Genomic DNA, 57,671 nt, shown 5'->3' with positions numbered 1-57,671 from the left:
TTGAGCATAAAGTTGATCTATATAATCCGCATTCCCACCATAAAGAAATGATGTCTGTGCAAAAAGGCTATTTATTTCGTCCTGCCTTGCCATATACCTCTCCGGAACATCTATTCCGTCTCCTTATATCTCTTTTGACCTTTAAATGCTTACAAACAAGCAGTGATTTGAACATTCAAAAAAGTTTTACCTTTTTATACTCAAGTTTTTTCACCTGAATCTAAGAACCTTTGCTTATTCAGGTGAAACTTTCTTTTAGCCTTTCAAAACTGACATCAAAGTCTTACCTATCTGTGATGGCGAAGAAGACACACGAATCCCTGCTGATTCCATTGCTGCAATTTTATCTTCTGCTCCACCCTTACCACCAGAAATAACAGCACCGGCATGTCCCATTGTACGTCCTGGAGGAGCCGTACGGCCAGCAATAAAGCCAACAACTGGCTTTTTTCGACCTTTTCTTGCTTCATCTTGCAGAAACTGTGCTGCTTCTTCTTCAGCAGAACCACCAATCTCACCAATCATAACAATAGACTGAGTTTCATCATCTGCTAAAAACATTTCCAACACATCAATAAATTCAGTACCCTTAACAGGATCACCACCAATCCCTATAGCAGTTGTTTGTCCGAGACCTTCCTGACTCGTCTGAAAAACGGCTTCATAAGTTAAAGTTCCCGACCTCGAGACAACCCCAACAGAACCTTTTCTAAAAATAGAACCAGGCATAATACCAATTTTACATTCATTTGGTGTAAGAATACCGGGACAATTAGGACCAATAAGACGAGACTTTGAGTTTTCTAATCGCGCCTTCACTTTAACCATATCCATAACGGGAATACCTTCCGTAATACAGATAATTAAACGAATTTCAGCTTCAATAGCCTCTATAATAGCTGCCGCAGCCCCTGCAGGAGGAACATAAATAACGGAAGCATCCGCGCTTGTTTTTTCTTTTGCTTCTGCAACATTAGCAAAGATAGGAAGAGTTTCACCTTTTGAACCTTCCCATGTTTCTCCACCCTTTTTAGGATTAACGCCACCAACCATTTGCGTACCATGATAAGCAAGCGCCTGTTCTGTATGAAATGTTCCTGTTTTTCCTGTAAGCCCTTGAACTAGAACTTTTGTCTCTTTATTCACAAGAATCGACATAGCTTAAGCTCCCTTCACGGCTGCAACAATTTTTTGGGCAGCATCATCTAAATCATCAGCAGGAATAACATTCAAACCACTCTCATTAATAATTGCTTTACCCTGCTCAACATTAGTGCCTTCAAGACGAACAACCAAGGGAACTTTTAAACCAACCTCACGAACAGCAGCAACCACACCTTCAGCAATGACATCACAACGCATAATACCACCAAAAATGTTAACCAAAATGCCCTTAACATTTGGATCGGCCGTAATAATCTTAAAAGCAGCTGTCACCTTTTCTTTTGATGCTCCACCACCAACATCCAAAAAATTCGCTGGCTCTGCTCCATAAAGCTTAATGATATCCATTGTTGCCATAGCAAGCCCAGCACCATTAACCATGCAACCAATCGTACCCTCAAGAGCAACATAAGCAAGATCATGCTTTGATGCTTCTATTTCCTTTGGATCTTCCTCTGAAAGATCGCGTAATTCTAAAATATCTGGATGACGAAACAGAGCATTATTATCAAAAGAAACTTTCGCATCAAGAACACGCAAACGACCATCTTTCATCACAATAAGTGGATTGATTTCTAAAAGGCTCATATCTTTTTCACAAAATGCCTTATAGAGAATCGGAAAAAGCTTTTCACCATCTTCTCGCGCACTACTTTGTAGTTTCAACGCATCACAAAGTCTTGCACAATCAGCAGAAGTAACACCCTCTCCAGCATCAATGGGAAGCGTGAATATTTTTTCTGGTGTCTCTTCAGCAACCGTTTCAATATCCATTCCACCTTCTGTTGAAACAACAAAAGCAATTCGACCAATGCTACGATCAACCAAAAGTGAAAGATAAAGCTCCCGTTCAATATCGGCACCGTCTTCAATATAAAGGCGGTTGACCTGCTTACCCTCTGGACCAGTTTGTTTGGTTACCAAAGTTTTTCCAAGCATTTCTTGAACATTTGCAACAACTTCTTCAACAGATTGTGCAAGCCGAACACCACCCTTTGCATCAGGATCAAGTTCTTTAAACTTACCCTTACCACGACCACCAGCGTGTATCTGACTTTTAACCACATAGAGAGGTCCGGGCAATTTTTCCGCCCATTTTTCCGCTTGCTCTACAGAATAAACAGCGACACCATTTGCAATTGGTGCTCCATATTCATGAAGCAGACGTTTGGCCTGATACTCATGGATATTCATGCATTTGTCCTTTTCTTTTATGGATCATAGATCTTATTAATCCTAAAGTTTTAATATTCTAAATACTTATTTTAATGAATTAAACCTTGTTCAATTTACTTGAGACTAGGTACAAGAGCAATACAAGCTTCACAAAGCTTTTTAACCGCATTTACTGAATGATCAAAAGCACCTCTTTCTTCTTTATCAAGATCAATTTCAATGACTCGTTCAACACCACCTGCACCAAGTACAACAGGAACACCAACGTAAGTATCATTAACCCCATATTCTCCTGAAAGATAAGCTGCAACAGGCACAACACGCTTAGTGTCCTTTAGATAAGCCTCAGCCATAGAAACAGCAGAAGCTGCTGGTGCATAATAAGCAGAACCTGTTTTTAACAAACCAATAATTTCTGCACCACCATCGCGGGTACGCTGGATAATTTGATCAATTCTTTCCTGTGTTGTCCAGCCCATCTTTACAAGATCAGGCAAAGAAATACCACCAACCGTTGAATAACGCACGAGAGGAACCATTGTATCACCGTGGCCCCCTAAAACAAACGCTGTCACATCTTTAATAGAGACCTTAAATTCCTCAGATAAGAAATGACGAAAACGCGCTGAATCAAGAACACCTGCCATACCAACCACTTTATGTGTAGGGAGACCTGAAAATTTCTGCAAAGCCCACACCATCGCATCAAGGGGATTAGTAATACAAATAACAAACGCCGAAGAAGCGTATTTTTTAATTCCAGCTCCAACTTGTTCCATAACCTTTAAATTAATGCCCAAAAGTTCATCACGGCTCATACTAGGTTTTCGCGCAACGCCTGCTGTTACAATAACAACATCAGCACCTTCAATTGTTTCATAAGCATTAGCACCTTTTAGACTGATATCAAAACCATCAACAGGAGAAGATTCGGCGATATCTAGAGCCTTACCTTGTGGCACACCTTCTGCAATATCAAATAAGACCACATCAGCAAGCTCTTTAAGCCCAATAATATGTGCTAAAGTACCACCAATCATACCTGAACCAATGAGAGCTATTTTTTTCCGTGCCATTTTATTTTTTCCTAACTTTTAGATAATTCAGCGCACACCCATCAGCGTCCGTATACTGAATATTTTTGACTTCAACCATATTCAAACAATATCATAAAAAGGAGTAAAGAAATGAAATTTACAAATTTCTCTCTTTACAGAAACAACAACCCTCCGCTGAAACAACTATTAGAAAATTATCACGATGTATCGATAAAGTGAATTTAAAAAAAATACAACAGAATTATTATATTTCTTTAATTTCAAAAAGTTATTGTTTTTACAGTTTACGTAAAGGTAAAAGTATAATCAATGCTTCTTCTTCAAAAGAAAATGTTCTTCCCAAAGTTTTAAATAATCGTAGCTTTGCATTTCGAAAAGACGTGATTGTGTTCTTTTAAATTCAAATGTTTCCGTAATCTGCGCATGCCCTTTATACAAATCCCCTACCCCTGCCGCAGCCGACATAAACAACCGTATGTGGCGCTCATAAAGAATATCAATAAGCAAAATAAACCGTTTTGTTTCATTGCGACATGTATCATCCATGACCGGTACATTATCAATAAAAATCGTATGATAACGCTCTCCTAATAACAAATATTCAGCCGCGGCCAAAGGCTTTGCACATAAATCCCCATAATCAAAACGAGCACATCCTGCACCAAAGCGCGGAATAGGAATAAGGCGCCCTTTTATAGAAAGCTCATCAGATGTCTCCTTATGTCCTTGCAATACAAGTGCCCATGCTTGATCCATATATTCATTTGCCGGGACCCCCAACGGCGACACATACACCTGTTGTAGATTTGATTTTTCAAGGCGATAATCTGTTTTTGCATCAAGATTAACAACGCGAACATATGCTTTCAAAACTTGAATAAAAGGCAAAAAGAGTTCACGATTTAAACCGTTACAATAAAGGTTATCCGGCGCCACATTTGAGGTTGCAATAAAGAAAATTCCTTTATCAAACAAAGCAGAAATAAGCCGCCCCAATACCATAGCATCAGCAATATCTGTTACACTAAACTCATCAAAACAAAGTATTTTTGCTTCTCGTGCAAGATCCTCAGCAACAGCTAAAATAGGATTATCTTGTTTAAATTTTGCACCCCCAGATGCTTGACGATAAAAATTAATACGCTCATGCACATCAGCCATAAAATCATTAAAATGGGCACGCTTTTTATGACCTTTAGGCAAACAAGAAAAGAACAAATCCATCAGCATGGTTTTGCCCCGTCCTACTTCACCATAAATATACAGTCCCTGAAAAAAACCTGTTTCATCTCCTTGTTTTACAACACAAGAAATATTTTGTTTTTTCCTTTTAAATATTCTATTAAAGAAAGAGCAAAATATCCAAGTCCAAGGACGAGGGATATTTTGTTCCGTAATTTTTTTTAATAAATGATCAAAATATTCTGTTATAGCTAATTGAGCGGGATCAAAACAAACCTCTCCTTTAGCGACAAGCTCCTTATAACGTGTTGAAACGAGAATCATCCAAAAAACCTTTTTCAAACCGATCTCAATGAAAAATACAAATACTTTTCACGAATCTGTCCGTCTAGCTTAGCTTGTCATAAACGGTCAAAAATGATTTAACGACTTAAAACAACGGGATGATCATCAAGTGTACGTCCCTCAAAACGATCAACATTTGAAGAATAAAGAACGAGGATAACACGTCCAGAGTTATTATAAAAATATAATCTTTTTCCTTTAACGTCCCACGATCTCACTTGGGAAGCAATTCCTGGACAGTGTAAAGGACCAGCACGGTACCCTTTTCCAAACTTTGTTTGTGGAGTTGCAATCCGGCAAACTTTTCCTCCCATAGAAAGATTCCATACCCCAGCAATACTTGCAGGAAATAAATCAGTGGCACTGCTTGGCAATTCGAGACTAGCCATTCGTCCATCGCTCTGAGAATCTCCTTTTTCATACACCGAAGCGTTTGCGTCTTCAGATATCGACGAAGAAGGAGACGACAGATCAGACGCTTCCAATATTGTCATTTGTTGAGATGGATAAAAAACTTCTAATGCGTTATTATCGTCATTACCATCAAACCGTGTTGTTGAACATCCCCCTAAAAACATTACAGTTGATAGTGCAACGAAAAACGAAACTCTTGAAAACGCCATGTCTGTACTCTCTCCCACGACAATAAATAAGTTCACAAAAAAATTAAGCGAATATTTGTTATAGTTACAAAGATAAATTAACAAATTAAAAAAAACAGGTTAAAATCACTTATTTTAAACGAAATAACTTATGTACCAAATTTTATATTTATTAAACACTGGAAATTTATAATATTTTCAGCCATATATCTCTTTTATAAGTAATCATTAGAAATAGAGAAGTTTCATGAAAACGCCATTTAGCAAAATGGACGGTCTTGGAAATCAAATTATTGTTGTTGATATGCGTGAAAGCACTCATGCTCTTACACCAAAAGCAATCCTTGCTTTGTCAGCAGATCCTGAAATGCATTTTGATCAAATCATGGCTATCCACACACCAACCCAGAAAAAAGCCAACTTCCGCATCGAAATATGGAATGCCGACGGATCAATGGCTAAAGCTTGTGGCAATGGTACCCGCTGTGTCATCGCATGGCTTAAAGATCACAATTTTGGTGAAAAATTTCATTTAGAAACTCCCGCTGGAATTATTGAAGGGAAATACCAAACCGACAATCTCATTTCTGTTGATATGGGATGCCCAAATTTCAATGCAAAAGAGATGCCTGTTTCACGTGAAATAGTTGATACAAATCACGTAGAAATTACGGCTGGTCCCCTAAAAGACGCTTGTCTCATATCCATTGGCAATCTCCATGCTATCTTTTTTGTTGAAAATGATATTCAACATATTCCATTAGAGGAATATGGGCCAAACCTTGAACATGATCCCCTGTTTCCCGAACGGTGCAATATTTCCATTGCTTGCATAACGTCAAAGAAAAGTCTAAATTTACGTACATGGGAGCGAGGAGCAGGATTAACACAAGCATGTGGGAGTGCTGCTTGTGCAAGTGCAGTGGCTGCTTATCGTCGTGGTCTTACACAACGTCATATTGATGTAAACTTACCAAAGGGAACACTTAATATTTTTTACCGAGAAGACAATCACGTTATTATGACAGGACCAATAAAATATCAATTTAGTGGCTTTTTAAGCCCTTTAACAGGGTGCTACAAAAAGGATCACTCCTGATGGCAATAGAAATTGTAACTTTTGGTTGTCGACTTAATAGCTACGAATCGGAAATCATTCGCAAAGAAAGTACTTCTTCAGGGCTAGATCAGCTTAAAGATGGTGCTATTATCTTTAATACCTGTGCTGTCACTGCCGAAGCCGTACGACAAGCAAAACAAGCTATCCGCAAAGCACGACGTGAAAATCCTCATGCACGTATCATTGTAACAGGGTGTGCCGCCCAAACAGAAGCACAAAATTTTGCCTCAATGACAGAAGTGGATCTCATTTTAGGAAACGAAGATAAACTTCACGCCCATTCTTATCGTCAACTTCCTGATTTTGGTATTAACCATTCTGAAAAGGTGCGTATCAATGACATTATGGAAGTACAAAAAATTGCTCCACATATGGTCAGTGCAATGCAAGAGCGCACCCGCGCTTTTGTACAGGTACAAAATGGATGTGATCATCGCTGTACATTTTGCATTATTCCTTATGGACGAGGACCATCTCGTTCAGTACCCATGGGTGCTGTCATAGAACAAATAAAAAAGCTGATAGGTGAGGGTATCCAAGAAGTGGTCCTTACAGGTGTTGACCTTACAAGTTATGGCCACGATCTTCCTGGAAAAGCTACTCTAGGAAAATTAACTTCAGCAATTTTGCATCATGTTCCTGACTTAACGCGATTACGCCTCTCATCTATTGACTCTATTGAAGCAGACGAAGAACTCATCAATCTTTTAGCTTATGAAACAAGAATCATGCCCCATTTGCATTTATCTTTGCAAGCAGGTGATAATATGATTTTAAAACGGATGAAACGGCGTCATCTGCGCGAACATGCCATTCAATTTTGCCAAGAGTTGCGTGCCAAACGTCCTACAATGGTGTATGGTGCCGACTTAATTGCTGGTTTTCCTACAGAAACAGAAGAGATGTTTCAAAACAGTCTTGTTTTAATCAAAGATTGTAATTTAACCCATCTCCATGTCTTCCCCTTTAGTCCAAGAGAAGGAACACCTGCCGCACGTATGCCACAAATCAACCGTAAAATAGTTAAGATGCGTGCTGAAAAATTGCGTAAAGCAGGTGAGATGGCTTACCAAAAGCATCTTGCTCATTTACAAAACAGTCTACAAACAATTCTCGTTGAAAAAGATGAAATCGGACGAACAGAAGATTATACCCTTGTACAGGTTAAAGGTGCAAAAGCAGGAACAATTGTTCAAGCCCTTATCGTTGATCATGATGGCGATAAATTGATTGCTGTCCTTCCAAAATTAAACGCTGCTTGAGCAGGAAAATTCTTATGACGAAATCTTTTATTAAAAAAATATTCTCTTTTAACAAATCTCAAGAGCAAGAAATTGAACAACAGATTTCTATTCCTGATAAAAGCGATATAATAGAAGAAAATAAAGACAAAAATGAAAAGACAAAAAATAACCAAGTTTCTATAGACACAGAAAAAGAAGAACAAACAAAAAATCCAGAGTCAATACTTACAAAATATGATGAAAAATCTCCATTTCTAGAATCCCGTTCTGATAAAATTCCTTTTTCTGGTAAAATTATTGTCACAGACAACATCCGTGAAAAAAAGAATGAAGAAATTTTATCTGAACCTTCTGTTGAACAAAAAAAGACAGCGTGGTTTGGGCGCCTTAAAAAAGGTCTATCCCTTTCTTCACAACGCTTAAGCGGATCAATTAGCGATCTCTTTGTTAAAAGAAAACTTGATGAAGACACATTGCAAGAGCTCGAAGATATTCTTATCCAAGCTGACATAGGTGTAGAGACGGCAACACGCATCACAAATACTTTAGCTTCCAGTCGTTACGGAAAAGACCTCTCCCCAGATGATATTCATACTATTGTAGCGGATGAGGTCAAAAAAGTTCTGGAACCTGTTGCAATACCATTGGAACTTGATCTCAGCCATAAACCGCATGTTATTTTGCTGGTAGGTGTAAATGGCACTGGAAAAACGACAACTATTGGAAAACTTTCAGCAAAATTAACAGAAGGGGGATTAAAAGTTATGCTGGCAGCTGGTGATACTTTCCGAACCGCAGCTATTGAGCAACTACACATCTGGGGTGAACGTACCAATTCTCCTGTTATTTCAACAAAATTGGGTGCAGATGCCGCCAGCTTAGCATTTGATGCTTATGAAAAAGCAAAAAAAACAAACAGTGATGTATTAATTATTGATACAGCAGGGCGTTTACAAAATAAATCTGAATTGATGGATGAATTAGCAAAAATTATTCGTGTTTTAAAAAAACATACCCCCCAAGCACCCCATACAATCCTTCAAACGCTTGATGCAACAACCGGACAAAATGCACTCAACCAAGTAGATATTTTCCGCGATATTGCTGGTGTTAATGGTTTAGTCATGACAAAGCTAGATGGGACTGCACGAGGAGGAATTCTTGTCGCTATCGCAGCAAAATATAAATTACCCGTTTATTTTATCGGTATAGGAGAAGATATTGAAGACCTTCAACCCTTTTCTGCTTCTGACTTTGCCGAAACTATCGCAGGAAAACATGCATGAAACAGCCTTTATCTAATCCTAATTTACACAATAATTCTGAAAAAAAAATGAATAACAATAAAAAAAAATCTCTCTCACCAACACTTAAGTTTCTTTTGGAAATGGGTCCATTGGTTGCCTTCTTTTTTGCCAATTATAAGGGAGAATGGCTGATAAAAAACATTGGATTTTTTCAAAATTTTAACAAATCTATTTTCCCTGCAACAGCTATTTTCATGGTAGCGATAATTATTTCCCTAAGCTTATCATGGATCCTTGCAAGACAAATTCCTATTATGCCTCTTATTTCGGGAATATTTGTTTTAGTTTTTGGTTTTCTAACTCTCTGGCTTCATAATGAAACTTTCATAAAAATGAAACCGACAATCATTAATAGCTTATTTGCTTTTATACTTTTTGGTGGGATGTTTTTTAAAAAACCACTTTTACGTTATGCTCTTGATTCTACCTTAAAACTTGATGATTTAGGTTGGCAAAAACTTACCTATCGTTGGGCGTTTTTTTTCATTTTTCTTGCCCTTTTGAATGAAATAATTTGGCGTAATTTTAGCGATAATTTCTGGACAAGTTTCAAAGTATTTGGCGTCATGCCTATAACAGTCCTTTTCATGCTTACCCAAATGCCTATAATTATAAAACATTCAAAAGGACTTTTTACAGAAGAGGACAAATCTGATTCTTAAAAAAATCACCACTACCGATTATTTTATAGATTCATCGCCAAACACTGTTCGGGAGAAAAAATATGTTGATTGAACAGTTTATTTGTCGAGAAGACAATTTTGGTATACTCATTCATGATGAAAAAAGTGGTATGACAGCTGCAATAGATGCTCCTGAAAGCAAAGCGATTCACAATGCTTTAAAGCGCTACAATTGGACACTTAACACTATTTTTGTAACTCATCATCATCACGACCATGTAGAAGCCCTATCAGAATTAAAACAAGTTTACAACGCTATGGTTATCGGGCCAGAAGCAGAAAAAGAAAAAATCAATTATCTTGATCAAACACTTCAACCTGATGAAAGTTTTTCTTTTGGCACACACCTGCTTTTAGCTCTTTCAACACCTGGTCATACTTTAGGCGCATTATCTTACTATTTTCCTGAGAAGAGTTTACTCTTTGCTGGAGATACACTTTTTTCATTGGGCTGTGGACGTCTTTTCGAAGGAACACCTGCACAAATGTTAAATTCTTTAAAGAAACTTCGTAAACTTCCTGATGAAACACTTCTCTATTGTGGACATGAATATACAAAAAATAACGCTCTTTTCGCACTAACAATTGACCCACATAATAAAAAACTCCACCAAAGAATAGAGGAAGTTTTTTTGCTACGTGCAAAAAACGCTATGACTTTACCTGTCACTTTAGGGCAAGAAAAAGCCACCAATCCTTTTCTCCGCTGGGATGATAGTGTGTTGCGAAGGAACCTTGTAATGGAAGAAGAAACAGATGAAGAAGTTTTTGCTGAAATTCGAAGAAGAAAGGATAATTTTTAACCATGCTTAAGTTCGTATTACGTTTGTTTCTCCTTTTTCTTTTCGTGATACATATTCAACTAACAAGAGCAGAGGAAAAGGAAACAGATAATTCTTCTCTTATATCCCCTCTCATTGCAAATTATCCCTTAACAGAAGATTTTTTTTTAAAACTGGAAAAAATTGAAAAAGAATGTGAAAATTTACTTCCAGAAACAAAAAATGATCTTATCACTTATGATTCTAGTATCCACTCTAATATTGAAAACTACACTACCTATATTTCTAGTAAACCAAAACTTATGAATATTTTAAAAAAAAATAATATCAAACCAGAAGATTTTGCTGCTGGAACCTTAGTACTTAAAGAAATATCCGCGCTTCTCATATTTGCACCTGAAAAGGAATATTCTACTGAGAAAAATATTATATTTCTAAACAATCTTGAATTTGTTAAAAAACATTTTTACAAAGCAACAATTCTTTTAGATAGCTGTGAAAAACTCATTTTGAGCAACTAATCAGTTATGAAATGTTAGAAAATATCACCCCTTTAATCTAATAAAGAAGTCAGTGCATTAAAAAATCACCGTATTTTTATCATTCCTAATAATTGTTTTTATTTCGATTATATTTACAAATGTTTTTCTAAAAATAAAGAATAACAGACGGAAAAGTATTTATTGAAATTCAAAAAAGAAAGGATAATTTTTAGTCATGTTTAAACTTCTATTGTGTTTTTTCTTCATTTTTCCTTTTGTATCATACGCTCAAGAAAAAAAACAAGAAATAGATGATCCTTCTTTTATACCGACTTTCATTGCAAATTATCCCTTAACAGAAGATATTCTTTTAAAGCTGGAAAAAATCAAAGCAGAATGTAGAAATTTATCTTCAGAACCAGAACAAACAAATACAAAAAGTGATATCAATACTTATGATGATCATATTGAAAAATATGCTGCCTATATTTCTAATAATCCAAAACTTGTGAATATTTTAAAAGAAAATAATATCACACCAAAAGATTTTGTTGTTGCTCACCTAGCACTTAAAGCGACATTATATGTACTTACTGATGAGGAAAATTATACTTATGAAAAAAACTCTTTACCTTCAAGAAATCTAGAATTTGTTAAAGAACATATGTATAGAATAATCCAAATTTTAAGAGATAACTGTTAAAAATCTTTTTAGAACAATTGATTAACTTTGTAAACGCCGACAAATTTCATCTAATTGTTCTAATGAAGAGTAATGTATTTTTAAATCGCCACCTTTTTTACCATGTCGAATAATAACTTTCATTCCTATCACATCTGCAAGTAATTTTTCTAAAGATTTTGTTTCAGCATCTTTTTCCGTATTGGTACGCTTTTTAGTTTTAGGATTGGCTTTCTCATATGCAAGTATTTCTGTTTGACGTACTGAAAGCCCTTCACGAATAATTTTCTCAGCTAAATTTTGTGGATCATCAACGGTTATAAGACAACGTGCATGACCAGCAGAAAGTTGTCCATCCGTTAAGAATTGTTGTACTCTTTCTGGAAGTTTTAATAAACGAAGCGTATTTGCAACATGACTACGACTTTTTCCAATAACTTGTGCTAAATCTACTTGTGTATAATCATGCTCATTCAAAAGCATCTCATATCCTTTTGCTTCTTCGATAGGATTAAGATCTGCCCGCTGAACATTTTCAATAATAGCCAATTCCAAAGCGGTTTTATCGTCCACATCACGAATAATAACGGGTAATTGACTTAAATTTGCACGTTGTGCTGCACGCCAGCGCCGTTCACCCGCAATCAATTCAAACCGATGAGGATGATCTCTTAAAGGCCTTACAATAACCGGTTGAACCACACCGTGTTGACGAATTGATTGTGCCAAATTATCAAGCTCTGTTTCAGTAAAATGACGCCGAGGATTGTGAGGATTACATGAAATAGATTCAATAGAAATAAATCGCTCAGAAATACTACCGGATTCATTTAATTTATCAAAGCTTGATGAACGTGCAATATTGTTGTTTAAATTGATATCTCCAATCAATGCAGCTAATCCACGTCCTAGTCTTTTTTTTGAGAGATCATCATTCATAATTTTTCTCTTTGAATTTTTAGATTATTTTTTTATATTTTTAAGCAGCAGCGCGTGCTTGTTTTTCACGTTGTATCATTTCTGATGCTAGACGCAAATAAGCTTGGCTTCCAGCACATTTGAGATCATAAAGCAATACAGGTTTTCCAAAAGAAGGTGCTTCTGATACTCTTACATTTCGTGGAATAACAGTACGATAAACTTTATCTCCCATAAAAGAACGTACATCTTCAACAACTTGATTTGAAAGGTTATTACGTCCATCATACATTGTTAGAACAATACCTTGGATTTCTAAAGATGGATTAAGTACGGATCGCACTTGTTTTACTGTTTCAAGTAATTGACTTAAACCTTCAAGTGCTAAAAATTCACACTGCATAGGTACCAAAACAGAATCCGCGGCCCCCATAGCATTAAGTGTTAAAAGATTAAGGGAGGGAGGACAATCAATTAAAATATAATTGAATTTTTTTTCCATTTCCGGATCATCATAGAGAGCTTTACGTAAGCGTTGTATGCGATCTTTTGATGAAGAAATTTCCATTTCCACACCTAAGAGATCAAGTGTAGAGGGAACTATATAAAGATTGGGTACAGCTGTCTTTAAAGCCGCCTGTGTAATTGAAACGCCCGAAACCAAAACATCATAAGACGATAAAGGACGGCTATTACGATCAATCCCCAAACCAGTACTTGCATTACCTTGTGGATCAACATCCATAATAAGAACATTTTCACCAATGGCTGCTAAAGCTGTTGCAAGATTAATTGCTGTGGTTGTTTTTCCGACTCCACCCTTTTGGTTTGCAATAGCGATAATTCGTGTTTCGCTCATTTTGCTCTACCCTCTATATGATCGAATATGAGAAATTTCCAAAATAACAGAATTTTCATCAACTTTACTTTTATGTTTTAACAGATCAAAGTGCCAATTGGCAGAGGCATTTTTTATTTCTGTAGCGTAATCCCGACCTTTTTGCAAAAGAGCTATAGTTTTTTCTGTTAATAAAGGAAAAATAAGTTGTAAAAGAGTATTAAGCGGCGCTAATCCCCGTGCCGTTATAATATCAGACATGGGAATTTTTTGATATATATCTTCAATCCTAGCGTGATAAACCGTTGCTGGAAGATTAAGTTGAGCAATAACTGTTCGCAAAAAAGCAACTTTTTTCCCATTACTTTCAACAAGATTAATATGTCCTTCTTTTTTTTCTTTCAAAAAGATAGCAATCACAATTGCAGGAAAACCTCCTCCTGATCCTAAATCACACCAATGTAAAGAATGAGCATACAAAGGAAAAATTTGTGCTGAATCTAGAATATGTCGTGTCCATAGATCTGGTATTGTTGTAGCAGATATCAAATTAATATGCGCATTCCATTGAAGTATTAAAGACTCAAACTGAATTAAATTTTCCATTGTTTCACGTGAAACAGAAGGAACAATATTTAATAATTGTTGATATTTTTTTTCTATAGAAAAATCCATTAAGCTGTTTTAGCCTTTTCACGTCGTTGACGTTGAATATATGTAATAATAAGAGATAACGCAGCGGGTGTCATGCCATCAATTTTTTGTGCATCAGCAATTGAACGCGGCGATACTTCTTTAATTTTTGATTTAAGTTCATTTGAAAGACCTGAAATTGCCTGAATATCAAGAGAAGAAGGAATTTCTAAACGCTCATCTCTCTGAAGAGAAGCAATATCTTGTGCTTGTTTATCTAAATAAACCGCATATTGTGCTTCAATTTCTAAAGATTCTGCTGTTTTAGAATCAATTTTTTGTAATTGTGGCCAAAAATCTGAAAGACGCTCTAAGGTCATATGAGGATAAGCAAGAAAATCATAAGCCGAACGCCGAATTCCATCATGATTAACATGTAATCCATGAGCAGAAGCTTCATTAGGTGTTAAAAAAATATTTTGACATATTGATCGTGCTTGATCAAGCCGTTGTTGTTTTTTCTGATAACATTCCCAACGTATTTTACTCACAATACCCCATTTTTGTGCCAAAGGTGTTAAACGCGTATCAGCATTATCAGATCGTAAAGATAAACGAAATTCGGCACGTGATGTAAACATCCTATAAGGTTCACAAACACCACGTGAAACCAAATCATCAACCATAACACCAATATAAGCCGTAGATCGACTTATAAGTATTTCATCTAATTTACCTACTTTACGTGCAGCATTTAATCCAGCTAAAAGTCCTTGTGCTGCTGCTTCCTCATATCCTGTTGTACCATTAATTTGTCCTGCTAAAAATAAACCTGGTAAAGAGCGTAATTCTAAGCTTCTCGTTAATTGTTGTGGATTAACAAAATCATATTCAATAGCATAACCAGGTTGCAAAACTATAGCATTTTCCAATCCTTCAATGGTTTTCAATAGAGAAATTTGCACATCTTCAGGAAGAGAAGTAGAAAGACCATTTGGATAAACGGTATCATCATTTAATCCTTCTGGTTCTAGAAAAATCTGATGTCCATCACGTTCTCCAAATTTAACAATTTTATCTTCAACAGAAGGACAATAACGTGGTCCTAACCCTTCAATATTTCCAGAATATAAAGCAGAACGATAAATATTCTCGCGAATAATTTGATGTGTTTTCTCATTTGTACGTGTTATTGCACATTCAATTTGTGGTTGTTCAATTTTCTCTGTTAAAAGAGAAAAGGGAATGGGATTTTCATCTGCTTGTTGTTTTGGAAGATAATCCCAAGCAATTGTTTTTTTACTCAAACGAGCAGGGGTTCCTGTTTTTAATCGACCAAGTTTTATATGATAATTTTTTAAACGTTTAGCAAGTTTTACACTTGACTGATCCCCCATACGTCCAGCAGCCCATGTTTTATCACCAATATGAATAAAGCCATTTAAAAATGTCCCTGTTGTTAAAACAACAGCACCAGATAAAATTATTCCTTGTTTTTTTAAAATAACACCTGATACACAATTATCTTTAACAACCAGATCAATAACTTCATCCTCAATAAGAGTAAGATTTTCTTGTTCTTTTAATAATTTTTGAATTTCTTTTTTATAAAGTTGTCTATCTGCCTGTGTTCGTGGTCCTCTTACTGCCGGTCCTTTACGTCTATTAAGTAGTCTAAACTGAATTCCAGCAGCATCTGCTGCTCTTCCCATGAGACCATCTAATGCATCTATTTCCCGAACTAGATGCCCTTTTCCAAGTCCACCAATAGCAGGATTACACGACATTGTTCCCAATGCTGATATTTTATGTGTAACAAGCGCTGTTTTGGCTCCTACACGTGCTGAAGCTGAAGCTGCTTCACAGCCAGCATGACCACCACCAACAATAACAACATCATATGATTGCATTTAATTCATTCCGTAGAAAATATTCTAAGGTTTCACGTGAAACAATATATAAATTACATAATCTTTATAATCTGTCTATGAAATAATCAATGTTTCACGTGAATCATTATTTACCAACACAAAATTCTGAAAAAATAATATCAAGCAAATCTTCAACATCAATATCTCCTGTAATTTTACCAAGAAAATCACTTGCACAACGGAGATGTTCTGCACGTAAACTGAGATCAAGAGAATGATAATTAAGAGAAAATTCAATCTCTTTAACAGCCTCCTTTAACAATTGAAGTTGTCTTTTACGTGCTGGAACAATATTTCCAATTTCAGAAGCACGATGATGACAAAATGATTCAAGTTCTTTTATAAAATAATCAAAATTTAAACCAGTTAATGCGGAAAATTGTATAGACCAACGCTGATCATTTTTTTCATAAAGATCAAGCTTATTGCCAACACACCATATTTCAGCCGATGTTTCTGGTAAATCAACTTGCTTAGGATTTCCTATATCATAAACCAAAATAACCAAATCAGCTTCCATAACATGCTGTTTAGCAACTTCTATTCCCATCTGTTCTATTTTATTTTCTGTTTTTCTAAAACCAGCAGTATCCGTTAAAAAAATAGGTAAACCACCAAGAATAATTCTCATTTCTAAAGCATCACGGGTTGTTCCTGCTTCTTCCGTTACAATAGCAACAGATCTTCCTGAAAGACGATTCATAATGCTTGATTTTCCAGAATTAGGAGCACCGGCAATAACAATTTTTAATCCATCACGTAAAATACTCGCACGTTCTCCTTCAATAATATATTCTCGAAGAGAGGTACAAAGATCTTCAATATCTTTCCAAACTTTATCAGATATTGCGTTGGGAATATCTGCTTCATCAACAAAATCAAGTTCTGCCTCAATAAAAGCACGCGCCTTCATAAGCTTATGACGCCAATCACGATAAAGCGTCGTTAAATGTCCACTTGTACCCATAACAGCTAAACGCCGTTGGCTTTCCGTTTCTGCTTCTATTAAATCAGCAAGACCTTCTGCTTGAACAAGATCTAATTTTCCTTCCATAAAAGCGCGACGTGAAAATTCACCTGCCTCTGCAATACGGCATCCAGAAAATGTCGATAATTCATCGAGAAAACGATTAACGACGGCTTTTCCTCCATGTAAATGGAATTCTGCACAATCTTCCCCCGTAAAACTATGAGGAGCAGGAAAAAAAACAGTTAAACCAGAATCTAAAAAACTACCATCACGAGCAGTAAGATTTCCATAATGCATAAAACGTGCTTTAGGTAAACGACCACAAAGCGTTTTAACTATATCTACAACATGAGGACCAGAAAGCCGAATGACTGCAACCCCTGAAGGTAACAATCCACTCGAAACAGCAAAGATTGTATCCACAGGTTTTATCCTAATAAAAACTTTAATGACTCTACGTATTCATTGAATCAAAAAATTCACTATTGTTTTTTGTTTGCTTTAATTTATCAATCAAAAATTCAATTGCATCTGTTACATTCATAGATGCTAAAATACGACGAAGAACAAAAATTTTGTGTAAATCTTGTCGTTCTACCAGAAGTTCTTCCTTACGCGTTCCTGACTTTAAAATATCCATAGCAGGGAAAATACGCTTATCAGCAACTTTTCGATCAAGAACAATTTCCGAATTACCTGTTCCTTTAAATTCTTCAAAAATAACCTCATCCATACGACTTCCTGTATCAATCAAAGCCGTTGCAATAATGGTTAAAGATCCGCCTTCTTCAATATTACGCGCTGCACCAAAAAAACGTTTTGGACGCTGGAGAGCATTTGCATCCACACCACCTGTTAAAACTTTACCCGAAGAAGGAACAACTGTATTATATGCACGCCCAAGACGTGTAATAGAATCGAGAAGAATAACAACATCACGCCCATATTCAACGAGACGTTTGGCTTTTTCAATGACCATTTCTGCCACTTGTACGTGACGTATTGCTGGTTCATCAAAAGTAGAAGAAACCACTTCTCCTTTCACTGAACGCTGCATATCAGTAACTTCTTCTGGTCGTTCATCGATTAAAAGAACAATGAGATAACATTCAGGATGATTAGTGGTAATAGAATGAGCAATATTTTGAAGTAAAACTGTTTTTCCCGTCCGAGGAGGAGCTACAATTAACCCTCTTTGTCCTTTTCCCAATGGAGATATCAAATCAATCACGCGTGATGACATATCTTTCTCTGTAGGATCTTGTATTTCCATTTGGAAACGTTCATTTGAATAAAGAGGAGTGAGATTATCAAAGTGAATTTTATAACGAATCTTTTCAGGTTTTTCAAAATTAATTGTATTAATTTTAAGGAGAGCAAAATAACGTTCTCCCTCTTTTGGACTGCGTATAGGACCCTCAATTGTATCACCTGTCTTTAAAGAAAATGACTGTATTTGTGCAGGTGAAAGATAAATATCATCAGGACCAGGAAGATAATTAGCATCAGCAGATCTCAAGAATCCAAATCCGTCTTGTAAAACTTCAACAACACCCTCTCCTATAATTTCTACATCTTGTAGAGCAAGTTTTTTCAAGATAGCAAACATTAATTCTTGTTTGCGCATAAGGGAGGCATTTTCAACTTCTAATGTTTCAGCAAAAGAAACAAGCTCAACGGGATTTTTGCTTTTAAGTTCTTGTAGTTTCATTTTTTGCATGAAATATGCTCTTTGTAATGGAGAAGATTGTTCTAAATAATTTATGGAAATTTATGAGTGAAATATTATTAAGAAAAAAATATTCTACACTCAATTTTTTTAATCTGCAAGTACCATTTATATGAAATTTATTCCTGTAATATTAAGTAATTATATGAAAAACTTGAAAAAATATAAAATCCAAATAGTATTTAATTATTTTAATAACAAAAATGTAAGTTAAATTTATAGCATTAATGAAATGCTATTCAAAAGTATTTTTACAGAAATTTATATTAATAAATTTATATTAAAGAAAGGATTATTCTTATTTATAACTGTGTTTAGTGTGGATTATTATTTATCCTCAATTTTATCCACAAAAGGAAGTTAAAAAAGAATAAAAATAACACTATCTTAAAGATATTATCCCCTCTTTTTTTATAAGAGGGATTAAATTATCACAAGCATTTAATTTGTGCATAAAAAAGGAGAATTTTTTCTAAATTTTAGTTTTATAAAAAATGGTGAAGATATATACACATATCTTAACAAGGAGTTAAAATTTTTGTGACAAAAGAAAAAAAATTCTTTCATTTACACATGCTTTCTGATGCAACGGGAGAAACATTAATCTCTGTTGGAAGAGCTGTAGCATCGCAATATGCAATGAGTCAGGCAACAGAGCATATCTATCCTATGATTCGTAATAGAATACAGTTACAAAAAGCTCTTGATGAAATACAACAAGAACCAGGTATTGTTCTTTACACAATGATTGATGAAGAATTTAAACTTCTCCTTCAAAAAATGTGTAAAAAAATAAAAGTTCCCTGTATTGATATATTACATCCTGTTTTAAATGCTTTTCAGTCTTACCTTGGAATGCCAACACATTTACGTGCGAGCGCACAACATGATCTTAATGCGGATTATTTTCGCCGTATTGAGGCACTGGATTTTACAATAGAGCATGATGATGGACAGTCTTCCAGTAGCTTATCCGAAGCAGATGTGATTCTTGTGGGAATTTCAAGAACCTCTAAAACGCCAACAAGTATCTATTTAGCAAATCGCGGAATAAAAACGGCTAATATTCCTCTTATTCCTAATATTGATTTGCCAGAATCCCTTTTAGAGGCAAAAAATTCTTTAATTATTGGTTTAATTGCTTCAGCTGAAAGAATCTCACATATCCGCCAAAATCGAGATTTGGGAGAAAGTTTTGCTCTTGATAATTATACAAATCGTATCAACATAGCTGAAGAATTAATCTATGCAAAACGCATTTGCGAACGTTTTGGTTGGCCTATTATTGATGTCACAAGACGTTCTATTGAAGAAACTGCTGCTGCAATATTTGAACTGTTATCACGATTTCGTGAAGGAAATGAGAGAAAATTTTCATGAACGCAGATACTTTAATATTAGCATCTCTTAGTTTTTATCGTGCAAAATTATTAAAAAAAGCAGGTTTAAATTTTTCCATTGAAGAAGCTTCTTTTGATGAAAGAGAAGTAGAAAAAAAAGCAAAAGAAAAAACACCTAAAGAACTCAGCTGTTTTCTTGCGAGCGCAAAAGCAAAAAATGTTTCAGATCGTTTTCTTGATGCTTTCGTTATTGGTTGTGATCAAGTTCTTGATTTTGAAGGTCAAGTTTTTCACAAAGCAACAAATATTAAAGAAGCACATCAACGTTTATGTGAATTATCAGGAAAAACCCATTCTCTTCATAGTGCGGTAGCTTTATTTAAAAATGGTCAAAAAATTTGGGTTGAAGCTTTTAGTGCACATATGTCCGTCCGTTTACTCTCATCAGAATTTATTGAACGTTATTTAGCACGCGTAGGAAAAGATGTTTTAAACAGCGTGGGAGTATATCAAATTGAAGGAGAAGGAATTCATCTCTTTGAAAAAATTGAAGGAGATTTTTTTACCATTGTTGGTTTACCTTTACTGCCTCTACTCATAAAACTGCGCCACTTAGGAATTATTGATGGTTGACTTAACAATAAAAAAAACAAATTATCCGCGTGCTTTTGTTGTTGGTTCTCCAATTCATCATTCAAAATCGCCAAAAATTCACAATTTTTGGCTTAAACAATATGGTTTACAAGGAGAATATCTTGCACAAGAAGTAACATCTGAAGAATTCAGTCATTTTATTGCGTCTTTACAAAAAATAGGCTTTTGTGGAGGAAATGTTACTTTACCTTATAAACAGGAAGCTTTTCGTTTAGCAGATTATAAAGATGAGAGAGCAACAATGATTGGTGCTGTTAATACACTTTGGTATGAAGGAGATAAGCTTTGTGCCACGAATAGCGATGCCTATGGTTTTAGCGCTAATCTTGATGATTTTGCATCTGATTGGGGAGGGGAAACAGCTCTTGTTTTTGGAGCAGGTGGTGCCGCACGCGCTATCATATATGCCTTAAAAAAACGCGGATTTGAACAGATTTATCTGATTAACCGTACAAAACAACGTGCTGATAATTTAGCTCAGCATTTTGGAAAAATCATTAAAGTTTACGATTGGCATAAAATCTATGAAATACTTCATCAAGCTGATTTGATTGTTAATACAACCTCTATTGGTATAAAAAGTCCAGAAGAAAAAAGTGATTCTTTTTTTTGCGATTTTCATAAAGCAAAAAAAACGGCGTTAGTAACAGATATTATTTATACACCATTGATAACTCCTTTTTTACAACAGGCAAAGGCTTGTGATCTCAAGACGGTTGATGGACTTGGGATGCTTCTACATCAGGCTGTTATAGGGTTTGAACAGTGGTTTGGAATAAGACCACAGGTAACAAAAGCTTTACGGACAGCTATTTTAGAGGATATGAGTGAAAAAAGAGAATGAAGATCATAGGATTAACGGGATCAATTGCTATGGGAAAATCAACAGTTGCTGATTTTTTCAAGCAAGCGGGTATTTCTGTTTTTAGTGCTGATGAAGCAGTAAAACAGCTTTATAAAAGTGAGCCAGCTTTGTCATTCATAGAGCGTATTTTTCCTGGTGTTGTTGAAAACGGTGAAGTTAACCGTTTGAAACTTTCTGAAATTTTGATTGATGATAAAGAAAAATTACAAACATTAGAAAAAATAATTCATCCTTTGGTGCAAGAAAAAGAAAGGGAATTTATTGATATAGCGCGTGAACAAGGGAAAAAATTCGTTATTCTTGATATTCCACTTTTGTTTGAAAAAAATGGTGAAAGTCGTGTGGATAGCGTTATTGTTGTTTCTGCTCCACCAGAAATACAAAAAGAACGTGTCATGATTCGCCAAGGTATGAATGAGAAAAAATTTGCCTTTATCAATGCTCAACAAATGCCAGATGAAAAAAAACGAGAACGTGCTGATTTTATTATTGATACAGGGAAAGATTTAGAGAATACACGTCAACAGGTTTTTGATGTAATAAAAAAACTAAAGAATTGAAGTTATGCGGGAAATTATTTTTGATACAGAAACAACAGGTTTAGATAAAGAAAAAGATCGCATAATCGAAATTGGTTGTGTAGAAATGGTTGATCGTTATCTCACAGGACGCCAATTTCATGTTTATTTAAACCCTGAAGGCGTTATTATTCCTGATGAAGTTGTAGCAATTCACGGATTAACCAATGAACGCCTAAAAAACGAGAAAAGTTTTAGTGATATTGTTGATGAATTTTTGGAATTTATCAAAGACGCGACAATGATTGCGCATAATGCGAGTTTTGATATTGGTTTTATTAATGCAGAATTAAAACGTGTCAACAAACCGCTTATCAGTGTTGATAATATTCTTGATACACTGGCTATGGCGCGGCGTAAATTTCCTATGGGTCCTAATTCTCTTGATATTTTATGCAAACGTTTTGGAATTGATAACAGCCATCGTGTTCTTCATGGTGCTTTGCTTGATGCAGAGATTCTAGCCGATGTTTATATTGAGCTTATCGGTGGAAAACAAGGTGTATTGGGTTTTGATAACAGAAGGGGTGTTGATGAACATATCCAGAATGATAAAGATACATCTTATGCCGTTAAAATTCGCCCACAGGCTTTACCTTCAAGATTGAGTACGCAAGAAAAAAAGTTACACGCTGATTTTATCTACAAAATGGGTGAAAAAGCTCTGTGGAATAATTTCAAAATTCATGAATAACATCATCTTTTCTCTAAAAAAGTCACGATTGAAATTAAAGAATATCGATGTCAAAAAAAACGGTCGTTGTGGGGAGGGGAACACCACAACGACCCTGTCGCTACATCGTACCTCAGCTATCATAGGAGGAGCAAAATGAAAGCTATTAATCCTGTAACAGCAAAGAAAAGCTCTAGGTACTTAATATAAAGTGCAACGACTTCATGTCTTATGAAAAGAAAAAATGGCTTTTTAGAGGCAAAGTGAAAAAATATATAAGGACAAATTGTTTTTTTTAGCTGAAATGGAGAAAAAATTGTAATGAAAGCAACAGATCATCTTTTTTTGGTTGACGGATCAGGCTATGTTTTTCGTGCTTATTATGCTTTGCCGCCTTTAAAACGTAAAAAGGATGGACTTCCTGTAGGAGCAGTAGCTGGTTTTTGCAATATGTTATGGAAATTACTATGTGATGCTCGTAATACAGCTACGGGTGTTGTTCCAACACATTTTGCTGTTATTTTTGATTATTCATCTGATACTTTTCGGAAACAAATTTATCCTGAATATAAAGCGAATCGCGCTGAACCTCCTGAAGATCTAATTCCTCAATTCGCGCTAATACGCCAAGCAACGAAGGCTTTTAATTTGCCTTGTATTGAAAAGGAAGGCTTTGAAGCGGATGATTTAATTGCTACCTATGCAAAATTTGCAACAAAGGTTGGGGCAAAAACAACCATTATTTCTTCTGATAAGGATCTTATGCAACTCGTAAATACGCATGTATCTTTGTATGATGGAATGAAAGATAAGCATATAGGTATCTCAGAAGTTATAGAAAAATGGGGTGTTGCGCCTGAAAAAATGATTGATTTACAAGCATTAATTGGAGATTCAACAGATAATGTACCGGGTATTCCAGGCATTGGTCCAAAAACTGCAGCTCAGTTATTAAATGAATTTGGTTCTCTTGATCTTTTATTGCAACGCGTAACAGAAATTAAACAAACAAAACGGCGTGAAAACATTCAAGCTTATAGAGAACAAGTTAAAATGTCTCGTGAACTTGTCAGGCTTAAAACAGATGTTCCTATAGATAATGATTTAGATGATTTTGTTTTGGAGCCACAAGATGGTCCACGTTTAATTTCTTTTTTGAAAGCGATGGAGTTTTCAACATTAACGCGTCGCGTGGCAGAGGCAACGTCATGCGATGCAGCTGTTATTGACGCACTTGATATAGATGTTGAATGGGAAAAACTAAGCCCCAGGCATGATTCTGAGATCAAGAATACTGAGCACGCATCTCTTCATAGTTTTTCTGAAAATTCTCCACAAGTTTTTGCACAAAAACGTAAAGATCAAGCGCTGACTCAAAAAATTACAAGAGCTACTTATACAACAATTCTTGATGAGAAAATTTTAAAAGAGTGGTTATCACAAGCACAGGAGCAGGGTTTTTTCGCTTTTGATACTAAAACAACATCTCTTGATCCGATGCAAGCAAAGCTTGTTGGTTTTTCACTCGCATTACAGCCGGAAAAAGCAGCTTATATACCTCTTGAACATTTTGATGAAGGAGAAGAGGACCTTTTGAGGGGCGGGCGCATTGCCTCACAGATTGAGGCCCGAAAAGCTTTAGCACTTTTAAAACCGATATTAGAAGATTCAGCGGTGTTAAAAATTGGTCATAATATAAAATATGATTGGTTGGTGATGAAGCAATACGACATTATGATAAGCTCTTTTGACGACATCATGCTTTTATCATATGCTTTTGATGCTGGAACTTTAACCCATAATATGGATGATTTGTCTGAACGTTGGCTTGAGCATAAACCAATTGCCTATAAAGATTTAACGCATAACGGAAAAAAAATTACTTCTTTTGCACAAGTAGATTTAAAACAAGCAGCCCTTTATGCGGCGGAAGATGCTGATATAAAGCTGCGCCTTTGGCAAGTATTGAAACCGCAACTTGTTGCTCGTGGGATGACAAAAATTTATGAGCGTCTTGATCGACCCCTTGTAAAAGTTCTTGCAAGAATGGAAGAACGGGGGATTCTTATTGATAGGCAGATTTTATTGCGTCTTTCTGGAGAGTTGGCACAAGCTGCTTTGATTCTAGAAGAGGAAATTTATAAACAAGCTGATGAAAAGTTTAATATTGCTTCGCCAAAGCAATTAGGGGATATCCTTTTTGGCAAAATGGGATTGCCTGGAGGCGCCAAAACTAAGGGTGGACAATGGTCAACTTCTGCACAGACTTTAGAAGAGTTGGCTGCTGAAGGTCATATTTTACCGCGTAAAATTATTGAGTGGCGTCAACTTGCAAAGCTAAAATCTACCTATACAGATGCCTTGCCTTCTTATATTTTTTCAAAAACAGGGCGAGTTCACACGAATTATTCTTTGGCAATAACATCAACAGGTCGGTTATCATCATCAGAGCCAAATTTGCAAAATATTCCAGTGCGAACTGCTGAAGGGCGTAAAATCCGAACAGCTTTTATTGCTCCCAAAGGACGTGTGTTACTTTCTGCTGATTATAGTCAGATTGAGTTGCGCATTCTTGCACATATTGCGGATATAAAAGCATTAAAAGAAGCTTTTGCTAAAGGGCATGATATTCACGCTATAACGGCATCACAAATGTTTGGTGTTGCTATAGAAGGAATGCATTCAGATATACGACGGCGTGCAAAAGCGATTAATTTTGGTATTATTTATGGTATTTCAGCTTTTGGATTAGCTAATCAATTGGGAATTTCACGCCAAGAAGCGGGTCGTTATATTCAACTGTATTTTGAAAGATTTCCAGGAATTAAAGATTATATGGAGAAAACTAAAATCTTTGCACGTGAAAATGGTTATGTAGAAACAATTTTTGGACGTCGTATCCATTATCCAGAAATAAAAGCAAAGAATGTAAAAATTCGTTCTCTTAATGAGCGAGCAGCTATCAATGCTCCAATTCAAGGTTCTGCGGCCGATATTATTCGCCGCGCTATGATACATATGGAAGATGCTTTAAAAGAAGAAAAACTATCAGCAAAAATGTTGCTGCAAGTGCATGATGAACTGATTTTTGAAGTACCAGAAGAAGAAAGTAAAAAAACCATGACTGTTGTTAAAAATGTTATGGAAAATGCTACAATACCGGTTCTATCTTTATCTGTACCGCTTGAAGTAAAAGTCATGACGGCTCAAAATTGGGATGAGGCACATTAATTTTTTTATTTATTTTTAAGAATGTTGATTGCGTTAGAAAGATTAAGATAGGCTTTGATAGGCAAATGATCTGAAGCAATGCGTGCAAGCGGTGAAAGATGATTTTCAATACTTGTTACCAATTGGTGGGGAAAAGAAAAAACTCTATCAAGGGCTAAAAAAGGAAAGCGAGAGGGAAAGCTTGGTACAACTTCAAAAGTGCTATCAAAATAGGGAGAAAAATGATTTAAAGATGAGCCTTTTCCCATCCGCCATTCATTAAAATCTCCTATAAGGAGTGTAGGCATAAGGGGGCGTTTTTGGAAAATTTCAAGGAGCATTTTTGTTTGTTGTTTACGAGAGTAACGTAATAAGCCAAAATGAGCCGCAATAATACGAATAGGGCCTGCTTCCATTTCCAACTCTACAACTACAGCCCCACGTGGTTCAATACTAGGAAGAGTGACTTGTAAAGTATCACGTACATATCCCTTTCGCAAAAAAAGAGCATTCCCATGCCAACCATGGCCATGAGGTGACATAGTATTAAGAGGTACAGGAATCAAACCGGTTTCAGCTTTTAATAGCTGAAGATTAATTAAACCGATACGTTCTCCAAAACGTTTATCTGCTTCTTGAAGAGCAAGGATATCAACTTGTAATTCAGTAATAACACGGACAATTCTTGTAGGATTAAAAATTTTATCAACACCTACACATTTATGCACATTATAGGAAGCAACGGTCAGATCATAATTACTATTTTGATTGATGATGTTTGATTGATGATGAGAGCGGCTGTGAATTGCATTAAAAAGGGAGCTGTGGAGTTTTTGTTGGATAAAACCGGTAAACCAAGGGAATTTTTGCTTATAAGGTATTTTTGTCATTTTACGAAAAGAATAGTCCCTAAGAGGCCAAGGGTAAAGACTTACACTAAAAACAAAAGAACCTTGTCTCTTTTAGAAACAAGGTTCTTTAATTAAGTTATGATTTTTGCAATCAATCACGGTTTGAGCCAAGAAACTGTAGCAAGAAGACAAACATATTAATGAAATCAAGATAAAGATTCAACGCGCCCATAATAACTTTACGTCCTCTGGTATCGCTTTCATCTCCTTCATAATACATCAACTTAATGCTCTGGGTATCGTAGGCTGTTAAACCAGCAAAGATAAAAACACCAATCACAGAGATAGCAAACTGCAAAGCGCTTGATCCAAGAAAAATGTTCACAATCATGGAAAGAAACAAGCCGATCAATCCGATGAATAAGAAGGAACCGATTGCTGTGAGATCACGCTTTGTTGTGTATCCATAAAGTGAAAGAGCTCCAAAAGTTGCGGCGGAAATGACAAAGGTTTGCACAACACTTTCTGTCGTATAGCGCAAAACGATTGAAGACAGTGAAAGACCAACCAGAGCAGCATAACCAAAAAAGAGACTACGAGCAGCATTTGTGCTCAATGTATTAATTTTAAAACTGAGGAATAAGACTGCTATGAGTGGTGCAAACATAACAATATAAGAGAATGGCGATGTATAAAATGTTACTCCAAGTGGTGTTAGATAAACACTGCTATTGATTTGAGCTGCTGCTTGGCTCATATCTGTTGTCGTTGCTAATGATACAATTGCATAAGCGGCAGCAGCTGTAATAAGCAAACCAATGGCCATTGCATTGTAGACACCCAACATATAGTCGCGTAATCCCTGATCAATTGATGCATCGGCATGAGAAGCAGGTGCCGAACGTAAATCTTTAAAATTAGCCATAATATAAAATCCTTTAGCATATGTTCTGTCAGGTATAGGGCTTTAAAAGTGTCTCTGTCATTACACAGATAAGCTTGGTATAAGCCTTAATTGGGCAAATACAAAAACCCTTAAGAATCACTGACAGAATTCCAGCATATATGCTCTTATTATGGAGATTTATTTAAAAATTACAAGAGATTTATATGAAGAAGGAACCTTACAAATTGGTAAGGAAATAGTTCATTTTAATAAAAAATATTTCCATTTTTTGCCATATTTTTGCAAGATAAAAAGACTATACTTAAAAACTTTTCTATTTTCACAGAAACTATGTAATACAATCCCTTATAAAATATTCACTATTTTTGCGTTTATGAGAAGAGCGGCAAGTATCATCACACTATTTTCAACCTCCAATATTGCATCTGTTTTGCACGGTTATAAGAGCTATTGAATTGGATTTTTATATAATATATTGATGTATAATGATAAATTGTCTTTTTGAATGCTAAATGATACTCTGAATATCGCAAGCTTCTCTGGTTTCAAATCTGTTCATATTAAATCAATCAAGATTATTAACTTGCTTGTGTCTTGCAAGAGACAGGGTTTTTATGGATTCAACATGAACAGATTCCAAATAAAAGAGATTTAGGCTATTAAGGGCTTTTATTCAATATGAAAAAAGGTAATTTATATTTATAATCAATATGTTGCTTTAACAAGGTACCATTGAAAATAGTTGAAAAAATGTTTTTTATTAAACAATATATAAAATAAAAAAGGAGAGTTTTTAAACGAAGCACTTAAGAAAGGCTCTGTAAAAGCGATATCTGTAAAAACTAAAAAACATACGAAAAGCAATTGTTCTAATTAAATAAATGGAACTTTAAATGCTGTGAAATATCTCCTCAAAAATTATGATGTAGGACACATGGATAAAAAATATTGATTTCTATTTGAGTTCATTTCTTTTGCACTAACTAAGTGTAGAAATGTGAAGTTGAAAAGAAAGTAAGATCTTATCGTCCCATGAAGAGAAACACGTGAAATGACGAGCAACAAGAATTGATTAAGAGAAATCAATGCGTAATCAGACTTGTGATGATCAAAGCTCTCTGTTTTCTAAGGCAATGAACATATCAATGAGGAGATGTACTATTGGAATGACGCCTTCCTTTCATCCAAGTACGCAATTCTTCAATAAGGATGGCAATAACACCGAGAGTGATAAAACTATCTGCAAGGTTGAAAATAGCAAAATAAAAAATATCATCAATATGAAAAAGTATATAATCAGTGACATGATGAAAGCGAATACGATCAATGAGATTGCCGATGGCTCCTCCAATAATAAAAATAAGGCCAAAGCGCATTAAATACTTATTATATTCAGTATTTTTCCATAACCATAGAAGGAAGATAATCACAATGATCGTGATGGCGATGATTCCCCACTGAGAAAAGGAAGAAAAAAACGAAAATGCGATGCCAGAATTGCGCACATGATAAAGGGAAAGAAAAGGAATAAGCGAAATTTCTGTTCCTAAAGGCATATTGTGCATAACCCAGTATTTGACAGCTTGATCAAGTACTACTGTAAAAGCCAAGCCCAAGAGAAGAAAAGGGAGTGATTTACGAATCATGTTTTTCCTCACATGGTTCCAGTATTAAATAGGGGCGACGGATTTCATAAAGCATAACAGCTGTTGCTACAGCTAGATTAAGCGAGTCTGCTCGTCCGCTTTGTGGAATACGCGTAAGTTTATCACACCGATTCGTAAGAAGATCTGATAATCCCTGTTTTTCATTCCCCATTAAAAGGATAATAGGGCCATTTTTGAAGTCAAGTGTGCGATAATCCAGAGATCCTTTGAGGTGTGTTCCAACGATCATACCTTTAAAGTGAGAAGACCAGTTTAAAAAGGCGCTTTCATCAAAACGATAAAGTGGTACAGAGAAAATAGATCCCATGGTTGCACGGACCGTTTCAGGCGAGAAAGGGTCTGTTGTTTCACCAATTAAAATAACACCTTTAGCACCTACAGCATCAGCGGTTCGAATAATGGTACCAAGGTTTCCAGGATCACGCACACGATCAAGCGCGATGTAAACATCTTTAATCTGTCCTTTTATCATTTCAAAAGAGTGCCATTTTTGCTTGAAAATACCAATAACTGTTTGTGGGTTATCGCGTCGGGTAAGTGATTCCATAACCTTTTGTGAGGCTTTAATAACAAAACCACCGTTGGCTACAGCACGTGCGGCAGTATTTTCGATAGTAGCATTACCGATTTTACTTTTAGAAAAAATAAGCGTCTGTATTGTCCAGCCAAGATTGAGAGCATCAATGACCAATTTCAATCCTTCTGCCATGAAAAGACCTTCTCTATTACGGTTTTTCTTTTGGCTAAGTGCTTTAAGATCTTTTATGATGGGGTTGCTAAGAGAGGTAATTTCTTTCACTCTACCAGTTTTAGGTCTACACATATTCAAGCAATCCAACGGCTAAAAAGAGAAGTAGAAAGAGCACGTCCTGCAACTTCTTCACGCAAAATGAGTTCTCCTGATTCGACCGTACCACCAAGATTTACAAATGCATCACGCATTAAAGCATGAAGTGCAAAGAAGGAAGCACGAATAGAATAAGCTGTAAGGACAACAGAAAGCGGTTTATCAGAGAGAAGTTTACGACAATTTGTGATCATGGCGGGTAAATGATCAAACAGTTGCCAAATTTCACCATGGGGTCCACGCCCATAAGCAGGGGGATCAAGAAGAATCATATCATAGCTTTTTTTACGACGCAGTTCACGCTCGACAAATTTCATAGCATCATCGCAAATCCAGCGAATAGAATGATCTGGTAATCTTGCTCTTTCTTGATTAGCTTTTGCCCACGCAATGGCTTTTTTAGAAGCATCAACATGGGTAACATTCGCACCCGCTCGTGCTCCAATCAAAGAGGCAATACCTGTATAGCCAAAAAGATTCAACAATTTTATAGGGCGTTTGGCTTGAACAATTTGTTCTTCCATAGAGCGCCAATGGGCATCTTGTTCAGGAAAAACCCCCACATGACGAAAGGAAGTAAAACGGCCTAGAAAAGACAATCCATTCCAAGCAAGAGCCCATGTTTCATCAAGTGGCTTTTTAGGAAAATGCCAACGCCCAACCCCTTCTTCATCAAGGTTTCCTGTGAAAATAGCATCAACATCAGCCCATTGTTGTTGAGGTAAAGCAGGTTTCCATAGTGCTTGACCTTCTGGTCGAATAATGCGGTAAGCTCCATAACGTTCTAATTTTTGTCCATGACCAGAATCAATGAGAGCATAGTTTTCGCTTATACCCGTTTCTAAAATAAGGGGCAACTTTTCCTGCGGATATCTATTGTTATGGGAGGATTGAAAGTATTGTGCGGGCATGTTTTGTATCACGGTATATGAGGTATAAAAAGATATTATAAAGCTCTTAAATGTTTCGTAAAAGTGCAAAAAAGCTAAAGTCAATTAAAACATGTATAAAAAAAGAAAAAGAGCACTTTTAACTCTGTACTGAATATAAAATACTAAAGAGAAAAGATTTCATTTAAATACCATTACACCAGATTTGTGATAGATGTTTTCAATTTTTCAATCTCGGCTTTACTTTTTTTGAGAGCTTTTTTGTATTTGTGATAGGAAAACCAACTTATCAGATTTCCTAATAAAATACCAAAACCAAAGAAAATAAAGAGCCATATAAAGAGGGGAGCATGATAAGTAAAACTTTCAGGATTTGCTCGAAAAGGATCAAGGGTTAACGGAACCATTTGACGATTAGCCACGATAAAAACAATCAAAACCGCTGCGAGAATCACACCGATACTTGTTAGAAGAATACGTTTAATTATCATAAGTTTCTCACTGATTAAGACGGTCGCGTAAATCCTTGCCAGTTTTAAAAAAAGGAATCCACTTTTCTTCAACAGAAACAGCTTCACCTGTTCGTGGATTACGTCCATTACGGGCTGAACGGCTTTTTACAGAAAAAGCTCCAAATCCACGAAGTTCAACGCGATTGCCATTTGCAAGTGCTGTTGCAATTTCCTCAAAAATAGCGTTTACAATATTCTCCACATCCCGTTGAAAAAGATGCGGGTTATGACGAGCGATAATTTGCACAAGCTCTGATTTTACCACAATAGCCTCACTTTCACACAAAAAAATTTTGTAATTGTGCACTCCATGCATATTACAATATATAAACGGATAAAAGCAAAATAAAATCAAGAAAAAACAAATTGCAAGAAACAAAATTTGAAAATACCTTCTATAAAGGTTATACAGATTAAAAATGCGGAGTATTTAAGAGATCAGGAGAGTATGTCCGTACACAATCATTATGAAGCCTTTTCAACGCAATCATCTTGTGGAGATGTTTTAAAAAAAGCATCCCGTCATTCGCGTCGCATTAGCATATTAAAAATCTTTTTACCTCTCTTAGCGTTGATTTCAGCGCTGGTTTTTTGCTGGTTTACGTTTTTCTTGGTTCCCATTACTTCTGATTCTATGCCTTTGAACAATGGAGAAAGTGGCGTGATGAATTTGACGATGCTCAATCCAAAATTAGAAGGGTATACGCGTGCTCATGAACCTTATTGGCTTAAAGCAGAAAAGGCATTTCAAGACCATACACACGCTGGAATGATTGGGTTGCAAAACATTACAGCTAGAGCATTTATGGGCCAACAAAGACAGATTTTTCTCGCAGCACAAGGGGGGGTTTACGATAACATTAATGGTTTTTTACAGTTGGACAAGCCATTCACCATTACGACGAATGATGGGATGATGGTACAATTTATGTCAGCTAGTATTAACTTATCCGAGGGACAGTTAAAAACAGATCAACGTGTTAATATTCAGCAAGCCGGTTTTCATCTTGCCGCAAACGCCTTACAAATTCGAGAAAAAGGAAAAAACATGTATTTCCATGGTGGAGTGCATTTAGTGCTTCAAAAGCAATAACGCAATATCAATACAAATCTTTAAAGGATATTTATAAAGAGAAGTATGTGTATATACAAACAAAAGAATTGAAATAATGAAATCGTACAAAAGATGGATAGGTGTGATGTTGGCTTTTAGCATGGGAATGTTAGGAGGAGGAGCAGTTTTAGGATATGCTGAAGTGGCCCATTTTGGAATAAGTCTATCAAGCGATAAAGAACCAGTAGAACTTCATGCAGATTCTTTAGAAATACGTGATAAAGAAGGGATAGCGCTTTTTAAGGGTGATGTTTCAGTGGTGCAAGGTGAACGTCTTTTAAGAACGGCAGAATTAGTTGTTTACTACGATAAAGCATATAAAGAAATTGATAAAAATCAGGAAAATAAAAAGGCATCATCTGTTTCTTTATTTGGTTCGTCGAGTATACAAAAAATGGAAGCTTTAGGAAAAGTTTATATAAAAATTGCTACGCAAGTTGCTACGGGTGATAAAGGCGTTTTTGATGGAAAGTCAAAAATGATGAGTTTGACAGGGAATCATGTTGTGTTAACTGATGGTGACAATGTGGCAACGGGGTGCAAACTAACGGCAAATATGGAAAGCGGAAAGGCTTTTTTAGAAGGTTGTGAGACACCTAAGAAAAAAGGTCGTGTTTCTATTATTTTAAAACAAAATCAAAAGAATGGTCATTAAGATTTCATGTTTGGAATCAAAATAAAAAAACAGACCGATAGGTATAATCTTGAAAGTGAAGCTTCAAAAAACCCCTTAAAAGGGACCTTGATTGCCAGTAATTTGATTAAAGTTTATCGAGGAAGGCGAACTGTTAATGGTGTTTCTTTTGGCATTCGTACGGGAGAAGCCGTTGGCATTTTAGGGCCCAATGGGGCAGGTAAAACAACTTGTTTTTATATGGTTACGGGGCTTATAAAATCTGATGGAGGATCCATTAAAATTGATGGATTTGATATTACGCATCTTCCGATGTATCGACGTGCGCGTTTAGGTATTGGATATCTTCCACAGGAAGCGTCTATTTTTCGTGGTCTTTCAGTAGAAAATAACATTAAAGCTGTTTTAGAGGTCGTTGAAAAAGATCGCCTTAAACAGCGTGAAGAGTTAGATAGCCTTTTACATGAATTTAAAATTGATCATTTACGTAAAATGTCTGCACTTTCGTTATCTGGAGGTGAACGTCGGCGACTTGAAATTGCGCGCGCTTTAGCTTCTCGTCCCCATTTTATGTTACTTGATGAACCATTTGCAGGAATTGATCCTATCGCTATTTTCGATATTCAACAACTTATTCGTCATTTAACGAAGCGTGGCATTGGTGTTTTAATAACGGATCATAATGTGCGTGAGACATTAGGGCTTGTCGACCGCGCTTATATTATTCATACAGGGCGCGTGTTAGTTCACGGTTGTCCTAACGATATTATCAACAACGTTGATGTACGCAGAATTTATTTAGGAAATCAGTTTTCTCTTTGATTTTACAGCTTTCACGAGTTTCCATTTAAGTTTAACCAAACATTATTACTGAAAATCTCCTTATTTATGCCAAAACTTCTTTTATGACTATAACCTTAGAATGTTTTTATTGAGTGGTGAAAAAAGCTTCATCATTAAAGAGTTAGTTTTTTTTTATAAGTTTAGCTTACTCATGATTGTATCATAGAAAAGATATCACTAGATTAACGTGATAATGAGTGATAAATGAAACTCTCAATAAATGCGTGTGTTATTGAAAGGTAAGAGATGTTTATCATATTTTTCTCTGTAATATATCGATGATGCTGGTTTAGGTATTTTAATAGGAGCGCCGGTTATTCAATAGGAGTTGTCGTATTTTATTGGTTTATATGGCCCTATTAAAAAATAGGAGCTTGACTACAGATATCAGGCTAAATCTATAAATCTTTTAAAATAACCATTAAATCTCTAAAAACCTTTATATTCTTGTTATAAGGCGGTATTCAAGCTATACAGTAATTTTCAAAGTAAAGGTCCATTTTGCTCAGTATGCTTTTCATTTTAATTTAAGGGATCATTTTTAAGAAAAGAAAAACTCTGATAGCGAATTATACATCAATTCTTATGACAAGTTTAATAAATTTATGAATAATGACCTTTTCTAGAGTCGTAAGGAAATTAACTTTATGAACAACTTCATTTCTTTGTTTTCTCATGCCGTTAATGAGGAGCTAAATACTATTTATTGTTGTGTTAAAAGTGATATGACATGTATTGAGTTATCATCCGTTATAAATTGAAAAATAAAAACACATGCGATGTTGCGAAAAGTGAAAGAACATTAAGTATCTATACCGTTTATAGGTTTATTGATGAGCATTTGAGCGTGTAAGAGGAAAATTAAAGTATGAATTTGAGTGAGTTAATAGCACCGGAAGCGATCATTCCGGCTCTTAAGGCTAATTCGAAAAAACAAGTTCTACAAATTTTAGCCGAAAAGGCTTCTAAGCTGACAGGTCTTAGTGAGCATGTAATTTTTGATGTTGTTTTGCAACGCGAGAAGCTTGGTTCAACGGGTTTGGGTGGTGGTATTGCGATTCCTCATGGGAAATTACCTGATATTGATCGGATTGTTGGTATATTTGCACGTCTTGAAAGTCCTGTTGATTTTGAAGCTCTCGATGACGAACCTATAGATCTCGTTTTTCTCCTTTTGGCACCTGAAAATGCTGGTGCAGATCACTTAAAAGCTTTATCTCAGATTGCACGTGTTTTGCGCCATGCTGATGTTGTGCAAAAGTTGCGCAATACGCATAATGCCAATGCGCTTTATGCTTTATTGATTCAAACTTCAGAATCAAATGCAGCTTAAAAGGTATTATGAGCGTATAAATTGCGAGGTATGCACCACAGAGCGTAGGAAATAATATAATTTGCATCTTAAGACTAATAACAAAAGGTTATGTCATGAGATTTAAAAAAAATCATTTCTAAGTGAACCTTCTTTTTAAAGAGCAAGCAACAAAAACGAAGGAGTTGTCCTTTCTTGTTCTCGTATATTAAAGCACCTAATTATTATGTTCATGGATTCTTTTATCCTATTATACTATAAAAACACTATCATTTGAGGTGTGGTGAGATAAATTCTGGAAATCTTCTTGATATATTAAGTGCTTTTAGAGTGCGTGGTAAATATTTTTAAGCAGGATTTGTCTGTAGAGCCTTTAGTTAAGTGAATCACATGAGTGGAAAGGCAAGGGGAACTCGACTCAACAAGAATCCAAACTTCTTATACACCAAATTGGGTTAAAAATCTTCACCCTCTGAGGGTGGGGCAGTAATCAATAGAAAAGTTTATTCGTGCATTGAATTTTTTTGTAAATTAAATTTTGGTACTTAGGGATAATATTATTAAGATTCAAGTAGAAAATAGGGGATATTGTATCCCGTGTGTGTCAATGTATTGATTTATAAAGATAATTTACTGTTTTACATGTTGAATGAGAGATCCGAATATCATAAGATTCCCTCATGCCGAACCTATTTATGTTGAATCAATCAAAACCATTCACTTACACGATTACAATCAGGGAAAGCCGTGTGAATAAGATTGTATGAGACAAGGAGTAAAAATGCTTCTTATGAACCGTCTCAAGTGCCAAGGGCTGTAGCAATATTGGAAGCTGGCAAAGTGTGATTAAGTATGATTTAGATGTCAGCTGTTGTATAGAGCTCATACTAAAAAATAATTTTGTACGGTAAGAATGAAAACTATACCTTTAGGTTGGGTGAAAGAGTTTTTATGCATAAGAAGATTTATTCAAGTGTCTTTAATTGATTAAAATGTTGTTTAAAAACGGTAATGTTAGAACTTCTATAGAAAAAAGTTTTATATTTCTTGTTATAAATTACTTAGAAATAAGATAAGAGAACTTGTCAAAAAATTCTTAAAACGTTTTTGGTAACAGGAAGAAAGGAATTGTCTAATACATTTAAAATAATATGTTTAAGCTATTATAAGCTACTAGAATCACTTTAGAACTTAAAAATTGGAGATGAAATATATAGGAAGAGTTAATAGGAGCAAAAGAAACAAAGTTACATGTAGTTGTTGAGACAAAATCTAGTACTTTATGTTTCATGACCAATGTAGTGATAATAGTCTATTACTTTTTTAAGATATTTTGAAGATTATGAAAAGGCGATATGGGAACGATGTTGAATACGAAGTATGAATGCACTATAATGGATAAAAGGTGAGGTATTTACGAACATAAATGTATTGAATGTGTGAAGTCGAGAAGTGATATTCGCAAGGCTGTGAAATTTTTGGGGAGCTCAGGGTATGTTTGCAAAATTTTGCAGCAGATTTCTTGTGATATTAAAGAGTATAGTTTATTTCTTAACAGAGTGGTGGTGTATTTTCATTTCGTTTTGAAGTTCTATTGCTTAAAGAAAGCGTTTTTTATACAAAAACGAAATGAGTAGCATAAAATAAAAATGTTATTTTTTAATGTGGTTATTGAATAAGAAGTTTATATTTTGGTAACACCTAAAAGGTCACAATGAAATGTAGAGATCTATTTTGATTGGTGTGAAAATATTTTGCTTATTGGAAGAATTAGGACAGTGATACATGAGTATCGAGGTTTTTTTGAATTTTTCCAATGAAGAGAATTTTGTTAGAGACTAAAGAAGTGAGCTAAATAAAGATGTTTGAAAAGACTGTTATTGCTGCATCTGTAATGGTTCTGGTTACAGCTGGGGCAGCATGTGCACAAACGCCAAATCGTTTAAATCAATTTGAAGCATGGGGGGTCTATTCTTATAAATCGCCCCAAAATACGATTTGCTATGTGTTATCGGTACCTTTGAAGGCTCTTCCAACGACGGTTAATCATGGTGATAATTTTTTCTTAATTACCAAGCGTTCTCATTCACCTGTTTCGTTCGAACCGCAGTTTATGGCTGGTTATACGCTTCAAGAAGGATCGAGAGTGACAGTGACCATTGGAAATAAGGACTTTAATTTTTTCACGAAGGATTCCTCAGCTTGGTTGGCGTCATCAGAGCTAGAAAAGCAGCTTGTTTCTGCTATACGTGCTGGAAACAATATGACAGTGCAAGCGATATCAAAAAGAGGAACGCATACCACCTATACTTATTCCTTAAAAGGGGTCACTGCTGCATTAAACGCAGCTCAAAAGTGCCATTAAGGTTTCGATAACTTCTAAAATAGTGATGTGAATTGGAAAGCAATGGCCATTTCCTATGACCTTAGACCAGTTGGTTCATGTTTTGCACGAAAAACAGATAATGTGGTCGTGAAGGAGAGTTCTAAGCTCTCTTTAATTGGTTTGTCGCAAGATGAAATGATACAAGCTTTAAAGACAGTTGGTGTACCAGAGCATCAAACGCGTATGCGTATGCGTCAGCTTTGGCATTGGCTTTATGTGCGTGGTGTTTCAAATTTTGATGAGATGCTGAATATTTCTAAAGCAATGCAAGAAACACTTAAGTGTCATTTTTCCATTATGCGTCCAGAAATTGTTGGAGAACAAATATCAAAAGACGGTACACGTAAATGGCTTTTACGTTTTCCTGCACGTGGAGCTGGAAGACCTGTTGAAATTGAAACGGTTTATATCCCTGAAGAAGGACGCGGTACTTTATGTCTTTCATCGCAAGTAGGGTGTACGTTAACCTGCTCTTTTTGCCATACGGGAACGCAGATGCTTGTTCGTAATCTGACCGCAGAAGAGATTTTGGCACAACTATTGGTTGCACGTGATTGTTTGGGTGATTTTCCTGATAAGAATACCCCTGATGGAGCAATTGTTCCCATTGAAGGACGAAAAATTACCAATATTGTTATGATGGGAATGGGAGAACCTCTTTATAATTTTGAAGCTGTTAAAAAAGCTTTATTGATTGCCTCTGATGGCGATGGCCTTTCTTTATCAAAACGTCGAATTACGCTTTCAACTAGTGGGGTTGTTCCTAGAATTATCCGAACCGGAGAAGAAATTGGTGTTATGTTAGCAATTTCACTCCACGCAGTACACGATACACTAAGGGATATGCTTGTTCCCATTAATAAAAAATATCCGCTTGCTTTACTAATGGAGGCTTGCCGTAATTATCCTGGTCTTTCCAATGCAAAACGAATCACATTTGAATATGTTATGCTGAAAGATATCAATGATAGTTTAGATGATGCTAAGCGATTGATTCAGTTATTGAAAGGGATTCCTGCTAAGATTAATTTAATCCCTTTTAATCCGTGGCCAGGGAGTAATTATCAGTGTTCTGATTGGGAGCAAATCGAGCGTTTTGCTGATGTCGTTAATCAAGCGGGCTATGCTTCTCCTATTCGGATACCGCGTGGACGCGATATTTTAGCTGCATGTGGACAGCTTAAATCAGCTTCAGAGCGCTTACGTAAATCTGAACGGTTACGACTTGAAAATGCCATTGGTCATTAGTTAACGCAATTTTCAGCGATATCGAGGCCTATGCTTTTTTTCAGTAAATCATCATATAATAGCATGTGTGAGACAGAGATTAAGATAGATAAGTGCTAGACGAACAGTCTCAGCTTTTATATGCTAAAAGGGGTAAGATATTGTCTATAGTCTGTTTGCATAATCTCTGAAATAAGAAGGAAGCCTAATTTAGAGGGAATATGAGGTCTTAAGGATTGTAACTAATTTCTACCTTATTATCATACTCTTTAATTCGGTTTTATGTCTTTTAAAAGCATCTACGGTAATATCTTTTAAAAAGTGGAGATGGTGCACTGCCTCATGCTTTTGTTTATTACGTTCTTTAATAAGATCACGCTTCACAAGCACAACAGAGGATCTAAAATATAAATACCATTGTGTTGTCCATTGATATGTTTTTTAGGTATCTCTGAGTGCACTCTTCATATCACGACAATGCCTGTGAAGAGTATAACAAAAAGGCTCTGTGAAATGTACTATACTCCTACACCTTTATGTTTAATAAAGGTGTAAGTTGATACCACCATTCTATTTTTTAGCTCCCAATGTTGTAAACAGCTTTTGGCACTTAAGATGGTTCATAAGAGGTATTTTTATTCTTTTCTTAGACAGTTTTTATCCATACGAAAACTCCAGCTTCGCTTGTGATGTACAAAGGAAAGGTATTGTTTTATTCAACATAAACGGGTTTGAAATGAAAAAATCTTATAATATTTGTTTTTTTATTTAAATTAAAAGCGATACATTACACATATAAATCAATGTTTTGTAACGATAAGGAGATGGAGGGCAAAGCTGGTAAAAGTACCAGCAATAAGCCAGTCGAGAAAGCGAATATAAAGAGGGTTCTTTTTGAGAGTTTTGGTAAGTTTATGCGCTGTAAAAACGATTGCAATTGTAATGGGGAAAGAAATAGGAATATAAGAGAGTCCTAAAAAGAGCAATTTTTGTGTTGCCATAGGATCATTCGCATTGATAAATTGTGGTAAGAATGTCGCGTTAAAGAGTATAACTTTAGGATTGAGAAGATTAATTCCAATACCAGCAAGATAATTACGTTTAGCGCTTTGAGATTTAGAAGATGTCTGTTCAAAGGAAAAAGTGGGGTTTCTCCGTAACGCTTGAAAGGAAAACCATAAAAGATAAAAGGCGCCAACAATTTTCAGAAGAACAAAAGTATGTGGTGCAGCAAAAATAAGCGCTGATAAGCCAAGTGCTACAGCGGTAACCTGAATGGCAAACCCTGTTGCACTACCCAAGGCGCACATAATTCCAGCTTTTTTGCTTTGTGTAATGGTTCGTCCTACAGAAAGCATCATATCTGGTCCTGGAATAAGTGCTAAAATCAACGATGCTAAAGCAAATTGTACAACAATAGACCACTCCGGTAGAAATGACACGTAAATCTCCTTTTATTTTTAAGCAGTGTTCACTATTTATACTTTGAGGCACCTTTATTTACGCTTTTTACGTCTTTTTAATGTTGCTTAAAAAGAATTTATTTTTATATTTCTTGTATCGTTTTGATTTTTGGGTAGAAATAAAAAAAGTAGCTCATATAGAACGTTAAAATGAAAAAGTGGCAAAATATTAGAAAAGTTGTTTTGGCTTATTCAGGTGGATTGGATACGTCAATTATTCTTAAATGGTTGCAAAGTACGCTAGGCGTTGAAGTTGTAACTTTTACAGCAGATTTGGGGCAGGGGGAAGAGCTGGAACTTGCTCGTCGTAAAGCTGAAATGCTAGGTGTTAAAGAAATTTATATTGAAGATTTGCGTGAAGAATTTGTGCGTGATTTTGTTTTTCCGATGTTTCGAGCCAATACCATTTATGAGGGGACTTATCTTTTAGGAACATCAATTGCACGTCCACTTATTTCAAAACGCCTTATTGAAATTGCTAAGGAAACAGGGGCTGATGCGATTGCTCATGGAGCAACAGGAAAAGGCAATGATCAGGTACGCTTTGAGCTTTCCGCTTATGCGCTTAATCCTGATATAAAGATTATTGCTCCATGGCGTGATTGGGATTTTAAGAGTCGGACAGATCTCTTTGAATTTGCTCGTATTCATCAAATTCCTGTAGAAAAGGATAAGCAAGGTGAAGCGCCTTTTTCAGTGGATGCAAATTTATTGCATTCTTCATCAGAAGGAAAGATTTTAGAAGATCCAGCACTTCCTGCTCCTGAATATGTCCATATGCGTACTCTTTCGCCGGAAGATGCTCCAGATCAAGCAACCAGAATTACTCTTGGCTTTAAAAAAGGCGATGCTGTTTCAATCAATGGAAAAAATTTATCTCCTGCAACTTTACTTGCAGAATTAAATCATTATGGGCGCGATAATGGTATTGGTCGGTTAGATTTGGTAGAAAATCGCTTTGTGGGTATGAAATCGCGGGGTATTTATGAAACACCAGGGGGGACCATTCTTTTGACGGCTCACAGAGCGATAGAATCTTTAACACTAGATCGTGGTGCAGCTCATTTGAAAGATGAATTGATGCCACGTTATGCAGAACTCATTTATTATGGATTTTGGTTTTCGCCGGAACGTAAGATGTTGCAGGCAGCTATTGATTTATCTCAAGAACATGTTGAAGGTGAAGTCACGTTAAAGCTTTATAAGGGGAATGTAATTATTGAAGGGCGCCAAAGTAAAAAATCACTTTATTCTAGTGAGTTGGTAACTTTCGAGGATGATCAAGGTGTTTATGATCAAAGAGATGCAACTGGTTTTATTAAATTAAATGCTCTACGTTTGCGTACATTAGCAATGCGTCATCAAGGTGATAAAGAAAAGAAATAGAAAATTACGGTGACAAGTGTAATATGGATTAGTGCTTTTGTATGAAATGCCTAGTTTAAGCATTTTTCTGTTGGTTTTTACCGTTCTTTCGTTCAATACTAGAAGCTTATCTTCTGCGCTAATAAATATAATAAGCAAAACCCATGATAATAATAGCAATGAAGGCTTCGATAATCAAAACAAGTCAATTTTGCTTTATAATATTGAATGTTTTTGATTTTTATCAGAACAAAACATGTTTATAACGAGGGCGGTTTTTGTATTGTGACTTAAGAGTATAAAGAAATTTTCATCTTTTTGCTTGCTATTATTGACGAATAAATTCAAGAACCATACACCCTATTTTAAAAGAGTGTAATTTTTAGGATAAATAATGATGCGTGATCAGTGTGATACCCTCAACCTTACGCCTGAATTAAAAGATGCAGCTTCTCAATCGAGAACTTGGCCATTTGAAGAAGCACGTAAGATTATCAAACGGTATGAAAAAACGGGTTATCCAGACAATGTGATATTTGAAACAGGTTATGGCCCTTCTGGTTTACCGCATATTGGAACTTTTGGGGAAGTTGCACGTACAACCATGGTGCGTCATGCATTTCATATTCTCACGGAGAATAAAGTAAAAACAAAATTACTTTGTTTTTCTGATGATATGGATGGTTTGCGCAAGGTTCCTGAGAATGTGCCTGATCGCGAAAGGATGGAACATTATCTTGGTCAACCGTTGAGTCGTGTACCCGACCCTTTTGGAGATGATTATCCTTCTTTTGGGGCAGCGAATAATGCGCGGTTACGGGCTTTCCTTGATCGTTTTGGTTTTGATTATGAATTTGCAAGTGCTACGGATTATTACAATTCTGGTCGTTTTGATGAAACACTTTTGAAAATCCTTGCCTGTTATGACAAGGTTATGGCAATTATTTTACCAACATTAGGTGAAGAACGGCAAGCGACCTATTCACTCTTTCTACCGATTTCTCCCTTTTCTGGAAAAGTATTACAGGTACCGATGATTGCGCGTAATGTTGAAAAAGGTACAGTCACTTATATTGAGCCAGAAACAGGAGAAACTATAGAAACAGAGGTTACGGGGGGCAAAGTTAAGTGTCAGTGGAAGGTAGATTGGGCAATGCGTTGGACAGCACTTAGCATTGATTATGAAATGGCCGGAAAAGACCTTATCGATTCCACAAATCTTTCTTCTAAAATTTGTAAAGTATTAGGTGGAAAACCCCCAGAAGGATTCAACTATGAGCTCTTTTTAGATGAGAAAGGGCAGAAAATTTCCAAATCCAAGGGAAATGGCTTAACCATTGATGAATGGCTTACTTATGCTCCAACAGAGAGTTTAGGGCTTTATATGTTTTCAAAGCCTAAAACAGCAAAAAGGCTTTATTTTGATGTCATTCCTAAAGCGGTTGATGAATACTATGCGCATCTTTCAGCCTATGGTCGTCAAAAATGGCAAGAACGGCTTAGTAATCCTGTATGGCATATTCATAATGGTTGTCCACCGCAGGTTGATTTGCCTGTATCCTTTGCGATGCTCCTAAATTTGGTAAGTGCTTCAAATGCGGAGAATGCAGAAGTTCTTTGGGGTTTTATTTCTCGTTACGCTAAAGGAGCAAATGCACAAACTTATCCAGAACTTGATCAATTGGTGAAGTTTGCTATTAAATATTTTGATGTTTTTGTTAAACCAAACAAGAAATTTCGTATACCAGATGATAGCGAACGAGAAACATTAGCACAAATTGATGAAAAATTAGCTCATTTACCTGAAACTGTTGATGGCAACATATTACAAAATATGCTTCTTGATGTTGCACGATTAACGGAACGTTATCAAGATCATAGCAAAAAAAGCCCTGAAGGTGGGCCTGGTGTTTCTAATGTTTTTTTTCAAATGTTGTATGAAGTCCTTCTTGGACAAGAGCGAGGTCCACGATGGGGATCATTTATAGCGCTTTATGGGATTAATGAAATGCGTGCACTGATTGCTGAAACACTTGCACGGCCGACGGAGGAATAATGGAACGAAGAGTGCAGGAAGTAAAGCGACGCCGTACATTTGCAATTATTGCTCACCCAGATGCGGGGAAAACAACATTAACAGAAAAGCTTTTATTGTTTGGTGGTGCTATTCAACTTGCAGGAGAAGTAAAAGCCAAAAAAGATCGTATTCAAACCCGTTCTGATTGGATGAATATTGAGCGTGATCGTGGTATTTCCGTTGTGACTTCGGTGATGACGTTTGAATATGAAAATCATATTTTTAATCTCCTAGATACCCCAGGACATGAGGACTTTGCGGATGATACGTATCGCACTCTCACAGCTGTTGATAGTGCTATCATGGTATTGGATGGGGCCCGCGGGATTGAGCCTAGAACATTAAAATTGTTTGAAGTGTGTCGGATGCGGGATATTCCTATTGTTACGTTTATCAATAAAATGGATCGTGAGGCACGTGATCCTATAGAGCTTTTAGATGAAATTGAAGAAAAGCTTGCTCTTGATACCGCGCCTATAACATGGCCAATTGGGTCGGGTAAAGATTTTGTTGGTACCTATGACCTTCATCATAATCGTTTTCGTCAAAAAGATGATGAGATAATACAGCAGATAGTTTCAAATCCCAGAGAGGTTGTCCATTTACTCCCTGAATATCAACGTTCAACTTTTATTGAAGGGGTAGAACTTGCTCAAAGTGTTTGCAAGAATTTTGATCTGCAAGCTTTCCGTGAAGGTCATATGACACCGGTTTATTTTGGTTCAGCTTTGCGAAATTTTGGTGTTCGTGATTTGATCAATGCGCTTATAGATTTTGGTCAAAGTCCTCGTGATCAAAGTGCAGATCAGCGCAATGTCATAGCAACTGAACCTAAAATGACGGGATTTGTTTTTAAAATTCAAGCGAATATGGACCCTAATCATCGTGATCGTATTGCATTTTTTCGGGTATGTTCGGGAACGCTTGAACGTGGTATGAAAACAAAGTTGGTTCGAACAAGAAAACCGATGACACTTTCGGCTCCACAATTTTTCTTTGCGCGTTCGCGCCAAATTGCTGATCAAGCCTATGCTGGTGATATCGTAGGGATCCCTAATCATGGAACATTGCGTATCGGCGATACTTTGACTGAAGGAGAAGATATCCTCTTTAAGGGAGTACCAAATTTTGCACCAGAGATTTTGCGTCGTGTTTGTTTAGGCGATCCAATGAAAGCAAAAAAGCTCAAAGAAGCTTTGCAACAAATGGCTGAAGAAGGGGTTGTACAATTGTTTATTCCTGATGATGGGTCGCCTTCTCTCATTGGTGTTATTGGTGCTTTGCAAATTGATGTCTTAAAAGAACGATTAAAAATAGAATATTCTTTGCCAGTGAATTTTGAGTCTGCGCGCTTTAATTTATGCCGTTGGATTTCAGCGCAGAGCAAAGATGAGTTGCAAAAGTTTCTCAGCAATCACCGCTCTGCTATTGCGTATGATTTAGAAGGTGATCCAGTTTTTTTAGCGGAGAACCATTTTTCATTGAATTATGAGGCAGAAAGAGCTCCTAAAATAAAATTTTCTGCTTTTAAAGATTATCAAGTACGCTCTTAAAATAAAGAAAAATCTTTTCTACAATAATTTGATTTATAATGATAATTTATCGTTTTTTATATGGGAACAATCAAAATCATTTGTTTAAAAATCATAAGTATGATTGGTGTGTGCGTAAAACACTTGAAGCAAGAAATACAATACCTCTTATAGATCTTCTCTATAGCCAAGAGCTTTCAAAATATTGGGTGAGGGTAAAAATGATGATGGTGGTTATAGCGTTATGATGTAACGATGGTGGTGTGTGATGTATCTCATCCCATTCACGGAAGTTTACGTTATACTATTCATTTATATTATTTACGGGATGACATGACGAGGTAAGATCAAGTACAATGAAAAATGTCCCTTTAAAAACAAACATATAAAATTGCAACATAATGATATTTTTGGGCATTCTATTTTGCATAAGGGATGTAATTCTAGCAAGATAGAGGCTTGCACGATAAACTTTCGCAAAACTCTCTCCCTCAAAGTAATCTGTTTTCGCTGTGAAATATGGAAATATTATTATTTTTTTCCAAGCTTTTTATGGGATTCTAAAATATTATTTATGAAACTGATTTTTTTAAGTTTTGCAATATCATGATATCTATTTTTTTCTGAAAGTGATGGAGTATGTAAAGGATATTTTTAGATTGAACTGTATAAAAAATACGGTAAATTTATTTATTATTAAAAGAGTTACAGCGCACTGGTACCTCTAGAACCTTTTAAAACTTTAATATTTATTTTTATATTACCTATTTGAGTTAGAGAATAAACTGTAGCCAATTCTACGTTGAAAAATATAAGAAAAATTTTATATATTTTTTCGCGATGACTTAAGAAATATAATTTATTTCGATATTTTTTAAATCTAAACTAAAAAATCTGCTTTATAAACATAGCTTTTCAGTTTTTCCTTGTATAAATATTGTATACAGTCAAAATAATACAAATAATCAATAAGCTGAAATCTGTTATCCCAAATATGAGATCATATGACCTATAAACCGCATGTCTTTTCTATTTCTCTGGGAACTGCTTTTTTGCCTCACTTTGTTGATGCACTACTTTCTGGTAGCCTTATTGATAATTTCCCTTCAAGTGGAGACATTCAAACAGCCCTTGCCGATAGCCTTATTTATGTTCCGACACGTCGTGCTGCTCGCGCTTTGCGTTTAGCCTTTGTTGAAAGAAGTGATACACAATCAACATTTTTGCCAACCATTCGTGCTCTAGGAGATGTCGATGAAGACAGTTTTCTTTTTGTTGAAAATCATACCAGCGCTCTCGATCCACCTATTGGAGAAAGCGAACGTCTTTTACTTTTAGCGCGCCTTATCCGTCCATGGCGTGAAAATTTGCCTGCGCATCTGCGTGCCATGTTTGGTACAGAAGATGTACTTATTCCGGCTCATAGTGCTGATGCGATTTGGCTTGCGCAAGATTTAGCACATTTGATGGACGAAATTGAAGCAGAAGGAGCAGATTGGTCAGAACTTAAAAATATTGCACCTGATATGGTCGCTGAATGGTGGCAAATAACGCTCGATTTCTTGACTATTGTTACGCAAAATTGGCCAAAAATCTTGAAAGAAAAACAACGAAGTAATCCCGCTGAATGGCGTAATCAAGTACTCACAATGCATGCAGAGACTTTACGATGCATGCAGCCTGATAAACCGATCATTGCAGCTGGTGTGTCAGGTTCTATGCCCGCAGTTTCTCATCTTTTAAAGGTTATATCTTCTCTGCCCAAAGGGGCTGTTGTTCTTCCTGGTCTTGATCTTCATATGGATGAAGAACAATGGAATGCACTAAGCACAAGCAATAAAGAAAAAACAGCTTGTGATTTTTTTGATCCTGCAGAAAATGTTTTTAGCCATCCTCAATATCATTTAAAAAAACTTCTAACTCTCATGGAGTGTCAACGTCATCATGTTTGCGAAATTGGCCAACAGAGTAGCATAAAGAAAAAACGAATGGCTCTTTTATCAGAAGCACTCCGACCAGCTTCTACAACAGACAAATGGGTACAAATTGTCCGTGATGATTATGAGAATCTTTGTGCAGATTGGTCATTTATTGAAGCTATAAATGAACGTGAAGAAGCTCTTGCGATAGCTGTTACCTTACGCAAAGCTATTGAAGAACCCAAAAAAACTGCAGCCCTTATTACAAATGACCGTAATTTAGCACGCCGTGTTGCTGTGGAATTACAGCGATTTGGAATTGAAGCAAATGATTCAGGCGGAATACCACTTGCACAAACATTGCCTGTAACTCTCTTACGACTTATTTTAGAAAATGTGTTACAAGCTGATGATCCCATTGCTTTTCTTTCTCTTCTTAAACATCCCCTTACAACACTCCAACAAAACCGTCATCGTTTACGGGAAATGGCAGAAAATTTTGAACTTTTTGTTCTTCGAGGGAATACAGGGCGCATCAATCTTTGCGAGTGTGATCAATTTCTCGAAAAATGGATTGATACATCCTTTCATAATAGTTCTGAAGTCAACACCCTTGATCAGCAGAAATGTGAAGAAGCACGTCTCCTTTGTCATCTTTTGAAAAAAGCTGTTGAACCTTTAACATCTCTTATGAAACAAGAGAAAGAATGCACCATCAATGAGGCTGCAATAGCAACTGTTGAGGTTTTTGAAAATTTTGGTCGCAATGAGGATAATTCTCTTGCACATCTTTATCAACACGAAGCAGGACAAACCCTATCAAATTTTTTGCGTGAATTGGTCAGTGATCAATCGGGATTAACATTTCATCTTTGTGAATGGCCCGCTATGTTTTCTGCCATAATAGCAACCCGTTCCGTCGCACCTTCGCCTGGAGGACATCCACGTTTATTCATCTGGGGTACTTTGGAATCGCGTTTGCAAACGGTTGATACAGTGGTCATCGGCGGTCTTAATGAAGGGTCATGGCCGATATCAACCCGAAATGATGCTTTTTTATCGCGACCGATGAAAATGATGTTAACTCTGGAACCACCAGAGCAGCGTATTGGTATTTCTGCGCATGATTTTCAATGGGCGATGGGAATGGAAAAAGTGGTGATGAGTCGCGCATTGCGCGTTAATCATACGCCTTCCATTCCTTCACGCTGGCTACAACGCATGGAAACAGTTGTAGGAAAACAGGTTTGGGAACAAATCCGTGAACGAGGTGAAATACTACGCCATTGGGCAAAGATGCTTGATCATACAAGCATAACTTCTGAGGTGGAACGTCCTTGCCCTGCTCCGCCTCTTGATATACGCCCGCGTCATTTTTCAGTTACTGAAATAGAAACATTGCGATATGATCCCTATGCTATTTATGCTAAAAAAATCTTAAGGCTCAAACCACTTAAAGAACTTATTCATGATCCTAGCGCTTCAGAACGAGGAACACTTTATCACGCTATTCTTGCAGCTTTTTGCACACAAATGAAAAATCCAAATGCTGCAAATGCACTCAATGTACTGCTTGCTATTGGGCGTAAAGAGTTTGATAAATTCAATTTTCCACCCGATATTGAAGTAATTTGGTGGAATAGTTTTGAAAACCTTGCTCCACGCTTTATTCAATGGGAACAAAGTTTAGGATTGCGAGAGCGATATTCGGAAGTGGTATCACAAAAAATTCCTATAGGAACAACAGGAGTAACCCTTTCAGGACGTGCTGATCGTCTTGATGTTTTGCCAGATAAAACGGTTGAAATTCTAGATTTCAAAACCGGAACCCCTCCTTCATCAAAACAAGTTCGTGAATTATTATTTCCGCAATTGGCTTTAGAAACAGCTTTACTCATACAAGGGGGCTTCCCAGATTTTCAAGATTTTACCCCCTCAAATTTATTTTACATTCCTCTTAACAAAAAAGGTGAAATTAAATCCCAATCAATTCTTTTAAAGAAAAAAGACGGAAAAACTCATCTAAGTGCTGTTGATCTTGCTGACAATGCATGGGAAAATCTTATCGCACTCATAACTTATTATCAAAATCCACAACAAGGTTATCTCTCACATGCTGTCCCTATGTCAAAACGATATGAAGGTGACTACGACCATTTGGCTCGGTTGTGGGAATGGTCAAGTGGTTTTCATAAAGAAGAGTAATCATGACGTTTTTTTCTATTCCTGAAGCCGCTCTTGATGCACAAGCAACAGCAACACATCCCCAAAAAAACGTGTGGGTTTCTGCAAATGCTGGATCTGGAAAAACCCACGTTTTAAGTGAACGTGTTATCCGTTTGCTTTTAAACGGTACGTCTCCAGCACGTATTTTATGCCTTACTTATACAAGAGCTGCTGCTGCTGTTATGCAATCGCGAATTTTTCGCACGCTTTCCAGTTGGAATGAGCTCGATGATGCACAGCTGCAAGAAACCTTAACACGGTTTGAAAAAAAGCCTGTTAATGCGCAAAAACTAACTTATGCACGACAACTCTTCGCGCGTGCTCTCGAAACGCCTGGTGGCTTAAAAATTCAAACGATTCATGCTTTTTGTGAAGCTCTCTTACATCAATTTATGTTAGAAGCCAATATTGCAGGGCATTTTGAACTTCCCGATGATATCGGTCGAAAAAAATTACGACAAGAATCCCGTCGTCAACTTTTAGCCCGTCGTGATGTACAACCTGCTTTGCAACAGTTACTTCAAGTTATTAGCGAACATACTTTTAACCAATTGCTCTATGAAGCAGTTGAAAAGCAACATAAATTGTCTGATTTTTTATCTTCTCTTTTATCTGAAAATGGAGAAGAAAAATTGCGCGCGCTTTTTAACTTAGCGCCCAATGAAACAAATCAATATCTGCTGGAACAAATTAAACAAACAGCGCGCCTTCCTCTTTATGCTCTTAAGCATTGTGAAATCAATGGTAGTCAAAGCTTTAAGGATATGGTGGAAAAACTTTCCCAATTAGAAAAGGTGCATGATGAGAAAAATATTCTCAATATTATTTCTGATATTTATTTTACAATCAAAGGTGAGCCGCGTAATTTTTCAAATTTATCTCGTAAAAAATCAGACGAAATTTGGCCTTTTATTCAACAAATGCTTGAAGATAAACAAAACAAGCTTTCTGTTTTTTTAGAAAAATATCAATGCGCAAAGGTTGCCACTCTCAATATGGCTGCTTTTCAGCTCTGTGCTATTTATCTCAAAATTTATAAGAATCTAAAAAAGTCCAATGGCTTCTTAGACTTTGATGATCTTATTGAGCGTACACTTCATTTGTTACAGCGCAAAGGTGCAAGCCAATGGGTGCACTATAAACTTGATCAGGGACTTGATCATATTCTACTTGATGAAGCACAAGACACCAACCCTGAGCAATGGCAAATTATTCAACTGTTGGCACAGGAATTTTTTTCAGGGTATAGCCAACGAACAAACATACGCACTCTTTTTGCTGTTGGAGATGAAAAGCAATCTATTTATTCTTTTCAAGGCGCTGCTCCAGAAAATTTTGCTGCAAATGGACGAATTATTCAAAAAAAAGTGCAGCAAACAAATCAGCAATTTGAAAAAATACAACTGCATTATTCTTTTCGCTCTACAGCAGATGTTCTTAAAAGTGTTGATCTTGTTTTTGAAACACCAGAAAACTATAAAGGACTTTCGGCAGAAAATACAAAAACGGTGCATGAAGCTATTCGTGTTCACAGTCCCGGTGAAGTTGTTATATGGGATGCCATTTCCAAAGAAACGAGTGACTTTCCTCAAGATTGGCATGCAACTGTTAATCATTTAGATACACCTGAAGTGCGTTTAGCAGAAAAAATTGCTGAAACGATTGCCGACTGGTTACAAAAAGGCGAAATGCTTCCAGCAAAAGGACGCTTAATACGTGCAAGTGATATTATGATCTTGGTCCGTAAACGTGATCAATTTGTCTCAGCTCTTTCCCGTGCTCTTAAACACCGTAATATTCCCGTAGCAGGAGCTGATCGTTTACAGCTTACCAAACATATTAGTATCCGTGATTTAATGGCGCTTGCACGTTTTGTTTTACAGCCACAAGATGATCTTTCTCTTGCTTGTGTTTTAAAAAGCCCACTTTTTGCTCTTAGTGAAGAGGAACTCTATCAGCTTGCAGCACACCGCACCGGCTCTCTTTGGCAAAGCTTATTTACGCACGCATCATCGCAGGCATCTTTTAAAGATGCTTTTGAAAAGCTAAACCATTATCGCGCTTTAGTGGATAAAATACCGGTTTTCGAGTTTTATAGCCATATTTTGAATAATGATAAGGGAAGACAAAAAATTCTGTCTCGTTTAGGATCTGAAGCAAATGATGTGCTCGATGCTTTTATGGATTATACGCTCACTATTCAAAAAACAGGATTACCAGGATTACAAGCTTTTTTAGAAACATTAAGTGCAAGCGAACCAGAAATTAAACGTGAATTTGAACAAAGTAATGAAGAAATTCGTATTATGACTGTTCATGCTGCAAAAGGACTAGAGGCTGCTGTTGTGTTTTTAGTCGATCCAGGTAGTGCGATTTGGCATCCTCAGCATGCGCCTCACTTGCTTAAAGTTCCTTTAAACAATGCACAATGGAATGGAAAACAAGCCTTTATTTGGCATCCCAATGAAAAGTTTGATACAAAACTCTCTAAACAAGCAATTTCATATTTAAAAGAGCGTGCAGAAGAAGAATATAGGCGTCTTCTTTATGTAGGAATGACACGTGCTGAAGATCGCTTGTTTATTTGTGGATATAAAGGCCCGAAAACGCCATCTCATACATGGTTACAACTCGTAAAAAAAGCCCTCGAACCGCATGCCCTTGCTATAAAAGATTCTTCGGAAGATATTGCAGCTTGGCGTTATTGCATTACACCTGCTTCTTCTGCTTCTATAAACTCAAAAGTCCCTTGTGCTGAATGCCAAACCTTACCACCGTTACCTGCTTTTTTCTCCCATAAAATACCAGAAGAACCAGTGCTACCAAAACCGTTGAGACCCTCTGTTGCTAGTCTTTCCATTGAGGCTGATACCGAGATTTCTTCTAATTCAAAATATCATAGCGTCTCGCCTGTTTTGGGAGAAAAAAATACCAACAGGGCTTTTTCCATTGAATATGGTAATCTCGTTCACCGATTGTTACAATACTTACCCGATTGTCCCCCACAAAAACGTCGAGATTATGCTCGAAACTATCTCAATATCAAAGCCTCTCATTGGGATGAAAGCCAAAGAGAAGATGCTCTTCGCCATGTTTGGAAAATATTAGATCATGTTTACCTCAAGCCCCTTTTCTCTGAGCATTCACGTGCTGAGGTCTGCTTAATGGGTATTGTGAAAATTCGTGGAAAAGAACAAGCAATTTCTGGTCAAATTGACCGTCTTTACATCACGCAAAACAGTATTATCTTTGCCGATTTTAAAACAGGAACCCCACCAGAAAATGAAGCTGCTATTGCTTCCCATCACTGGTTGCAAATGGCTCTTTACCGAAAATTGTTGCAAGCTATTCATCCCGATAAAGATATCCAGGCTCTGCTTATCTACAGTAAAGAAGCCAAAATTTTTAAACTTCCTCCAGAAAAACTTGAGGCATTTCTTAGTGAAGTTGCTTTATAAGCTACTCTTTTCCTTGCAAATCATCTTTACACTTTATTTACTTTCATAAAATCGCCCAAACAAACACAATGCACAATCTCCAGTGTAAAAAAGTCCTTTAATAATTTATCTTTGCAATAACTTGATATGAATTGTTATTATACCAATCTATAAAAAGTGAATATAAAGGATAAATCAATGACGTGTATAAAAGTTGATAAGGACAATTTCGAAAGTGAAGTTCTAACCTCTTCCACCCCTGTTGTGGTTGATTTTTGGGCAGAATGGTGTGGCCCTTGCAAAGTGATTGCTCCAATGTTGGATGAGATTTCAATAGAAATGCAAAATCAAGTTAAAATTGCTAAGGTAAATATTGATGAAAATCCGGAACTGGCTACCCAATACGGAGTACGTTCTATCCCTACATTATTAATGTTTAAAAATGGAAATATTTCATCGAATATGGTTGGCGCTACCTCTAAAGGACGTCTTTCTGAATGGATAAAAGATGGGCTTAGTTAATTCCACATATAATCACTATAAAGGAGAGAAGTTTTGTCTCTCCTTTTGACTTTTTTAAAATATTCTTTTTTGCATTATATTATAATGAAAAGACAATAAAAATCAAAATTTTAAATGAATTTAAGAATTCGTGCTTTTATGCATGATTCAATTGACCATTTTTATAAAAAATTGCTTTGTATGAAGAATATAGGCAATTCTTTCCTTATATGCGTGTTAAAAATATTGGGTGAATGATAATTTCATAAAGGTATTTTTTCTTAGATAAGACTATTGAGATAGATAGTGCTTTCAACACATAAAAGGAGATTTTAAGCAAAAACTTTGCAAATTACTTTTCTGAAGCTCACAATTTTTAAGCAGAAAGAAACAAGCAATTCACTACAGGTTATAGAATGCTCTTCTAAAGGGTTACCACTTCAATTTAAAATTCTCTTATACTATTCTCTAGAATCAAAATTGTAGGTATCAGATTCTCTAAAATAAATTGATGAATTCCTATAAATTAACGGCTGTCCTTTGCAATTTATGTCATTGTTATATGAAAGAGTCAGCACTTCGTTTCATCTTCCATGGTCGGTGCCTCCATGAAGCCTTCTTTATGTTGTTCATCATCTCAAATTTCATAGGTATATCCTGAGATATTACCAACTAAAAAAATGATGATGCCCATGATTATATCTATGTTTTTTAAAATGTACGAATTGTAAAAGACTGTTGCAAACATTCAATGGAATGTTGCGCTGATTTAACTGTTACATGACGCCCATGTTCTTTATAGTGTAAGGTGAGTGCAAAAGTGGCAAGCTCTAAAAGAGCTGTATTTCTTTCTGGCCATTCAACAAGTAAAATATTTTTCTCACGAGCTTCATGAAGCCCTAATTCATCAATTTCTTCTGCCATAGAAAGGCGATAAAGATCAGCATGAATAATTTCAAACTTTGGAAGTTGATAGCTTTGCACAAGAGTAAAAGTAGGGCTTGGAACATCCATAGTGTTATCGTTTGCAAGTGTTTGGATGATTGTACGTGCAATGGTTGACTTTCCAGTTCCAAGATCCCCTTGCAGCGTTACAAGATCTCCTGGCTTTAAAGAAAGAGCTAAATTTTGTGCAAAAAGCTTTGTTGCCTCTTCATTTTCAAGAAAAAAACTAAAATTCATTAAAAGTTCCATGAAATGGATGAAAAATTTTTGTTATCATAAGAGTTAAAATTAAAAAATCTTATCTCCTTTGGAGAGTGGGAAAAAACATTTAACTGTTGTTCCTTTTCCAGAACCGGTAAGAATTTCAACATGTCCACCGTGTAGTTCAACGAAACTTTTCACAAGGGAAAGGCCAAGACCCGCTCCCGCACGCCCACCATGGTGTGAATGGGAAGAAAAACGTTTAAAAATACGATCAAGGACGTCTTTTGGGATGTCAGAGCCCTGATTGTGAACGCTAAAGACAATGTTATCATCTTGTTCATCGACGCAAAATTCAATAGTACTCGCCTCCGTTGCAAAATTAATAGCATTGCTCAGTACATTCACAAAAATTTGATGCAAGCGTTTTTCATCAGCAGAAATAGAATTTAAGGAAGGGGAAATTTGTTGTAAAAGCGTAATATGACGTCCATTAAGGCGATCTTCTACGCGTGCTACTGCTTGTATCATAGCATCGGCAATGTTAACCGATTTTATGTCCAACTCCATAATGCCTGCATCAAGGGTAGCAAGATCAAGAATATCGTTAACAATATTTAAAAGAGTTCCTGATTCTGAATGAATGTGTTCAAGATATTCTTGTTGACGTTCATTGATAGAGCCGAAAATTTGATCACGTAAAATATCGGAAAATCCAATAATATTTGTGAGAGGTGTGCGCAATTCATAAGAAACATGTTGGACAAATTCATTACGCAAACGATCAGCACTTTCTAATGCTTCATTTTTTTCTTGAAGAGCACGAGCAACATGGACAGTATCCGTAACATTCACAAAAGTAAGCATCGTTTGTCCATTAGGAAGAGGGACCAGAGTATAGTCAATAATCATATCATTTTTAAGATCTATACGACCTGAAAATGTTTCACGTTTTTCAGCAAAACCGGTAATGAACTTGGTAAACTGATCCCATTCTGTCCCCAAGGTTAAGGCTGAACAATGGCTTTGTAACTGTGTAATATGGGTTCCTTCTACCAGTAAATTATAAGGAAGAGACCACAATTTCGACAAGGCAGGATTCGATAAGCGAAGGCGTCCATCAGTACCAAAAACGACCACGCCTTCAGAAAGTTTATCAAGTGTTTCACCTTGTATTTTAATAAGTGTATTATAACGGCGCTCAAGATCAATTTTTTCTGTAAGGTTTTCGTACAGCCAAGTGACACCTCCTTGTGGATGAGGGTTCGAGACAACACGCACCGTACGCCCATCTGGAAGATTCCAAATTTGTTGGTTTGATTCTGTTTGCCAATAGGCTTTTAAAAGTTCTTCTTTCCATGCGCGCCAATCAGGGTGTTCAGCAATGAGCCCCTTTTCACGTAAACGTTCAAGAAACAATGTATGGCTTGGTTCACTTTCTAAAAAAGAACTCTCCAACGGCCATAAAATTTTGAAAGCATGATTACAGAATTTTAATTTTTGGTTTGTATCAAAAATGGCTACAGCTGTTGAAATTTGGTCAAGTGTTTCACAATGGCTTTGAAGAACATATCTTAATTCATGAGCAAGATTTTCATATGCGCTGTCATCACGTGCAAAAGCTGCCATTCCTTCAGCTGTTGTAATACGTGTGAGATGAAAACGGTGCCGTTCTCCACCAATAACCGTATGAACATGTTCTTGAAAAATTGTTTCTGTTTCATCTGTTTTGCGTTGTGTATTTTCATTGAAAAGATCCCCCACGTCATCACTGTCTTCAGGAAAGTCTGTCATTTCTCTAAAGGCGCGATTGATAAAACAAACTTTTCCTTCACAATCTTTTATCCATACGGGCTCTTGAATAAGATCAAGAAGATTACGCTGCATTCTCAGTTCAGTAAGAAGGCGGGCTATATCTTTCTGTAAACGAGCATTTTCACTCTGTTGTTTTGAGATATCTTGAAAACGAGCAATAGCGACTGTTCCTGCGACGACTCCTGTAACTTGTAGCAGTACATTGTTTGTGGTGGTGATAGAAAGATCAAAAGGGTGACATTTACAACGTAGTTGAGTCAATGCATAATCAAGTTCTCGCAGAGAATTTTCTTCAACCCAGAGCTCAAAACGCTGAAAATCTTTCTGATCGATTCCTATTTTTTGCAATGCAGAAAGAGCACCAACAACACGGGGTAAGGTTGTTGGATTTTCCCAAATAAGAAGGAATTGCTCGGTTTCTTTCAGAAACCATTCATAATATTTAAGTTTTTCAGAAAAATTTGCCTGAAGTATCTTCAAAGGCTTCTGTGCAGTTTTTTTTGCACGCACGGTAACAGCTATGCACGAGAGAAGTGAAGCACAAGAAATTCCTCCACACAGCGCTAAAAGCAGCCATGGACTATTTGGAAAAGTGAAGAAAAATGGTAAATAACCTTCCAATGACTGAGCAACAGCGCATGTTGGAGAAAAAAAGAAAAAAAGGCAAAATATATACGTATAGATTCGGATCACTTTTTGAGCTTTTTCTTTGGGGTTATAGTCACCAAAGCTAGGCACGGCATCTTTCCCTTTTTTAACCCAAGGAAACGTATTAGTAACGGTAATGGTTTGGTTTATAAGGTCCTTGTGGTGAGACTCCAATATAGGCGGCTT

Annotated in this window: 49 protein-coding genes (2 of these 49 running past the window's edge); 25 read left to right on the top strand and 24 right to left on the bottom strand. The window is 36.2% G+C overall.

The annotated features are described in order from the left end of the window. The 6 genes from ACFIJZ_RS00825 to ACFIJZ_RS00800 all read right to left on the bottom strand — a co-directional run. On the bottom strand, nucleotides 1-93 hold the start of the coding sequence (locus ACFIJZ_RS00825; RefSeq protein WP_375630650.1) for a 2-oxoglutarate dehydrogenase E1 component. It extends 2,907 nt beyond the left edge of the window; the window shows 93 of its 3,000 coding nt (coding positions 1-93); it begins with the start codon at nucleotides 91-93; the stop codon falls past the left edge of the window. 162 nt (nucleotides 94-255) lie between these two features. After that, nucleotides 256-1,158 carry a succinate--CoA ligase subunit alpha gene (gene sucD / locus ACFIJZ_RS00820; protein ID WP_375630649.1) on the bottom strand — a complete coding sequence of 301 codons (903 nt, stop codon included), beginning with the start codon at nucleotides 1,156-1,158 and terminating at the stop codon, nucleotides 256-258. Nucleotides 1,159-1,161: 3 nt separating this feature from the next. Next, nucleotides 1,162-2,358: an ADP-forming succinate--CoA ligase subunit beta gene (gene sucC, locus ACFIJZ_RS00815; protein ID WP_273790159.1), complete on the bottom strand. Its 1,197-nt coding sequence runs from the start codon at nucleotides 2,356-2,358 to the stop codon at nucleotides 1,162-1,164. Between the two features lie 95 nt (nucleotides 2,359-2,453). Beyond that, nucleotides 2,454-3,416 carry a malate dehydrogenase gene (gene mdh / locus ACFIJZ_RS00810; protein ID WP_375630647.1) on the bottom strand — a complete coding sequence of 321 codons (963 nt, stop codon included), beginning with the start codon at nucleotides 3,414-3,416 and terminating at the stop codon, nucleotides 2,454-2,456. Between the two features lie 288 nt (nucleotides 3,417-3,704). After that, nucleotides 3,705-4,904 carry a cell division protein ZapE gene (gene zapE, locus ACFIJZ_RS00805; protein ID WP_375630733.1) on the bottom strand — a complete coding sequence of 400 codons (1,200 nt, stop codon included), beginning with the start codon at nucleotides 4,902-4,904 and terminating at the stop codon, nucleotides 3,705-3,707. 98 nt (nucleotides 4,905-5,002) lie between these two features. Next, nucleotides 5,003-5,548: an AprI/Inh family metalloprotease inhibitor gene (locus tag ACFIJZ_RS00800; protein ID WP_273790161.1), complete on the bottom strand. Its 546-nt coding sequence runs from the start codon at nucleotides 5,546-5,548 to the stop codon at nucleotides 5,003-5,005. A 226-nt stretch (nucleotides 5,549-5,774) separates the two neighbouring features. Here ACFIJZ_RS00800 and dapF point away from each other — a divergent pair, with 226 nt between their 5' ends. From dapF to ACFIJZ_RS00765, 7 genes are all read left to right on the top strand, one after another. Next, entirely contained in the window at nucleotides 5,775-6,626 is an 852-nt protein-coding gene (gene dapF / locus ACFIJZ_RS00795) for a diaminopimelate epimerase (RefSeq protein ID WP_375630645.1), read from the top strand. Beyond that, nucleotides 6,626-7,909, top strand: a complete 1,284-nt coding sequence (gene mtaB, locus ACFIJZ_RS00790) for a tRNA (N(6)-L-threonylcarbamoyladenosine(37)-C(2))-methylthiotransferase MtaB (protein ID WP_375630643.1) — start codon at nucleotides 6,626-6,628, stop codon at nucleotides 7,907-7,909. Before dapF ends, mtaB begins: the two co-directional genes overlap by 1 nt. A 14-nt stretch (nucleotides 7,910-7,923) precedes the next feature. Continuing rightward, entirely contained in the window at nucleotides 7,924-9,177 is a 1,254-nt protein-coding gene (gene ftsY, locus ACFIJZ_RS00785; RefSeq protein ID WP_375630641.1) for a signal recognition particle-docking protein FtsY, read from the top strand. After that, complete coding sequence (locus ACFIJZ_RS00780; RefSeq protein WP_273790165.1) at nucleotides 9,174-9,860, top strand: septation protein A; 687 nt, start codon at nucleotides 9,174-9,176, stop codon at nucleotides 9,858-9,860. Before ftsY ends, ACFIJZ_RS00780 begins: the two co-directional genes overlap by 4 nt. A gap of 62 nt (nucleotides 9,861-9,922) precedes the next feature. Continuing rightward, the gene (gloB, locus tag ACFIJZ_RS00775; protein ID WP_375630639.1) at nucleotides 9,923-10,684 is read left to right on the top strand and encodes a hydroxyacylglutathione hydrolase; all 762 of its coding nucleotides are present in this window, start codon (nucleotides 9,923-9,925) and stop codon (nucleotides 10,682-10,684) included. 2 nt (nucleotides 10,685-10,686) lie between these two features. Further along, nucleotides 10,687-11,184 carry a hypothetical protein gene (locus ACFIJZ_RS00770; protein WP_375630637.1) on the top strand — a complete coding sequence of 166 codons (498 nt, stop codon included), beginning with the start codon at nucleotides 10,687-10,689 and terminating at the stop codon, nucleotides 11,182-11,184. A 196-nt stretch (nucleotides 11,185-11,380) separates the two neighbouring features. Continuing rightward, on the top strand, nucleotides 11,381-11,848 hold the full coding sequence (locus tag ACFIJZ_RS00765; protein ID WP_375630635.1) for a hypothetical protein: 468 nt from the start codon (nucleotides 11,381-11,383) through the stop codon (nucleotides 11,846-11,848). A gap of 21 nt (nucleotides 11,849-11,869) precedes the next feature. Here ACFIJZ_RS00765 and ACFIJZ_RS00760 read toward each other — a convergent pair whose 3' ends face one another. The 6 genes from ACFIJZ_RS00760 to rho form a co-directional block, all read right to left on the bottom strand. After that, nucleotides 11,870-12,766, bottom strand: coding sequence for a ParB/RepB/Spo0J family partition protein (locus ACFIJZ_RS00760; protein WP_273790169.1), 897 nt, complete (start codon nucleotides 12,764-12,766; stop codon nucleotides 11,870-11,872). 40 nt (nucleotides 12,767-12,806) lie between these two features. Continuing rightward, nucleotides 12,807-13,604, bottom strand: a complete 798-nt coding sequence (locus ACFIJZ_RS00755) for a ParA family protein (RefSeq protein ID WP_273790170.1) — start codon at nucleotides 13,602-13,604, stop codon at nucleotides 12,807-12,809. A 6-nt stretch (nucleotides 13,605-13,610) separates the two neighbouring features. Next, complete coding sequence (gene rsmG / locus ACFIJZ_RS00750; RefSeq protein ID WP_375630633.1) at nucleotides 13,611-14,258, bottom strand: 16S rRNA (guanine(527)-N(7))-methyltransferase RsmG; 648 nt, start codon at nucleotides 14,256-14,258, stop codon at nucleotides 13,611-13,613. Next, nucleotides 14,258-16,126: a tRNA uridine-5-carboxymethylaminomethyl(34) synthesis enzyme MnmG gene (mnmG, locus tag ACFIJZ_RS00745; protein ID WP_375630631.1), complete on the bottom strand. Its 1,869-nt coding sequence runs from the start codon at nucleotides 16,124-16,126 to the stop codon at nucleotides 14,258-14,260. Before mnmG ends, rsmG begins: the two co-directional genes overlap by 1 nt. 106 nt (nucleotides 16,127-16,232) lie before the next feature. Beyond that, nucleotides 16,233-17,540, bottom strand: coding sequence for a tRNA uridine-5-carboxymethylaminomethyl(34) synthesis GTPase MnmE (mnmE, locus tag ACFIJZ_RS00740; RefSeq protein ID WP_375630629.1), 1,308 nt, complete (start codon nucleotides 17,538-17,540; stop codon nucleotides 16,233-16,235). A 31-nt stretch (nucleotides 17,541-17,571) separates the two neighbouring features. Next, nucleotides 17,572-18,837: a transcription termination factor Rho gene (gene rho, locus ACFIJZ_RS00735; protein WP_015857121.1), complete on the bottom strand. Its 1,266-nt coding sequence runs from the start codon at nucleotides 18,835-18,837 to the stop codon at nucleotides 17,572-17,574. A gap of 549 nt (nucleotides 18,838-19,386) precedes the next feature. Between rho and ACFIJZ_RS00730 the strand changes: the two genes are divergently transcribed. The 6 genes from ACFIJZ_RS00730 (at nucleotide 19,387) to polA (ending at nucleotide 26,187) form a co-directional block, all read left to right on the top strand. Beyond that, nucleotides 19,387-20,226, top strand: a complete 840-nt coding sequence (locus ACFIJZ_RS00730) for a pyruvate, water dikinase regulatory protein (RefSeq protein WP_273790174.1) — start codon at nucleotides 19,387-19,389, stop codon at nucleotides 20,224-20,226. Beyond that, entirely contained in the window at nucleotides 20,223-20,819 is a 597-nt protein-coding gene (locus ACFIJZ_RS00725) for a Maf family nucleotide pyrophosphatase (RefSeq protein ID WP_375630627.1), read from the top strand. The genes ACFIJZ_RS00730 and ACFIJZ_RS00725 overlap by 4 nt, the downstream gene beginning before the upstream one ends. After that, nucleotides 20,812-21,684 (top strand): shikimate dehydrogenase, encoded by an 873-nt coding sequence (locus ACFIJZ_RS00720; protein ID WP_375630625.1) that lies wholly within the window; start codon nucleotides 20,812-20,814, stop codon nucleotides 21,682-21,684. Before ACFIJZ_RS00725 ends, ACFIJZ_RS00720 begins: the two co-directional genes overlap by 8 nt. Then, nucleotides 21,681-22,265, top strand: a complete 585-nt coding sequence (coaE, locus tag ACFIJZ_RS00715; RefSeq protein WP_273790177.1) for a dephospho-CoA kinase — start codon at nucleotides 21,681-21,683, stop codon at nucleotides 22,263-22,265. Before ACFIJZ_RS00720 ends, coaE begins: the two co-directional genes overlap by 4 nt. Nucleotides 22,266-22,269: 4 nt before the next feature. Further along, a complete protein-coding gene (gene dnaQ, locus ACFIJZ_RS00710; protein ID WP_273790178.1) occupies nucleotides 22,270-22,977 on the top strand; it encodes a DNA polymerase III subunit epsilon in 708 nt (235 codons plus the stop codon). Between the two features lie 300 nt (nucleotides 22,978-23,277). Next, nucleotides 23,278-26,187 (top strand): DNA polymerase I, encoded by a 2,910-nt coding sequence (gene polA, locus ACFIJZ_RS00705; protein ID WP_375630622.1) that lies wholly within the window; start codon nucleotides 23,278-23,280, stop codon nucleotides 26,185-26,187. Between the two features lie 5 nt (nucleotides 26,188-26,192). Here the strand turns inward: polA and ACFIJZ_RS00700 are convergent, their stop codons facing one another. The 7 genes from ACFIJZ_RS00700 to ihfB all read right to left on the bottom strand — a co-directional run bounded on the left by ACFIJZ_RS00700 (nucleotide 26,193) and on the right by ihfB (nucleotide 32,105). Beyond that, on the bottom strand, nucleotides 26,193-27,056 hold the full coding sequence (locus ACFIJZ_RS00700; protein WP_273790180.1) for an endonuclease/exonuclease/phosphatase family protein: 864 nt from the start codon (nucleotides 27,054-27,056) through the stop codon (nucleotides 26,193-26,195). Between the two features lie 112 nt (nucleotides 27,057-27,168). Further along, nucleotides 27,169-27,942: a Bax inhibitor-1/YccA family protein gene (locus tag ACFIJZ_RS00695; RefSeq protein WP_273790181.1), complete on the bottom strand. Its 774-nt coding sequence runs from the start codon at nucleotides 27,940-27,942 to the stop codon at nucleotides 27,169-27,171. 1,124 nt (nucleotides 27,943-29,066) lie between these two features. Next, a complete protein-coding gene (gene lspA, locus ACFIJZ_RS00690; protein ID WP_375630620.1) occupies nucleotides 29,067-29,570 on the bottom strand; it encodes a signal peptidase II in 504 nt (167 codons plus the stop codon). After that, nucleotides 29,560-30,414, bottom strand: coding sequence for a TrmH family RNA methyltransferase (locus tag ACFIJZ_RS00685; RefSeq protein ID WP_375630618.1), 855 nt, complete (start codon nucleotides 30,412-30,414; stop codon nucleotides 29,560-29,562). Before ACFIJZ_RS00685 ends, lspA begins: the two co-directional genes overlap by 11 nt. 2 nt (nucleotides 30,415-30,416) lie before the next feature. Then, nucleotides 30,417-31,349, bottom strand: coding sequence for a class I SAM-dependent methyltransferase (locus ACFIJZ_RS00680; protein WP_375630616.1), 933 nt, complete (start codon nucleotides 31,347-31,349; stop codon nucleotides 30,417-30,419). Nucleotides 31,350-31,522: 173 nt separating this feature from the next. After that, entirely contained in the window at nucleotides 31,523-31,819 is a 297-nt protein-coding gene (locus ACFIJZ_RS00675; protein WP_273790185.1) for a lipopolysaccharide assembly protein LapA domain-containing protein, read from the bottom strand. A gap of 7 nt (nucleotides 31,820-31,826) precedes the next feature. Beyond that, nucleotides 31,827-32,105, bottom strand: a complete 279-nt coding sequence (gene ihfB, locus ACFIJZ_RS00670; RefSeq protein WP_273790186.1) for an integration host factor subunit beta — start codon at nucleotides 32,103-32,105, stop codon at nucleotides 31,827-31,829. A 183-nt stretch (nucleotides 32,106-32,288) separates the two neighbouring features. Here ihfB and lptC point away from each other — a divergent pair, with 183 nt between their 5' ends. From lptC to rlmN, 6 genes are all read left to right on the top strand, one after another. Further along, a complete protein-coding gene (gene lptC / locus ACFIJZ_RS00665) occupies nucleotides 32,289-32,933 on the top strand; it encodes an LPS export ABC transporter periplasmic protein LptC (protein ID WP_273790187.1) in 645 nt (214 codons plus the stop codon). Nucleotides 32,934-33,009: 76 nt separating this feature from the next. Continuing rightward, nucleotides 33,010-33,609, top strand: a complete 600-nt coding sequence (locus ACFIJZ_RS00660; RefSeq protein ID WP_375630614.1) for an LptA/OstA family protein — start codon at nucleotides 33,010-33,012, stop codon at nucleotides 33,607-33,609. Nucleotides 33,610-33,615: 6 nt separating this feature from the next. Next, the gene (lptB, locus tag ACFIJZ_RS00655) at nucleotides 33,616-34,410 is read left to right on the top strand and encodes an LPS export ABC transporter ATP-binding protein (RefSeq protein WP_273790190.1); all 795 of its coding nucleotides are present in this window, start codon (nucleotides 33,616-33,618) and stop codon (nucleotides 34,408-34,410) included. Between the two features lie 889 nt (nucleotides 34,411-35,299). Continuing rightward, the gene (gene ptsN / locus ACFIJZ_RS00650; protein ID WP_273790191.1) at nucleotides 35,300-35,764 is read left to right on the top strand and encodes a PTS IIA-like nitrogen regulatory protein PtsN; all 465 of its coding nucleotides are present in this window, start codon (nucleotides 35,300-35,302) and stop codon (nucleotides 35,762-35,764) included. A gap of 1,840 nt (nucleotides 35,765-37,604) precedes the next feature. Beyond that, entirely contained in the window at nucleotides 37,605-38,108 is a 504-nt protein-coding gene (locus ACFIJZ_RS00645) for an invasion associated locus B family protein (RefSeq protein WP_273790192.1), read from the top strand. A gap of 42 nt (nucleotides 38,109-38,150) precedes the next feature. Further along, nucleotides 38,151-39,377, top strand: a complete 1,227-nt coding sequence (rlmN, locus tag ACFIJZ_RS00640; protein WP_375630611.1) for a 23S rRNA (adenine(2503)-C(2))-methyltransferase RlmN — start codon at nucleotides 38,151-38,153, stop codon at nucleotides 39,375-39,377. A gap of 779 nt (nucleotides 39,378-40,156) precedes the next feature. Here rlmN and ACFIJZ_RS00635 read toward each other — a convergent pair. Next, on the bottom strand, nucleotides 40,157-40,798 hold the full coding sequence (locus tag ACFIJZ_RS00635) for a LysE family translocator (protein ID WP_375630609.1): 642 nt from the start codon (nucleotides 40,796-40,798) through the stop codon (nucleotides 40,157-40,159). 171 nt (nucleotides 40,799-40,969) lie between these two features. Between ACFIJZ_RS00635 and ACFIJZ_RS00630 the strand changes: the two genes are divergently transcribed. From ACFIJZ_RS00630 to ACFIJZ_RS00620, 3 genes are all read left to right on the top strand, one after another. Further along, nucleotides 40,970-42,205: an argininosuccinate synthase gene (locus ACFIJZ_RS00630; RefSeq protein ID WP_375630607.1), complete on the top strand. Its 1,236-nt coding sequence runs from the start codon at nucleotides 40,970-40,972 to the stop codon at nucleotides 42,203-42,205. Between the two features lie 373 nt (nucleotides 42,206-42,578). Continuing rightward, nucleotides 42,579-44,240: a lysine--tRNA ligase gene (locus ACFIJZ_RS00625; protein WP_273790196.1), complete on the top strand. Its 1,662-nt coding sequence runs from the start codon at nucleotides 42,579-42,581 to the stop codon at nucleotides 44,238-44,240. Beyond that, a complete protein-coding gene (locus tag ACFIJZ_RS00620) occupies nucleotides 44,240-45,814 on the top strand; it encodes a peptide chain release factor 3 (protein ID WP_375630604.1) in 1,575 nt (524 codons plus the stop codon). The genes ACFIJZ_RS00625 and ACFIJZ_RS00620 overlap by 1 nt, the downstream gene beginning before the upstream one ends. Before the next feature lie 551 nt (nucleotides 45,815-46,365). On the opposite strand, the gene ACFIJZ_RS00615 is transcribed toward ACFIJZ_RS00620, so the two are convergent. Next, nucleotides 46,366-46,479 carry a type II toxin-antitoxin system RelE/ParE family toxin gene (locus tag ACFIJZ_RS00615; protein WP_375630731.1) on the bottom strand — a complete coding sequence of 38 codons (114 nt, stop codon included), beginning with the start codon at nucleotides 46,477-46,479 and terminating at the stop codon, nucleotides 46,366-46,368. A 318-nt stretch (nucleotides 46,480-46,797) separates the two neighbouring features. Between ACFIJZ_RS00615 and addB the strand changes: the two genes are divergently transcribed. The 3 genes from addB to trxA all read left to right on the top strand — a co-directional run bounded on the left by addB (nucleotide 46,798) and on the right by trxA (nucleotide 53,897). Next, the gene (addB, locus tag ACFIJZ_RS00610) at nucleotides 46,798-49,917 is read left to right on the top strand and encodes a double-strand break repair protein AddB (RefSeq protein WP_375630602.1); all 3,120 of its coding nucleotides are present in this window, start codon (nucleotides 46,798-46,800) and stop codon (nucleotides 49,915-49,917) included. Between the two features lie 2 nt (nucleotides 49,918-49,919). Continuing rightward, entirely contained in the window at nucleotides 49,920-53,396 is a 3,477-nt protein-coding gene (addA, locus tag ACFIJZ_RS00605; protein WP_375630600.1) for a double-strand break repair helicase AddA, read from the top strand. A 177-nt stretch (nucleotides 53,397-53,573) separates the two neighbouring features. Next, nucleotides 53,574-53,897 carry a thioredoxin gene (gene trxA / locus ACFIJZ_RS00600; protein WP_273790200.1) on the top strand — a complete coding sequence of 108 codons (324 nt, stop codon included), beginning with the start codon at nucleotides 53,574-53,576 and terminating at the stop codon, nucleotides 53,895-53,897. A 690-nt stretch (nucleotides 53,898-54,587) separates the two neighbouring features. On the opposite strand, the gene tsaE is transcribed toward trxA, so the two are convergent. The 3 genes in view from tsaE to ahcY are tightly spaced (at most 51 nt apart) and all read right to left on the bottom strand, a layout consistent with a single transcriptional unit that may run on beyond the window. After that, nucleotides 54,588-55,058: a tRNA (adenosine(37)-N6)-threonylcarbamoyltransferase complex ATPase subunit type 1 TsaE gene (gene tsaE, locus ACFIJZ_RS00595; RefSeq protein WP_273790201.1), complete on the bottom strand. Its 471-nt coding sequence runs from the start codon at nucleotides 55,056-55,058 to the stop codon at nucleotides 54,588-54,590. A gap of 51 nt (nucleotides 55,059-55,109) precedes the next feature. Further along, nucleotides 55,110-57,575, bottom strand: coding sequence for a PAS-domain containing protein (locus ACFIJZ_RS00590; RefSeq protein WP_375630598.1), 2,466 nt, complete (start codon nucleotides 57,573-57,575; stop codon nucleotides 55,110-55,112). A gap of 34 nt (nucleotides 57,576-57,609) precedes the next feature. Then, nucleotides 57,610-57,671, bottom strand: partial view of an adenosylhomocysteinase gene (ahcY, locus tag ACFIJZ_RS00585; RefSeq protein ID WP_375630596.1) — the 3' end only. The gene runs 1,336 nt beyond the window's last position; the window shows 62 of its 1,398 coding nt (coding positions 1,337-1,398); its start codon lies beyond the right edge, outside the window; the stop codon is at nucleotides 57,610-57,612.

This window comes from Bartonella sp. CL70QHWL (assembly GCF_042194855.1).
Taxonomy (GTDB): Bacteria; Pseudomonadota; Alphaproteobacteria; order Rhizobiales; family Rhizobiaceae; genus Bartonella.
Note: the sequence above shows the minus strand (reverse complement) of the source record. Positions and strands in the feature narration are given on the sequence as shown.

Coding starts and splice junctions, on each gene's coding strand:
- sucD (WP_375630649.1), bottom strand. CDS start 1,158: ATGTCGATTCTTGTGAATAAAGAGACAAAAGTTCTAGTTCAAGGGCTT.
- sucC (WP_273790159.1), bottom strand. CDS start 2,358: ATGAATATCCATGAGTATCAGGCCAAACGTCTGCTTCATGAATATGGA.
- mdh (WP_375630647.1), bottom strand. CDS start 3,416: ATGGCACGGAAAAAAATAGCTCTCATTGGTTCAGGTATGATTGGTGGT.
- zapE (WP_375630733.1), bottom strand. CDS start 4,904: ATGATTCTCGTTTCAACACGTTATAAGGAGCTTGTCGCTAAAGGAGAG.
- ACFIJZ_RS00800 (WP_273790161.1), bottom strand. CDS start 5,548: ATGGCGTTTTCAAGAGTTTCGTTTTTCGTTGCACTATCAACTGTAATG.
- dapF (WP_375630645.1), top strand. CDS start 5,775: ATGAAAACGCCATTTAGCAAAATGGACGGTCTTGGAAATCAAATTATT.
- mtaB (WP_375630643.1), top strand. CDS start 6,626: ATGGCAATAGAAATTGTAACTTTTGGTTGTCGACTTAATAGCTACGAA.
- ftsY (WP_375630641.1), top strand. CDS start 7,924: ATGACGAAATCTTTTATTAAAAAAATATTCTCTTTTAACAAATCTCAA.
- ACFIJZ_RS00780 (WP_273790165.1), top strand. CDS start 9,174: ATGAAACAGCCTTTATCTAATCCTAATTTACACAATAATTCTGAAAAA.
- gloB (WP_375630639.1), top strand. CDS start 9,923: ATGTTGATTGAACAGTTTATTTGTCGAGAAGACAATTTTGGTATACTC.
- ACFIJZ_RS00770 (WP_375630637.1), top strand. CDS start 10,687: ATGCTTAAGTTCGTATTACGTTTGTTTCTCCTTTTTCTTTTCGTGATA.
- ACFIJZ_RS00765 (WP_375630635.1), top strand. CDS start 11,381: ATGTTTAAACTTCTATTGTGTTTTTTCTTCATTTTTCCTTTTGTATCA.
- ACFIJZ_RS00760 (WP_273790169.1), bottom strand. CDS start 12,766: ATGAATGATGATCTCTCAAAAAAAAGACTAGGACGTGGATTAGCTGCA.
- ACFIJZ_RS00755 (WP_273790170.1), bottom strand. CDS start 13,604: ATGAGCGAAACACGAATTATCGCTATTGCAAACCAAAAGGGTGGAGTC.
- rsmG (WP_375630633.1), bottom strand. CDS start 14,258: ATGGATTTTTCTATAGAAAAAAAATATCAACAATTATTAAATATTGTT.
- mnmG (WP_375630631.1), bottom strand. CDS start 16,126: ATGCAATCATATGATGTTGTTATTGTTGGTGGTGGTCATGCTGGCTGT.
- rho (WP_015857121.1), bottom strand. CDS start 18,837: ATGCAAAAAATGAAACTACAAGAACTTAAAAGCAAAAATCCCGTTGAG.
- ACFIJZ_RS00725 (WP_375630627.1), top strand. CDS start 20,223: ATGAACGCAGATACTTTAATATTAGCATCTCTTAGTTTTTATCGTGCA.
- ACFIJZ_RS00720 (WP_375630625.1), top strand. CDS start 20,812: ATGGTTGACTTAACAATAAAAAAAACAAATTATCCGCGTGCTTTTGTT.
- coaE (WP_273790177.1), top strand. CDS start 21,681: ATGAAGATCATAGGATTAACGGGATCAATTGCTATGGGAAAATCAACA.
- dnaQ (WP_273790178.1), top strand. CDS start 22,270: ATGCGGGAAATTATTTTTGATACAGAAACAACAGGTTTAGATAAAGAA.
- polA (WP_375630622.1), top strand. CDS start 23,278: ATGAAAGCAACAGATCATCTTTTTTTGGTTGACGGATCAGGCTATGTT.
- ACFIJZ_RS00700 (WP_273790180.1), bottom strand. CDS start 27,056: ATGACAAAAATACCTTATAAGCAAAAATTCCCTTGGTTTACCGGTTTT.
- ACFIJZ_RS00695 (WP_273790181.1), bottom strand. CDS start 27,942: ATGGCTAATTTTAAAGATTTACGTTCGGCACCTGCTTCTCATGCCGAT.
- lspA (WP_375630620.1), bottom strand. CDS start 29,570: ATGATTCGTAAATCACTCCCTTTTCTTCTCTTGGGCTTGGCTTTTACA.
- ACFIJZ_RS00685 (WP_375630618.1), bottom strand. CDS start 30,414: ATGTGTAGACCTAAAACTGGTAGAGTGAAAGAAATTACCTCTCTTAGC.
- ACFIJZ_RS00680 (WP_375630616.1), bottom strand. CDS start 31,349: ATGCCCGCACAATACTTTCAATCCTCCCATAACAATAGATATCCGCAG.
- ACFIJZ_RS00675 (WP_273790185.1), bottom strand. CDS start 31,819: ATGATAATTAAACGTATTCTTCTAACAAGTATCGGTGTGATTCTCGCA.
- lptC (WP_273790187.1), top strand. CDS start 32,289: ATGTCCGTACACAATCATTATGAAGCCTTTTCAACGCAATCATCTTGT.
- ACFIJZ_RS00660 (WP_375630614.1), top strand. CDS start 33,010: ATGAAATCGTACAAAAGATGGATAGGTGTGATGTTGGCTTTTAGCATG.
- lptB (WP_273790190.1), top strand. CDS start 33,616: ATGTTTGGAATCAAAATAAAAAAACAGACCGATAGGTATAATCTTGAA.
- ptsN (WP_273790191.1), top strand. CDS start 35,300: ATGAATTTGAGTGAGTTAATAGCACCGGAAGCGATCATTCCGGCTCTT.
- ACFIJZ_RS00645 (WP_273790192.1), top strand. CDS start 37,605: ATGTTTGAAAAGACTGTTATTGCTGCATCTGTAATGGTTCTGGTTACA.
- rlmN (WP_375630611.1), top strand. CDS start 38,151: ATGGCCATTTCCTATGACCTTAGACCAGTTGGTTCATGTTTTGCACGA.
- ACFIJZ_RS00630 (WP_375630607.1), top strand. CDS start 40,970: ATGAAAAAGTGGCAAAATATTAGAAAAGTTGTTTTGGCTTATTCAGGT.
- ACFIJZ_RS00625 (WP_273790196.1), top strand. CDS start 42,579: ATGATGCGTGATCAGTGTGATACCCTCAACCTTACGCCTGAATTAAAA.
- ACFIJZ_RS00620 (WP_375630604.1), top strand. CDS start 44,240: ATGGAACGAAGAGTGCAGGAAGTAAAGCGACGCCGTACATTTGCAATT.
- addB (WP_375630602.1), top strand. CDS start 46,798: ATGACCTATAAACCGCATGTCTTTTCTATTTCTCTGGGAACTGCTTTT.
- addA (WP_375630600.1), top strand. CDS start 49,920: ATGACGTTTTTTTCTATTCCTGAAGCCGCTCTTGATGCACAAGCAACA.
- trxA (WP_273790200.1), top strand. CDS start 53,574: ATGACGTGTATAAAAGTTGATAAGGACAATTTCGAAAGTGAAGTTCTA.
- tsaE (WP_273790201.1), bottom strand. CDS start 55,058: ATGAATTTTAGTTTTTTTCTTGAAAATGAAGAGGCAACAAAGCTTTTT.